This window comes from Bartonella sp. B10834G3, assembly GCF_016102505.1.
Classification (GTDB): Bacteria; Pseudomonadota; Alphaproteobacteria; order Rhizobiales; family Rhizobiaceae; genus Bartonella; species Bartonella choladocola.
In genome coordinates this window covers 1-57,671 of the sequence record NZ_JACFOM010000004.1, presented here as the reverse complement: position 1 = coordinate 57,671, position 57,671 = coordinate 1, and the positions used below count along the sequence as shown (strand labels likewise).

At 43.3% G+C, this 57,671-nt stretch carries 35 protein-coding genes and 1 tRNA gene (1 of these 36 running past the window's edge); 29 read left to right on the top strand and 7 right to left on the bottom strand.

Going from position 1 to position 57,671, the window contains the following annotated elements:
• From H3S94_RS10620 to H3S94_RS10590, 7 genes are all read left to right on the top strand, one after another.
• Nucleotides 1-984, top strand: the 3' portion of a protein-coding gene (locus H3S94_RS10620; protein WP_077993543.1) for a MotA/TolQ/ExbB proton channel family protein. The gene continues 384 nt to the left of window position 1, outside the view; only the last 984 of its 1,368 coding nucleotides appear in the window; its start codon lies off the left edge, out of view; the stop codon is at nt 982-984.
• A 5-nt stretch (nt 985-989) separates the two neighbouring features.
• A complete protein-coding gene (locus tag H3S94_RS10615) occupies nt 990-2,459 on the top strand; it encodes a TolC family protein (protein WP_198231587.1) in 1,470 nt (489 codons plus the stop codon).
• Complete coding sequence (locus H3S94_RS10610) at nt 2,459-3,127, top strand: hypothetical protein (RefSeq protein WP_077993538.1); 669 nt, start codon at nt 2,459-2,461, stop codon at nt 3,125-3,127. Before H3S94_RS10615 ends, H3S94_RS10610 begins: the two co-directional genes overlap by 1 nt.
• The gene (locus H3S94_RS10605; protein ID WP_198241031.1) at nt 3,096-4,391 is read left to right on the top strand and encodes an HlyD family type I secretion periplasmic adaptor subunit; all 1,296 of its coding nucleotides are present in this window, start codon (nt 3,096-3,098) and stop codon (nt 4,389-4,391) included. The genes H3S94_RS10610 and H3S94_RS10605 overlap by 32 nt, the downstream gene beginning before the upstream one ends.
• A gap of 117 nt (nt 4,392-4,508) precedes the next feature.
• A complete protein-coding gene (locus H3S94_RS10600; protein WP_198241029.1) occupies nt 4,509-11,606 on the top strand; it encodes a hypothetical protein in 7,098 nt (2,365 codons plus the stop codon).
• A 153-nt stretch (nt 11,607-11,759) separates the two neighbouring features.
• Nucleotides 11,760-14,030 carry an ATP-binding cassette domain-containing protein gene (locus H3S94_RS10595; protein ID WP_198241027.1) on the top strand — a complete coding sequence of 757 codons (2,271 nt, stop codon included), beginning with the start codon at nt 11,760-11,762 and terminating at the stop codon, nt 14,028-14,030.
• Between the two features lie 700 nt (nt 14,031-14,730).
• On the top strand, nt 14,731-15,402 hold the full coding sequence (locus H3S94_RS10590; RefSeq protein ID WP_198241025.1) for a hypothetical protein: 672 nt from the start codon (nt 14,731-14,733) through the stop codon (nt 15,400-15,402).
• 376 nt (nt 15,403-15,778) lie between these two features.
• On the opposite strand, the gene H3S94_RS10585 is transcribed toward H3S94_RS10590, so the two are convergent.
• Nucleotides 15,779-16,669, bottom strand: a complete 891-nt coding sequence (locus tag H3S94_RS10585; RefSeq protein ID WP_198241023.1) for a helix-turn-helix transcriptional regulator — start codon at nt 16,667-16,669, stop codon at nt 15,779-15,781.
• Between the two features lie 197 nt (nt 16,670-16,866).
• On the opposite strand from H3S94_RS10585, the gene H3S94_RS10580 reads away from it, so the two are divergent.
• The 5 genes from H3S94_RS10580 to H3S94_RS10560 all read left to right on the top strand — a co-directional run bounded on the left by H3S94_RS10580 (nt 16,867) and on the right by H3S94_RS10560 (nt 27,204).
• The gene (locus H3S94_RS10580) at nt 16,867-19,032 is read left to right on the top strand and encodes a TonB-dependent siderophore receptor (RefSeq protein WP_369805742.1); all 2,166 of its coding nucleotides are present in this window, start codon (nt 16,867-16,869) and stop codon (nt 19,030-19,032) included.
• A gap of 112 nt (nt 19,033-19,144) precedes the next feature.
• Nucleotides 19,145-20,743 (top strand): alpha/beta hydrolase-fold protein, encoded by a 1,599-nt coding sequence (locus H3S94_RS10575; RefSeq protein ID WP_198241021.1) that lies wholly within the window; start codon nt 19,145-19,147, stop codon nt 20,741-20,743.
• Between the two features lie 283 nt (nt 20,744-21,026).
• A complete protein-coding gene (locus tag H3S94_RS10570; protein ID WP_198241020.1) occupies nt 21,027-23,810 on the top strand; it encodes a type ISP restriction/modification enzyme in 2,784 nt (927 codons plus the stop codon).
• A gap of 405 nt (nt 23,811-24,215) precedes the next feature.
• The gene (locus H3S94_RS10565) at nt 24,216-25,964 is read left to right on the top strand and encodes a DUF262 domain-containing protein (RefSeq protein WP_198241017.1); all 1,749 of its coding nucleotides are present in this window, start codon (nt 24,216-24,218) and stop codon (nt 25,962-25,964) included.
• Nucleotides 25,965-26,802: 838 nt separating this feature from the next.
• Nucleotides 26,803-27,204, top strand: a complete 402-nt coding sequence (locus tag H3S94_RS10560; protein ID WP_198241015.1) for a hypothetical protein — start codon at nt 26,803-26,805, stop codon at nt 27,202-27,204.
• Between the two features lie 716 nt (nt 27,205-27,920).
• Here the strand turns inward: H3S94_RS10560 and H3S94_RS10555 are convergent.
• Nucleotides 27,921-28,649 carry a GntR family transcriptional regulator gene (locus H3S94_RS10555; protein ID WP_369805743.1) on the bottom strand — a complete coding sequence of 243 codons (729 nt, stop codon included), beginning with the start codon at nt 28,647-28,649 and terminating at the stop codon, nt 27,921-27,923.
• Between the two features lie 164 nt (nt 28,650-28,813).
• Between H3S94_RS10555 and H3S94_RS10550 the strand changes: the two genes are divergently transcribed.
• The 9 genes from H3S94_RS10550 (at nt 28,814) to H3S94_RS10510 (ending at nt 37,319) form a co-directional block, all read left to right on the top strand.
• Entirely contained in the window at nt 28,814-29,626 is an 813-nt protein-coding gene (locus tag H3S94_RS10550) for an ABC transporter substrate-binding protein (RefSeq protein WP_198241101.1), read from the top strand.
• Nucleotides 29,627-29,696: 70 nt separating this feature from the next.
• Nucleotides 29,697-30,473 carry an amino acid ABC transporter ATP-binding protein gene (locus H3S94_RS10545; protein ID WP_077993520.1) on the top strand — a complete coding sequence of 259 codons (777 nt, stop codon included), beginning with the start codon at nt 29,697-29,699 and terminating at the stop codon, nt 30,471-30,473.
• 8 nt (nt 30,474-30,481) lie between these two features.
• Nucleotides 30,482-31,150 (top strand): amino acid ABC transporter permease, encoded by a 669-nt coding sequence (locus H3S94_RS10540; protein WP_198241014.1) that lies wholly within the window; start codon nt 30,482-30,484, stop codon nt 31,148-31,150.
• 12 nt (nt 31,151-31,162) lie between these two features.
• A complete protein-coding gene (locus H3S94_RS10535) occupies nt 31,163-31,864 on the top strand; it encodes an amino acid ABC transporter permease (RefSeq protein ID WP_077994651.1) in 702 nt (233 codons plus the stop codon).
• A gap of 25 nt (nt 31,865-31,889) precedes the next feature.
• Nucleotides 31,890-32,765 (top strand): dihydrodipicolinate synthase family protein, encoded by an 876-nt coding sequence (locus H3S94_RS10530; RefSeq protein WP_077993518.1) that lies wholly within the window; start codon nt 31,890-31,892, stop codon nt 32,763-32,765.
• Nucleotides 32,766-32,774: 9 nt separating this feature from the next.
• Nucleotides 32,775-34,028: an FAD-binding oxidoreductase gene (locus H3S94_RS10525; RefSeq protein WP_077994650.1), complete on the top strand. Its 1,254-nt coding sequence runs from the start codon at nt 32,775-32,777 to the stop codon at nt 34,026-34,028.
• 12 nt (nt 34,029-34,040) lie between these two features.
• Nucleotides 34,041-34,751, top strand: a complete 711-nt coding sequence (locus H3S94_RS10520) for an SDR family oxidoreductase (protein WP_198241013.1) — start codon at nt 34,041-34,043, stop codon at nt 34,749-34,751.
• 36 nt (nt 34,752-34,787) lie between these two features.
• Nucleotides 34,788-36,263: an aldehyde dehydrogenase family protein gene (locus tag H3S94_RS10515; RefSeq protein ID WP_198241012.1), complete on the top strand. Its 1,476-nt coding sequence runs from the start codon at nt 34,788-34,790 to the stop codon at nt 36,261-36,263.
• A gap of 18 nt (nt 36,264-36,281) precedes the next feature.
• The gene (locus H3S94_RS10510; protein ID WP_198241011.1) at nt 36,282-37,319 is read left to right on the top strand and encodes a proline racemase family protein; all 1,038 of its coding nucleotides are present in this window, start codon (nt 36,282-36,284) and stop codon (nt 37,317-37,319) included.
• Between the two features lie 674 nt (nt 37,320-37,993).
• On the opposite strand, the gene H3S94_RS10505 is transcribed toward H3S94_RS10510, so the two are convergent.
• Nucleotides 37,994-38,995 (bottom strand): helix-turn-helix transcriptional regulator, encoded by a 1,002-nt coding sequence (locus H3S94_RS10505; RefSeq protein ID WP_198241010.1) that lies wholly within the window; start codon nt 38,993-38,995, stop codon nt 37,994-37,996.
• Between the two features lie 196 nt (nt 38,996-39,191).
• Between H3S94_RS10505 and H3S94_RS10500 the strand changes: the two genes are divergently transcribed.
• The 5 genes from H3S94_RS10500 (at nt 39,192) to H3S94_RS10480 (ending at nt 47,529) form a co-directional block, all read left to right on the top strand.
• The gene (locus H3S94_RS10500) at nt 39,192-41,171 is read left to right on the top strand and encodes a TonB-dependent receptor (RefSeq protein ID WP_198241009.1); all 1,980 of its coding nucleotides are present in this window, start codon (nt 39,192-39,194) and stop codon (nt 41,169-41,171) included.
• Nucleotides 41,172-41,256: 85 nt separating this feature from the next.
• Entirely contained in the window at nt 41,257-42,474 is a 1,218-nt protein-coding gene (locus H3S94_RS10495) for an MFS transporter (protein ID WP_198241008.1), read from the top strand.
• Nucleotides 42,471-43,640: an FAD-dependent oxidoreductase gene (locus tag H3S94_RS10490; protein WP_198241006.1), complete on the top strand. Its 1,170-nt coding sequence runs from the start codon at nt 42,471-42,473 to the stop codon at nt 43,638-43,640. The genes H3S94_RS10495 and H3S94_RS10490 overlap by 4 nt, the downstream gene beginning before the upstream one ends.
• Before the next feature lie 863 nt (nt 43,641-44,503).
• Complete coding sequence (locus H3S94_RS10485; RefSeq protein WP_210328028.1) at nt 44,504-46,075, top strand: class I SAM-dependent DNA methyltransferase; 1,572 nt, start codon at nt 44,504-44,506, stop codon at nt 46,073-46,075.
• On the top strand, nt 46,072-47,529 hold the full coding sequence (locus H3S94_RS10480; RefSeq protein ID WP_198241004.1) for a restriction endonuclease subunit S: 1,458 nt from the start codon (nt 46,072-46,074) through the stop codon (nt 47,527-47,529). Before H3S94_RS10485 ends, H3S94_RS10480 begins: the two co-directional genes overlap by 4 nt.
• 35 nt (nt 47,530-47,564) lie before the next feature.
• Here the strand turns inward: H3S94_RS10480 and hsdR are convergent, their stop codons facing one another.
• Nucleotides 47,565-49,862: an EcoAI/FtnUII family type I restriction enzme subunit R gene (hsdR, locus tag H3S94_RS10475; RefSeq protein ID WP_198241002.1), complete on the bottom strand. Its 2,298-nt coding sequence runs from the start codon at nt 49,860-49,862 to the stop codon at nt 47,565-47,567.
• A 765-nt stretch (nt 49,863-50,627) separates the two neighbouring features.
• A tRNA-Leu gene (locus H3S94_RS10470) sits at nt 50,628-50,712 on the bottom strand.
• 348 nt (nt 50,713-51,060) lie between these two features.
• Here H3S94_RS10470 and H3S94_RS10465 point away from each other — a divergent pair.
• Nucleotides 51,061-51,300, top strand: a complete 240-nt coding sequence (locus tag H3S94_RS10465; RefSeq protein ID WP_198241000.1) for a hypothetical protein — start codon at nt 51,061-51,063, stop codon at nt 51,298-51,300.
• Nucleotides 51,301-52,411: 1,111 nt separating this feature from the next.
• Here the strand turns inward: H3S94_RS10465 and H3S94_RS10460 are convergent.
• Together H3S94_RS10460 and dapB are read right to left on the bottom strand one after the other, a co-directional pair.
• Nucleotides 52,412-53,029 (bottom strand): 2,3-bisphosphoglycerate-dependent phosphoglycerate mutase, encoded by a 618-nt coding sequence (locus tag H3S94_RS10460; RefSeq protein WP_075869068.1) that lies wholly within the window; start codon nt 53,027-53,029, stop codon nt 52,412-52,414.
• A 34-nt stretch (nt 53,030-53,063) separates the two neighbouring features.
• Entirely contained in the window at nt 53,064-53,870 is an 807-nt protein-coding gene (gene dapB / locus H3S94_RS10455; RefSeq protein ID WP_198240998.1) for a 4-hydroxy-tetrahydrodipicolinate reductase, read from the bottom strand.
• 717 nt (nt 53,871-54,587) lie between these two features.
• Between dapB and H3S94_RS10450 the strand changes: the two genes are divergently transcribed.
• Together H3S94_RS10450 and H3S94_RS10445 are read left to right on the top strand one after the other, a co-directional pair.
• On the top strand, nt 54,588-55,220 hold the full coding sequence (locus H3S94_RS10450) for a hypothetical protein (RefSeq protein ID WP_198240996.1): 633 nt from the start codon (nt 54,588-54,590) through the stop codon (nt 55,218-55,220).
• Between the two features lie 816 nt (nt 55,221-56,036).
• Nucleotides 56,037-56,456 carry a hypothetical protein gene (locus tag H3S94_RS10445; RefSeq protein ID WP_198240994.1) on the top strand — a complete coding sequence of 140 codons (420 nt, stop codon included), beginning with the start codon at nt 56,037-56,039 and terminating at the stop codon, nt 56,454-56,456.
• Nucleotides 56,457-57,671: the final 1,215 nt, after the last annotated feature.

Here is a 57,671-nt window from a genome sequence, read left to right as displayed (position 1 = left end):
GGTGCTGTTATTTCGATGGGGTTGCTCGGTACCTTCTTCGGTCTGACCTTTACGATGGAAGGTATTCGCGGGTCGATCGACGTTCTTTCCTCGGCAGATGAAATACAGGCAAAATCTCTTGTCAATTCATTGGCTGCGCCACTCGGCGGTATGGCAACGGCGTTCTCCTCTTCGATGTTCGGTCTGGGGTCGTCGATTTGTGTGGGGCTGATTGCCCATTTTATGGGGCGTACAACCGAAGGATGGGTTTACGATATTGAAAAATGGTCATTTGTTGCAAGTGGAGAAGAAGCATCGAAAATGGCCGGTGAAACCGGTACAATAGATGCAACAACGCGTGCGATAAATCGTTTGGCCGCAGTGCTTTCCCGTCATGTCGAGTTTTCACACGAGGATACCGGAAAATTTATCGATATTTCCAATAGTTTCGTTCAAGGACAGGCTATTCAGCAGCAAACAATGGAAAAAATGTTGACTGTTGTAACGGAACAATCGGAAAGCAATAAGCGCTCTGTCGAGACAATTCTGAATACGGTGACCTCTAATGCCGAGGCAACAAAACAGATTATAGAAATTATCGGGAACAACTATCAGGCGCTTAGCGAACTGAGCGATATTGCCAAAACCAACAGTGCCTATATTGCGCGCGGCATTGAATCTCAGGAAAACAATAATCAAACTGTGGCGCAGGCCATTGCCGGTTTGAACCAGATCCGTATTGAATTTTTGACAAGCCTTGAAGCAATTTCCAATAAACTTCAGGAAATTCAACGTGATACCGGTTCGATCGAACAGTCGGCGGCGAATTTGCTCACGCACAGTGTCCAGCAGGAAAAGGCACTTGAGAATGCAAATCAGGTTATGCATACACAGCAGAAAGCGATCATGGAGGGAATGCGTGATCTGACAGAAGCGCGTGTTTCTATTGTCTCTGCCATCAAAGCTGCACAAAAGGTCAGTGATGTTCCACCCACGAAAGGCTAATTCTAATGAATTGCTCAAACAGTTTTAAGCGTGTGGTGTCTATTCTTCTGGTAAGTTGCAGTGTTGTTTCGACCGGCTGTGCACAGAACAGGGGTAAGGTTGCCCCTACAGGTGTCGATACAATGACAACTCAGGCGGTTAAGGATAGCAACCGTTCGGAGGGCGGTCAAAAAGCCGGAGATACCAATGTTAATAGTCCGGTAACAGAAAAATCCAAAGAATTTTTCAAGCGCGAAAAACAGACATTAACGCTTGAAGAAGCGTTGAAGAAAGCTCACGATTATTCGTGGACAATCAAAGTGGCAAAGAGCCAGCTTGATATTGCCGAAAGCCGTCTCGATCAGGCAAAAGCGAAATATTATCCGACGGTCGGTGCCGAATTGACAGCTCCGAATTTGCGCTATGATGGTGGCATCACCAGTCGCGATCGTGATTTTGACGATACAGCCTTTGCAGGCGTTGACGTACGCTATAGCATTTACGATTTCGGTCGTCGTGATGCGGATAAAGAAGCGGCAAGCTATAATTTGCGCGCGAGCGGACATGCAAAACATGCCGAAGACCTGACTGTTATGTTCGATACAGCCAATGCTTATATGGCTGTTCAGGCCTATACCGAACAGCTTCAATCGGCTATCGGCTATGTCAACAAGATTACCTCGTTGAACCAGACAATTGGCGAAAGTGTTGCGGGTGGTATTTCGCCGCAGTCGGATGCGGTTCGTGGGCGTCTGGCATTGAGCAATGCAGTCAACCGGCGCAAGGATATAGAGCTGAAATTGTCCCGCGCCCGCCAGAAATTGAATGCACTGGTGGGGATGGAAGTGGAAGCTTTGCCGGCCAAGCGCACGGCGCTCCCGCCGGTAAGGGATCTGGATAATATTGCAGTCAATGCCGCCGATCAAAATCCGGCAGTGCTTGCAAGAGGTGCAGCACTCGAAGGAAGCCGGAAAAGTGTTGTCGGTGCCAAAGCGAGTTTGAAGCCAAAGCTTGATTTGACTATAGATTACAAGCGTAGTCTGGAGAGCGTCGATAATCTTTACAATGTATCGAACACGGATGGCGGCGTTCAGCTCAAATTGACATTCGATATTTTCGATCTTTCCAAGAAAGCGAAAATTCGCGAAGCTTATGCGCAGGTCAATGTCAATGAAGCTCAACTTGGCAAAGAGCGTTCGACGGTGAATGACGAAGTTCGTGCCTTGCTTGGCGATATTGAAATAACATCGCAACAATGGTCGATCAGTGAGGAGGCCACCCGCGAAGCGGATAAAACCCGTGGTCTTTATCTTGAAGAATTTCGTCTGGGTGACCGCAAATTGTCCGATCTGATTACCGCAGAAACGGAATATTTTACATCAAGAACGGATGCAATCGACGCTCGCTACGGCTTTATGCGCGCTGTGTTCAGCATCTATTATCTGGCTGGCAAGCCACATGATGGGCTATTGGCTCTTCAATTGGTGGAGCATTAATGATGTCTCAGAAACGTGGTGGTGAAAATATCTGGATTGCCTATGCGGATATGCTGACCGTTCTTTTGATGGTGTTTCTATTGTTGGCCATGCTGTTCCAGGTCATTGTTGCAACATCGAAAATTGCCGGTCCTGAAACGGAAGCAGGAACCCAGACTGCGAGCGGGGAACAATCAAGCGGCGATGCGCAGAAAGCTGGCGATAGTGAATCGAAATTCAGCACATCGAAAGAAAATCTTCCGACAGCCAGTGGTGGCAAGAAAGATGACGGTAGCGCACAGGTTGCAGTCAAATTGCCACTTGTCATGGTAAACACGGATGTCTTGAAAGAGCGTGACGGGGATTTGCGGATCAAGGTCGAATTGAACAGAACCTATTTGACAGGGACCCAGCAAAACGAAGTGCGTGAATGGGCATTACGAAACAAGAGTGTGCTGACAACCGAAAAATTGCGGATTTATTCGGTTGGACGGAGTGTGAATGTTTCAACAGGTGATACATTATTGTTGCAAGTTAACCGTGCTGTTGCAACAATGGCTGTGTTGCAAAAAGAGGGTGCGATTATCAAAAATATCAGGTTTGATAATCTGATTGTGCCGGATAACACAGAAGATTATATTATATTACGTGTTGAACATGACAATGCTGATAACAACAAAACGCAGTAAGTGGGGCAAACTCGTCAACGCAGTGAAGGCCATTTCGCCATCAAAATGGCTTCTGGTACTGTGTCTGCTTGCAGCGTTTTTGTGGGCTGCGTTCTGGCCGTTCGATGTACTGGTTCGAGGACATGGAATTATCCGTGTCGAGGGGCATAATATCGAGATACAACATCCCGAAGGCGGGGTGTTGAAACAGCTTCTCGTTACCAATGGCGAGGTGGTCAAGGCCGGAGAGGTGCTTGCCAATGTTGAAAATCTCACGGTTGCTGAAGATAATGAAAGCAATTTCATTGCGCTTCGCGCCTATGAATTGCGCGAACAAAGATTGCGGGCGGAACTCGCCGGAAAGGAATTCAATCCGCCGGAGCCTAACAATCCCAAGCTCGCCGAAATCTACCATAACGAAACCGATTTATACAATGCACGTAAGCGCGCTTTGGATGAATCTATTGCCATTGCAAAAACCCAGTATGAACAAAAAGAGGCACAACTTGCTTCCAATGCTATTGCGATAGAAAATCTCGGTGCCGAGATGCAATTATCGAACGAGCATATCAAACTTCTGGAACCTTTGGTGGCAAGAGGTGCGGCACCGGAAGCGACACTTGTTCAACGGCGGCTCGAATATCAAAAAGTTTTAAGCACGCTTGCCGATGCACGTTCAAAAGTTCCCGGAATGACAGCCGCACGCGATGAAGCCAAGCTGAAAATGTCGATGTATAGAACCGAATTCAACGAGGATGCCAATAAGCAACTTGCCGAAGTTCAGGTCAAGTTGGAGACAGCGAAAGCGCAGTGGGAAGCCAGCAGACAAAGAGCGAAAAATTCCGAAATCGTGTCGCCGGTCGATGGTGTGATCCAGCAAGTGGTGATGCCGCATGTGGGTGCCGTTTTGCGGCCGGGAGAAAAACTGTTTGAAATCGCACCGAGCGAAGTTCCGCTTGTTGCGGATGTCAAGGTCAACCCGCAGGATCGCGACCGGTTGTGGGTGGGGCAGGATGTGAGAGTGCGCGTCCTTGCCATTTCAAATTACAGTAGCCCGACCTTGCAGGGAAAAGTTTCCGTGATTAGCGCCGATGCCGTCGGTGAAGAGGATAAGGGGGGACGCTATTACGAGGTTACTGTCACGATGGATGCGAAACAGAATGAAAAACTGAAAATATTTCCGGGCATGACCGTTGAAACCTTTGCACTGGCCGGACAACGAACGTTTCTTCAATATTTGTTCAAGCCCTTTATTGACGGAATGTCGGTTGTCTTTAGCGAATGAGGGGGGGCACTGCGTCGCAATTGAGCTTGTTACAGAAGACGAATATTACTATATTTATAACGTTGTAAGTGTATCCCGAATTTCGAGGGTACTGAAAATCATAAGGGTTAAATCGCAATGAAACTACCTTTTCCACAGAAGGATGGCGTATCTGTTCTGGTTGATACTTATTCGGATAACGATATCCCGCTAGCCATTTCCCAGGTGGAAATTATCATTCGCGGGAGTGACGTTGTCATTCGTACGCAGGATGGTGCCGAACTGACATTGGTTCAGGCTGCGCAAATGTCGTCCATGCACGAAAATTTGTTCAATCTGACTTTTACCGACGGGACGGTTGTTTCATCGAATGAATTGTTCCAGCGCGCCGATCTGATTGAACCTGGCCCCGAACTGAGTGAAATTCGCGAAAAAAATGTCAAGGTTGACCCTAACGATCCTATAGTTGCGGTTGTCCAATCCGCTCCGGTCAATGAAACAACAGATTTCGATTCCGACGACACAACAGGTATCCTGAATGGCGGGGGAAAAGGCAACAGCGATGAACGTCTGTCTGTGGCTGATTTTCTGGGTAATCCGCCATCTGTGCTTGATGATACGGTAAGTTTTGTCCCGTCAACGACATCGGGAGGTAGCGTTCAGTTGCCAACCAACAGCCCGTCCGAGTCAATGCCCGCTCCGGTATTTCCAACCGCGCCGTCGGAACCGACAACGCCTGGCGATTCTGGTAATGGCAGTGGCGACGATCATGGTGGTGGCCACAATGGCGATAACGACGATAACCACGGGACTGGTGATAATGATGGTCCGACCGGCTTGTCATTTGTCGAGAAGGCTAATCTCTATCAGGTAAGCAGCACCAGAACGACTGTTAAAAATGATAACGGAACGGAATCGACCGTTTGGCATTTGGGGGGCGGGTCAACGGCTGCGCGTACGAACCCTGATCTCGGTGTTCAATATGGCGAACCTGCTATTCTTGATTTGCGTCACGAAGCCGATCAGGAAAAGGGATTTGTTATCCATGCCGATAATGGTGCTTTCAAATATGGTCAGGTCAACACAGAAAATAGTCCTAACAATCTGGATCGTCGTTTGGGGCGCATTGTTACTTTCGACCAGTTGGTGGGCGGGGAATCTGTTGCCGGTAAACGCATCAAGGATATAGCCGACATTCCTGATGGTATGACCATCATCTGGAAGGGAAGTCCTGAATATGCGGATTTCGTTGCCAAATATGGTATCGAGCTTAAAGATAACGAGATTTTCGTTAATTATAAAGGCAATGTCGATTATAACGGCAACAATATCAACATTACCTGGGTCGATGGTGAGGGTAAGGAAACCAAAGCCAAATCCGAATTTACCAACCAGTATTCCGGAGATAATCCGGATACTGTCATAAATGATAGCCATGCGATTGTTTTGCCGAAAACGCCGAACGCACGTGAAATTTATGGCGGCAGCGGAAACGATACGATTTATGCTTCGCAGTTCAACAACCATATCAAATATGATGGCGAAGGTGGCACAAACCGCCTGATCTTCGGTGATGATTATCCTGTAACAACACAGCAAGGTTCAAATAGATTACCGGGGCTGACATACGATGTTGCCAATAACAAGATTACCGATACCGGCAATGGCGATGTTGCCGAAATGCATAATTTTACCGAAATTGTCGGCACCAGGGGCGATGATCACTTTTTGATCGGCGACACAGCGGCTTCCTATTATTTTGACGGGCGTGATGGCAATAACATTTTCGACATGCAGATGACAAATCCGCAAAGCGGTGCCATTAACGGCTCGAGCGGTAATAACCGGTTATATGCAGGCGCAGGAGAAGACATCTACAATCTCGTTAATTCTTCGGGCAATAATACCATTGTCGATAGTGGTAAAGGAGACTCGAACGATAGCTATAATTTTGAATCTTCGACAGGCGAGAACAAGATTGCCGATTCCGGCGGTAGTGATTTCTACCACTTTGACAAGGCTATCAATCGCGTAGAAATTATTGATTCTGCAGCCGGTAACGACCAGTACCAATTCCACGAGATCAAAGACAATCATGTTACAATCAATGATCTCAATGATATCAATGATGGTACCAGTTTAAGTGGTAGCGATGTCTATGATTTTGCTACTTTGACTTCCGAGAAACCCGATGCGACTGACCATATCGAGAATTCCGAAGTTGATATTGTTGATGAAAATGGCAGCGATAAATATCAATTTGACCGCACAAAAGGTGGCTATGTCAGTATTCAAGACAAGGGGCCGATCAGCGATAAAGACGCAGCCCAGGACGAGTACCATTTTTCGGCTGCTGAAACAAAAGTCGATATTACCGATCAGGACGGTGCTGATAAATATACTTTCGATCATGCAAAGGCGGACGCGGACAACACAATCACGGTAACGGATAAAGGTACCGCCGATGACGCTTATTATTTCAATGATGTGACATCAGACAGTCTGGCTGAAGGCAAGGATCAGAATGTTTCGATCACGGATCAGGGCGGCAAGGACGAATATCACTTTGACAGGGTTCAAAGCAAAGTCCGCCTTGATGATCTTGGATCGGGCGACAACTATTTTACATTCCACGATGCTAAAAAATCCGATATTACGATTAACAGCCTCAATGACGGCATCTATCTTGGTGGCAACGACATTTATGACTTTGCAACGCTAAAGAACAATAACGAATCCGCCACTGACCATATTGAAGATACGACGGTTGCTATAGCCGATGAAAACGGCAATGATGCCTACAATTTCGATCGCACCAAAGGTGGTTCTGTAACCATCAAGGATACCGGTGCGGGAAGTGCTGACGACAGAACATTGGCGGCTGATGAATATCATTTTTCTGCTGCAAATACCAAAGTCGACATTGCCGACAAGGATGGTGCTGATAAATATGACTTCAGCAATACTATAACCAGCGGAAAAAATTCAAATACAATCACAATTAATGATACGAGTGACAGCAATTATAGCGACGACTATAATTTCGACGGAACCAAAGTCGCAACAGATAATGATTTTGTCACAGAAGATGGCAAGGCAAATATCGTCATTAACGACACAGACGGCACAGATCATTATCATTTCAATAATATCAACAGCAAGGTAATTATTAACGATCACGGAGCAGGTACTGACGATTACACGTTCCATGAGGCAACGAATTCGAGTATCGTTATTCACGATTATTACGATGACCATAGTAAAAAGCTAAATCTTGATAATGTTTATGATTTTGCCACTCATGCCAACAATGCCAGTGAAAAGCCGACAGACCATATCACCAATTCGGGCGTTTATATTATCGACGAGAGCGGAGCTGACCAATATTATTTTGAACGCACAGACGGCGGTTGGGTCACAATTGTAGATTCTGCAATTAGCAATGGATTCTCGACAGACAGGGATCAGTATTATTTCAATGACTCCCATACAAGGGTCGAAATTACCGATGGTGGTGGCGCGGATACATATAATTTTGACCGCGTAACGCTTGATTCGTATAATGTTATTCATATCAATGATCAAGGTGGGAGCAATTCGGGAAACGACACCTATAATTTTAATAATGTGAAAGCCGTAGACGCTATTTCGGGCGAGCCTCACATCAAGATTTCTGATGATAACGGTGGTGATAGATACAATTTCGATAATTTGGGTGATGCCAATGGGCCTGTTACGAGTGTTCAAATCAACGATAGCGGAAATACTGAAGATACTTACAATTTCCACAATGCAGTAAACGCACTGGTTAATATTACCGACAATGTCGGCACGTATAACGATGATGTTTACAACTTTGCAGGTAATTATGCCTCGGACACGGACCATATAACCAACACGACTGTCAATATTCAAGACGGGGTTGGCCAGGACACATATTACTTCAACCGCGCAGATCAATCAAATATCAATATTACCGATTATGCTGATTGGCAGGATAATTATTATTTCAACGATATCAATAATTCTACAGTCACAATTAATGATGGCGGTGGCAGGATGGGGCGGACCGGAGCAGATGTCTTCAACTTCAATCGTGCCCAAGGCGGTAGTGTAACGATAACAGATCAAAGCTATGCTACTCGTTATAACTTCATGAATGTAAATACCAAAGTCGATATTACCGATCAGCACGGTAGTGATACTTATAATTTTAAAAATTCAATAACGAGTGCTTCAAATACAATCACGATTCACGACACCAATGGTACTCTTTCAAACGATCAGGACAAAACTCCTGTTGACAGGTATGATTTTAGTGGAACGACATCGAACGGCTTTGCCAGCGATGACAATTATAATATTACTATAATTGACAAGGAAAAAGGACAGAATTTTTATAATTTTACTTCCGCTCAAACGAAAGTCTATATTCAAGAGAGTGGAAATCGTAACGATCAGTATAACTTTACGCAGGTTCACGATTCTATTGTGACAATAGATGATAGCAGTGCTTATAATGATCCTGGCGATCTTTATAACTTTGGCGACGGAACGTTTGACAACCGTATAAGAAACACCGTGGTCAATATCACGGATGGCGGCGAAGCTGACACCTATTCGTTCCAATATTCCGATTCCGGTCAGGCAGATGGTGAGCGGGGCGCTGTGACCATTAACGATAAAGGGGATGCTCTGGATGATCCGGCCCACCCCGGAAATGGGAGCACTCATGCTTTTTCTGTAAATGACACTTACCTCTTTTCCAATAGTCATTCGCAAACTGTTGATATTACTGATGCAAGAGGTTCCGAGACTTATGACTTCAAGGATACAACAATCGATAAAGTAACCATTACCGATAATGGCGACAATTTAACGAAAAATGGACTATGGGACATCGATAGTTACGATTTTACAAATTCGGCAAACAAAGAAACAATCATCACGGATACAACAGGCGTAAGCAATTACAAATTTTCCAATTCCGGATTTGTTAATAAGGACGGAGAGAATGTAACGGCATCGTCGACTGTCAAGATTATTGATGGCGACAGTTCTGATGTCTATGCATTTGACCACAGCAAAGGCGAGGTCAATATTATTGACGGTGGAGATAACGGTTCCACAGACGAACAGCGTATCCTGTACGATCAAAACGGCCATATTAGATATACACAGACGGACGCGGACGATTATGGCCAGATATATGTTCCTACAATGGGTGATTTTCACGCCCAAACACCCGATGATTTCAATTTCAGATATTCGTCGGCCAAGGTGAATATACAGGATGGTGTTTTTGCGAATGACAATTCGGGATTACCTGTCGATGATGGTAATTCTGATGGTAACTATTATTTCCAATATTCGTCCGGTGAAACAACAATTACCAATAAAGGCGGGTTGGATAAATATTACCTCGGCGGTTCTACCGGTAAAGTGACTGTCCATGGCGGAACCGGAACAGACATTCTTTATGTCGGCAAGGGATATCTCGTTTATGATGGTGGCACACGAACCGATGGCGGCAGGGAAAATGACTGGATTTCGTTCCAGGATGTTCTGGAAACCACCGACGCCAACGGTAATCCACTTGATAATAAAGTAGATCCGAATGACCGCACTGAAGGTATTTACGTCAATCTTGGTGCAAATGAACTAGGTTATGCTGACAATAATAAACACAATATACTGAGCCATGACGAACATGGTGCTGTACTTGCCGATGGTGCCGATAAAGGTCATGTAAGCAATGTTGAAAATGTTATTGGCACCAAGTTCAGTGATCTGATTTACGGCAATGACAAGGACAATTATTTTCTGGCAACCCAAGGTAATGATGAATATTACGGCGGTGAAGGTTCGGATACATATTATGTCGGTGCGCCGGATATGGGTGGACGCATCGAGGGAATGTTCATGAACCCCGATGGGACGCCTGACGATAATTCGGCAGATTATGCGCAAATGGCGGCGTGGGCGGATCGGTCAAATCTTACGGCCGGCAGAGATAATGTCATCATTGATCTTGACCACGGATATGCAAAGACTTTGTGGAAAGACGCACATAATGTCCAGTCCGAGGATAAATTGCATGATTTTGAAAATGCTTATGGCGCTTTATTATACAAAAACACAATTACCGGCAGATGGGGTACCGAGGGAAGACTTGTAGGTGGCTATAAAGAGGATGTATTTTATTCTGTTCAAAATTCGAGCAAGGACGGTATCAGTTATATTGATGGTAACGATACACGTGTTACACAGGCTCCGAAGAACGGGGCACAACTGACGGTTGATAATTTACGTTATGATTATGTAACCGATCATGGTGATTACATCCATGGTGTCTATGTAAAAATGGATGAAGGTTCATCCTATTCCGGCACAACGATAAAAGGCTATGACCGTAACGACCCCACGGTTGGAACGCAAGGAAAGGATATCTTCAAGAGTATCGGAATCATTTCCGGTACAAAAGAAGACGATGTATTCGAGGGAAGTGCAGCCGGTGGCCATTCCTTTGATGGTGTAGCCGGCAATGACAGGTTTATCAGTCATGGTGGTGTTAAAAGCATTTATACCAATGGTGCAATCCTCGACTATAGCCAGCTTACCGCAAGAGAGTATCTGGATGTCCTTATGAGAGATGACCAGAGTGGATATATCACTCGTGGTGGCGGAACCGAGAAGGATGAATTGGTTAACGTTAAATCCATTATCGGTACGGCTGGTGATGACCTCGTCCATTTCACAACCAATAGAGGAGTTCCTCAATCGTATTTTATCGGTTTTGACGGCGGTGACGGCATCGACTATATGGTAAAAAGGCAGGGTGCTCAGGGTGCCACAGGACCTCAGAGTTATGACATTGGCGGCGGCTTTAAAAATGTTGAAGGTTTCAGCTTTATTGATACCTATAAAGATACATTGAACGTCGACCTTGACGCTTTCTTCAAGGATTTCACAACCGGCACTGCCGATAGTGACGGTCATTATCATGCGAAGTTCTTCTTGAATGGTGATCCCAATAGCAGTGACTCGACTGCCGATATTTTTAACGCCATTGATAAAGCCGGCGGTTGGGATTGGCATAAAACCGCAGACGACAATCATGGTAACGAAACCTGGAGCGCACAAAAAGATGGTGTCGATACGGGCGATACAATTGAAGTTACAAGAGGAAGACAGGGCGATTCTCACCTGCAGGAATCCCACCCTTCAATTTCGTAAGCGGAATTGTAAGTTCCGTAACTGTAAATTCATTGTTGACTGCTTTTAAAATCTGGTATCCGTTTTGGAAAGTACTGCCGTTCAGGAAAAAACTGCCCGTTTTGGAAAGTGCTGCCGTTCAGGAAAGAACTGCCCCGTTTTGGAAAGAATTGAATGACTCCTTTGATCGACGCTCTGGAAACCGCGTGTAACAAAATACGCGGTTCTCTTCCCTTCCACTGGCAGCGCATACGCACATTGCCAATGTCGGGTGATGAAACCTTAATCAAGTTGGTCGAGCGTCAGCTAGGCGTACATATCGTACGGGTGAATAAACAATCGGCTTTGCAGATTGGTGGCGTTTATATTGTTGTTACCCCTGCCGGTAATTATCGCGCGGTAGAGGTTGCAAATGATGGTACCTTTGTTTTTCTGGATGAAGACAAACAAAAAAGCCACGAAGAGGAAACTGATAATATCGGTTCTGCCAGCGGTGCGGTGACAGTCAAAAGCAAAATCGAACCTTCTCTTGAACTTAAAAAACAGCCTTATGAAAATGGCGTAAAGCTGCAAGCCTCTGAAAAAACTGTGCATCCGGCCGAAGTTGTGAAACTCGATGCGCTTGCCAATACGAATGCCGGAACTGTTATAACTCCGGCTGGTGGTACAAACGCCGGAAAGCAGAAAAGCGCGGAAGAAAAAGCGCAAAAATTTACAGATCAATGTATTCCGCAATATCAGGTTTTCAAAGCAAGTCTTCTTGACAATTTCGATTTGCGCCGCCTCATTTCATCGGATCCCGTGGCGGTGTCCATTCTCTGGAAATTGCTTTTCGGCTCGATTTTTATCAACCTGATGATTGTCGTGACACCGCTTTATCTGAATGCAATTTATAGCCGCATTTTACCGGCCTATGCATCAGCCTCGTTATGGACTTTTTCGGTCGGTGTCGCATTGGCATTGATTGGCGAATTCCTGCTTCGTCGCGAGCGCCAGAAGCTCAACATCGCGCTTGTCCAACGCATCCATACAACGATAGAGCCGAATATTGTAAGGCGGCTTTTGCGCGTCAATGCCAGCCAGTCCAACAAATGGGGGGCTGCCCAGTTCCGCGCTCTCGATGATTGGAAAATAGTACGAAATTTTGCCTATATGGGACTAAATCTGAACGTCATTGATGTCCCGTTTATTTTGCTGTTCCTGCTGGTCATTGCTATTTTGGGGGAATGGGTGGTCGTTGTCCCGATATTCATCATCGCGGTCATATTTTGCGTGATGTATTATTATTGGCGGCTAGCCGAGTTGCAATTCAGCGAACGGCCACTCTATCGCGACCCTCCGAATATCATTGATATGATGGTTGCATCGATTATCGGCCGGCCGGATGTTGTGAGCGATCGCTATTTGGCCGATTCCGAGACCGATATAGAAGCATGGAAAAAACGTTATCAACGCAGCGCGGCATTCCAACGTTTGAATTATGCCATTAACGGCGCACAATTGGTGCTGATCGTTATTATGGCCTATTATCTGGTTCTTGCCGGTTCACTCAATCAGGGTGCAATATTCGCAGTTATTTTGCTTGCCGGCCGCATGTTGATGCCACTTTTTAGCACGTCGAGTATTGTTTATGATGCTTATGGCGCCCACCGCTCTTACACAAGGTTGAAAAAACTTATCACCGAAAGTTCCGACAATCAGGAACAGCCGATCTTTATTGAAAAATACGAAAATCTCAAAACGCCATTATGGGCAATTGAGCACGGAACTTTTGCCTATAACAATGAAAAAGTTATTCTGGACGATATTGATCTTGTCATACCGAAAGGCCAGAAAATTGCGCTTTTCGGACGTAACGGGAGCGGTAAAAGCACTTTGCTGAAATTGCTTGCCGGTTATCTGGCACTTGAAAAAGGCACGATTTCATTTTCCAAGCGACCGCTTCATGCAGGTGACGAATCCATAAAACATCTCATTCATTACGCATGGCAAGAACACGCCATGCTGACAAGTTCGGTTTATGAATTTTTGTGTCTGGAAGGCCGGCTCTCGCGCGAGGAATGCGAAAACATTCTCCATCAGCTTGATCTTGTGAGCGGTGAAATGAAAATTGCCGACAAACTTGAAGTGACATGGCGTGATGCCGGTTTCTATCCCAATCCTGCGCATCGACAAATGTTGGCCTCTGCCCGCCTTGCACTGACAAAACGCAAGATCTTTCTTCTTGACGAGCCGACCTCCCAATTGTCGCAAAAACAGGAGACACGCGTTGCCAATGTGCTGAAAAACATATTGCAGCCCGATACCACGATGGTTGTGTCGACAGATCGTTTCGAGATTCTGAATTTGACGGAACGCGTTATTGTTCTCGATCAGGGGCATATCCAGTTTGACGGGCCAACAAGCGAATTTCTGCGCCGTTCCGTTCGCCCGCGAAATGGCTGAAGGAAAATTAAGGGAATTGGTCTGAAAGGCTGCGGGCAAAATCTCCGGACGCGGCCATTAAAGCTTTTTGAACAAATGCAAATAAGTGTAATGGCAACGCACCGATAAATTGCATTCTAAAGTAAAATAATACCGTTTTTTAAAGGGTAGAAAACAGCAATATTTGTCGCATCATGAAGGGCGGGCTAATTTTAATTCCTTGCATGTTCTACTTTTTTCAAATCCGGTTTTTTAAACTCCGCATTGTCACTTTCAATGTTGCGGCAATTTCCAGGTGGCAAAAAGTGAATGGCCTGACATTTCCGATCAACCGACATTCCTTTTAAATAAAATGCCCCGATTTTGGATGATCGGGAACCGACACCACTCAAGAAAGCGGTTTTCAAAAAAACGGTTCTCAAAAAAACGGTCTCAAGAAAGCGGTACTCAAGAAAAATACGCGCCACGTGAGGCTTCTGTCTTGAAACCGGCAATCCGGAACCCCCATGAACAAACGTGCAAAAGCCGGTAACCAGCCTTACTTGCGGTGAAAAGCTGTGGTGTTTCAAAGCTTCATACAATTTTCAAAAAAGACATAAAATGGATATTGCTTTACTTCGGGCGCTGTAGAATAAATATTTCCATGTTGAAAATTTATTTTCCGTTTTTGGCGGAATAAATCGAAAATCGGGCCTTTGTGAATTATCGGGGAAAATGACTTATGATCGATCAATCTTTATTAGACGATGCGGTTAACTATTTCACAGAAATTGCAAACAGAATACAGAAATATTCCGGAAAAAACATACATGAAATCAATATCGAATTTACATATGAAGAGGTTCGTAAGCATATCAGTAAAGATCTTATCGCATCGAAAATAGAAGAGGAAATACATAAATATGTAGAAAATAAGATAAAAGACGGTTCTGAAGATAGATCGATAAGAAATATTTCGAGTAATTATAACGATCTGGAGGTTATATACGTTATTTCGACAGATAGTATATATAAAAGATATTTACATAAAATTTATTTGGAAGCAAAAGAAAGTAGAAATGGTTTTGTCTATTCCGGCTGTAATGAAAAAAATATGAATAATTCCTATACGAGTTCTTCGACACAGTCAAAGACGGCTTTATATGTAGGAAAAATTGACAAAAACATCGTAACCCGATTGGTTCAACAGCTCTATCAAGGTCACCCGCGAACTTCCAGCCTTCATATGGCCACTTGGCCATGGGATAGTCAACTTGCCGCCGACATTGACAAGGGAAAAATTTATGTCGAGCTTGATTTCTTTTCCGGAAAGCCGGATCGGGAACCGGTCGATTTTATTACAGGAAAACTCTGGGCTAAAAAAAAGCCGATGTTCGGCCTGAAAGCAAAATAATACCCCCTTGAGCCGGATATTAATGGCATAGCGGCATGTTGACCGAACCGCATTCGATTGATTGAACGCGGTTCGCCAAAGACCGGAATAGTCGTATATGATGATCGCTATACGATTATCCGTACTCGTTTTCTATAAAATTGGCAGTCATGGGCTATCAATATCTGCGGTTATTCGCATTCAGGGAGAATTTTTTTTTCAAACCCAATATCCGGATTTTTTATGTGCGGAGACCATGATATTTCTTCGTAATACAGACTTGCTTGAAACGTTGTGTTGACGAGAAGTACCGCAATATATTGGCGAGGAGCTTGCATATATTAACGGGGACGGCGGCAAAAGCCTTTCGGATGAATGTGTTCAATCAAAATTTCTGTCAGGGACGGGGATTTTTTAAACGGTGTTCTTTTGGAGCGATGCCATATTCGCGCCGATAGGCGGTCGCAAAATTCGACGGGTTATAATAGCCAACAAGGTAGCCGGCCTGTGAAACAGCCATGCCCTGCGTTTCCAGAAGAAATCGTGCTTTTTTCATGCGTTCCTTGCAAATGAAACCGGATATTGTCTCATCGTAGACAGTCTTGAAAGCGCGGTTTAACGTCGACATTGTTACGCCAAGCGCATTGGCTATCACAGTTGCTCGCAGCTCCTTCTCCAAATGCGACAAAATGTAATTCCGCGCATTTTGCGCTATGTCGAAATGGCTATAATTTATTGTCGGTTTTCCATCTTTGGACTGATGATCGTTGATATAAGACAAACAACTTTCATAAAGAACCTCCATGCCCATTTTACGCTCGTGTAATTTCAGCAATTCCTGAGAGATGTTGTCAGGCGGATTAAGAATCTGTCGCGCCGAATGCACGATTGTTGCATTCGGATAAAAACTATAATTTTGCAAATGTCCGGATAAGAACGGTTGAAGCGAACGCGCGGAGGGATCAAATTTTTCAAATATCCGTTCAATCCAGGTGCGTGGTGCCGAAACCATAACTTTTGTAAGATTTTCGCCAGTAACATTGAAAAAGCGGATATTGCAAAATTTTGCGATATTCAACAGAAATACTTTCGGCCTTATTCTTGGTTTGTCGCTTACACCCGGTGAAAAAAACTGCCCGTCAATTTCAAATGTCTGATGGCCGGAGAAAAACACCATTACCATGAATTTCGGCCATATTTCGTGAAAATCTTCGTCGTCAGAACAACCCGGTTCATTTTCTATGTGACCGACAAAAATATGTTCGGGAATTGTTCTGTTCGTTGTCATTTTGTTGCTGCCGCAAACGTATTTGCCCGTTTAGCAAAAGACTTTTTTGCCAATTTCTTCAAATTTACGCATATACATGAGAAAGTCAATCAAGTTTTAATCAAGCAATCGGCCATTCGCGGGGTAGCAAAGCCATGGTTCATTCAATTGTCCCGAACAACCGCAATTCTTTTATATGCTCGTCAAAAGCAAATTTTGTGACAGGTGTTTTGGCGATATTGTTGTCTTCGACCATGTCGGGTTCGGCCGATGCCGGAGAAAAACACGATGACGAGGTTTTACAGACTGTTGTCGTCGATAGAGATAAGGAAAAAGGCGATGGTCCGGTCATCGGTTATGCCGCCAAACAGAGCTTTACGGCAACCAAAACCGATACGCCGATTGCCAAAACGCCCCAATCCATTGCCGTTGTAACCAAACAGCAAATGGAAGACCAGCATGTGCAATCGGTTGCAGAAAGTTTGCGCTATACGCCGGGTGTTTTTACGGAATATCGTGGCGCATCCAATCTGCGCGACGAAATGTTTGTGCGTGGCTTTTCCTATGTACCGATTTATCTTGATGGACTTCTCCTTTCAGGAGATGCTTCCTACGCGCAAATCAATCCCTATCTGTTGGAACGCGTTGAACTGATATCGGGTCCCAATTCTGTATTATACGGGCAAACCAATCCCGGAGGAATTGTCAATGCCGTTTCCAAACGACCTCAAGAGACACCATTTCATGAAGTGGAACTATCGACCGGCAATCGCAACCAATACGGTCTGTCCTTCGATATAAGCGAGAATATAGCGGGGCGAAACGACTTTTTCTACCGGATTGTCGGAACCGGCATAAGCACCGATTTGCAGGAACAATTTGCGCGCAAAAAAGGTTATGCTTTTGCTCCGTCTTTATCCTGGTCACCGGATAAAACAACAAAACTCACTCTTTTGACCGGTTATCAAAAAGAACCGAAAGCCGGATATCGCAATTTCCTTGATGCCGATGGTACGGTAAGGCCGATTGTCGGCTTCGGACATGTTCCGCGTGATTTCTTTGTATCCGATCCCCATTTTGAACGCTTTAAACGTGAACAGGAGTGGGTAGGGGGCGAATTTTCCCATGTTTTCGACAATGGTTTAACCTTTCGCCAAAAAATGCGTTATCATGAAGTGGATATGCAGCAAGCAACACTGACATGGGGAGCTGGCACGAAAGATCCTGATACCGGTTATAATACGCTCATTTCCCGTATCGCCTCGGATGGAGAAGACATCTGGAAACAATTTGCCAGTGACAGTCAGTTGGAAGCAAAATTCGACACCGGAGCGGTGAACCACACTGTCCTTGCAGGCGTTGATACGCGTACCCGAAAACGTGATTATTTGTGGAAACGTGACCGCCATGTTCCGTCCATTTCGCTTGAAAATCCCGTTTATGGCGGTTTCGACTTCGATAGTCTGGAACTGCCATTATCCAGTCGCGAAATTCTGGATGCAAAACAGACAGGAACCTATGTTCAGGAACAGGCTTCATTAGGCAGGCTTAACCTCATGGGTGGCATTCGTCATGATTGGGCAGATACCAATCTTGACGATCGTTATAATTCAATGCGTTATCGCTATAAGGATAAAGCGACAACGTGGCGTGCGGGGGCACTTTATGCTTTTGATAACGGCATAGCGCCTTACATAAGTTACGCTACGTCTTTTGAACCTGCATTACAGGCACCGGTTGCCGGCGATAGTGCATTTGATCCGGTTACTGCCCGTCAGATAGAGGCAGGTGTCAAATATAGCCCATTGGCGGAGCGCCTTATTTTAACAGCCGCCTATTATGATCTTGTACAAAAAAATGTTGTGGAGGGAAAATGGGATCCTTCAATTGCCGATACAACTTATCAACAGATCGGAAAAATTCATAATAAAGGGGTCGAGCTTTCAGCGCGAGGTGAAGTTACACGGTCAATTTCGCTCATCGGTGCTTATTCCTATATCGATTCGACCATTGAAGATACGATTATCACGACAGAGCTTGATAAAACTCCCTCGCGTATTCCCGCACACCAATTTTCTATTTGGGGGGTATATGATTTTCTCGCCGGCAGGGTCGAGGGATTAAAGCTTGGCGGTGGATTGCGCTATCTCGGTACAAGTTGGGGTGATAATGCCAACAGTTTTAAAGTCCCTGATGTGACATTGGTCGACGCAATGCTCGGTTATGACTTCGGCGCAGCAAGAAAAGATTTAGAGGGACTATCCCTGCAAATCAACGTGAAAAATATTGCCGATAAACGGTTTGTTGCTTCTTGCGCAAATGCTTATGCATGCTTTTATGGTGATGGTCGCATCATTCAGGCATCGCTAAAAAAGACATGGTAAGACAATGTTGAAACATGTTTTTTCGAGAACGCCGGCTGTCACTATTCATCTTTTTGTTCTTTCAGCTATGTCTATGCCAATTCTATTTTTTCCGATATTCGTATCGTTCATAATGATAAGTTTGCAAACAGGAAGCGCAAATGAACGCACCATCCATCAAGCATCCGAAAGGTGTTATAATGCAGCCAAAGGAAAAACACGATTTGTTTTGCTCAATCATGGGAAAAGCCGGTTTTTCAATGGCGTAATAAATGCTCCTCAGGGGCTTTACAGCGTTGATCTTGTGGAACAAAACGGTGCTCATTCCAGACACTTTTTTCATCAAAAAACCGGTGAAAACCGGTTCCGTTTCAAGGCAACGAAAACACAACGTCTGAAACTCGAATTCGGCAAGGCCGGTCGTTATTGCCTGAAACTCGAAAACCCCGATATAGATCATCAAAAATCGACACCAGCTCCGGTTGAAGATTTTTTAAGCCCGACCTTGCAACAATTGGCAAAAACCGGATTCCAACCGGACGAAATCCGGATATTCTGGGAAAAAATTGTGAAAGCGGGTACGCCTCTTATTGAAAAAAGTGAAGGTAATGAACGGATTATCACTTTTCTCCAAAGAGGTGCAAAGCAAAATGTCTTTCTCTTGGGAGCACCTTCCGGCGATCATGAAAAACTCGTTCGCTTGGGGACAACAGACATATGGTATAAGAGTTTCAAAGTTCCTTCGGATACGCGCTTCAGCTATCAACTGGCGGTCGATGTTCCGGAAATAAAAGGAACGCCGCAAGAAAAACGCATGGCCATTTCCTATACGGTAAAAGCCGATCCGCTCAATTTAAAACTTTACCCCGTCGATGCGCCTGATCCTTATAATCAGGAGTCGGTTGTCGAACTTGAAAATGCACCGGCACAAAATTGGATACCGGCACAGTCCCGCCTTGTAAGTTCCGATAATAGGAAAGTTACAACCGAGAATTTCTATATTTCCAGTTTAAAGCTTGGTAATCGCCATAAGATTACGCTCTACAAGACCAAAGGCGTAACAAAGAGAGGGGTAGGAAAAAACGGAATTGAACCCGTTGTGCTTTTTGTTTTTGACGGCGAAGAGTATCAGACAAGAGTTCCGCTTCCCGCTATTCTTGATAAAATGGTTGAAGCGCAGGTCATCGCCCCGACCATTGCAGTTTTCATTCATAATATTGACCGTAAAAGCCGTATGCAAGAATTGCCCGGCAATCCTGATTTTGCCGATTTTCTGGCGTTTGAATTGCTGCCTGAAATTGAAAGAAGAATGGCACGAAAATTTCCTCCGTCACGGATCGTTCTGGCGGGATCAAGTTTTGGCGGACTTGCCGCAATGACTGTTGCATTGCGCCATCCGGATAAATTCGGCCATGTTCTTTCTATGTCCGGATCGTTCTGGTGGTCGCCTGAAAATGGTGCCTCTGAAAGAGAAGATTATGTGTCACGGGTCGTTGCAATGATGCCTTCGCCGCCGTTAAGTGTGTTTTTGTCGGTAGGTGTTTTCGAGGGCGGCCATAGTGGCGGGCAACGATCATTGCTCGATGCCAATCGCCACCTTTTCGAGGTGCTCCTCGCCAAGCAGGTTCCGGTTGTTTATCGCGAATATTCCGGTGGTCATGATTATATTGTTTGGCAGGGAGCCATTTCCGACGGTCTTATGGCTCTTTTCCCTGAAATTTTGCCGCAGTAGGATTCCGACCGATATAGCAATTTGAAAAGACTATTTTCGCATTCATGTTTCAGGAAAATTTCGTTGAAGTCTTTTCGCTTCAATTTTTGTGAAGCGTCGCTATCAATGGCGGGTGAAATTTTGATCGCGCGATAAACATCCTCTAAAACCTTCAAAAATTGAATATTTCAGGCAAATATGCTAAAGATTTGGGGCAAAACCGGCATGGTCGGCAAGAATTGGTTTGGCCCGGCATTACTGTTTTCCAAGCGTGGAAAGCCTTGCAGTTTATTCATACGGGGATGTGACAGAATTGGATTTTGCAAAACCGAAAAAGCCGGTCAAAAGAACTGATGGTTTGCGCCTTTCACAACAATGGGCAGATGATATTGCAAAAATCGCCCGAAATTTGATCGACCATATAACGCGCCAGCTTCAAAATCCCGATCATTCAGGCCTTCATACCGCTTTCAACGACTTTTCAGCCTTGCTTGAGAAAAACTTCCATGCTGCGCTTGACGATGAGATGGTTGTTGAAATGCTGGCACAATATCGCATTACCAAGCCGGTTTTCGATATTTTGTTCAGCCATTCCAATGTGGCAGGAAACAACCCCCTATCCATTGCCATAAACAAGGTGCTGGACACACTTGACGAGAACGCCATCACTCCGGAGCCGGAGAAGTTGGAAGCATTTTACCGGATCGTGAGCGAGAGCGCCAAAAGGGTGGATAAGAACGGGCAAGCGCGGCAGAAACTGATTGTCGAACTTTATGACCGGTTTTTCAGCAAAGCATTTCCGAAGATGGCCGACCGTTTGGGAATTGTCTATACGCCGGTCGAAGTGGTGGATTTCATTCTTCATAGCGTCGATGACATTTTGAGAACAGAGTTCAATAGTTCCTTTGGAAGTAAAAGGGTGCATATCCTTGATCCGTTCACCGGAACCGGTATTTTTATCGCCCGCCTCATTGAATGCGGGCTGATTGATAAAGAAAATTCAAAACGTGTCTATAATAACGGACTTCATGCCAATGAACTTGTTTTGCTGGCCTGTTATCTTGCCACAATCAATATAGAAACGGCTTATTATTCCAGCTATGGCGGTGAATATCAGGCTTTTTCGGGCGTTCGCCTGCAAGATACGTTCCTGATGGATGCAAAACAAAATAGCATTCCTAAAAAGCCCGACAGTCATAAAAATATCAACACAAATGATGACGAGAAACACTTTGCCGAAAGCAATGGTTTGACTGATATAAAGGTTATCGTCGGCAATCCGCCTTATTCGACGGGGCAGGAGAGTGCAAATGATGATGCGGCAAACCTGAAATATCCGCAGATTGACCGACGAATAGCACAAACCTATCTTGTTTCCACATTGAACAAAGGCGGTAAACGGTCGTCCTATGACAGCTATATTCGAGCCATTCGCTGGGCATCCGATCATATTGGCGATTGTGGTGTAATCGGTTTTGTGACAAATGCCGGTTTTATTCAATCCGCTTCAGCCGATGGTATGCGAAAATGTCTCGCCGAAGAATTTTCCAAAATTTATATTTTCCATTTGCGCGGCAATGCACGCACATCCGGCAAGCTGAGGCGCAAAGAAGGCGGCAATATATTCGGCGTCGGTTCACGCGCACCGGTTGCCATATCTATTTTCGTTAAAAATCCTTCGGCCAAACAAAAGGGGCAGATCTTTTTTTATGACATTGGCGATTATCTTGATAACACCCACAAACTTGAAATCATCAAAACATTCAAAAGCATTGCCGGTTTGAAAGACAAATGGCAAAAAATTATTCCCGATAGTTACCATGATTGGCTTCATCAGCGGGATCGGCATTTCAAAAATTATCTCGCAATGGGCGAGAAGAGCAGGAACAAAACCCTTACAATTTTCAAACTCTATTCAAGTGGTGTTGTTTCAAGTCGTGATGCCTGGGTCTATAATTATTCAAAGGCAAGGTTGCTAACCAATGCCCGCCAGATGACAGAGTTTTATAACAGCGAAATCGACAGATATTCCCGCTATAAGAAACGCTTTCCTGATACAGTCGTCAATGTGAGAGATTTCGTCAAAAAAGACGTAAAAAAATTCAGTTGGGGCGGCGGCAATTGGCAGTCGGGTTTCAAAAAACAGATTAAAGAAACATTTTCGGAAGAATTGACCGGAATATGCAATATTCGTCCGTTTACCAAATTATGGCACTATCGTGCTTCCCGCTTCAATCACAGCTTTTATTCGATGAAAGAGATTTTTCCTGACAATGCTTCGGAAAATATAGCCATTTGTATATCGGGCAATGGTAAGCGCGGTGGTTTTTCAGTTCTTCTGTCGAACCGGATTAGCGATTTCCAGTTCGAGGATAATGGCCAATGTTTCCCGCTTTATCTTTTTGAAAAAACTTGTAACGAGGCGGCCGGAAAAACCCAGGAACAATGTTCATTCAAGCGTCTCGACGCTATTACAGACGAGGCTCTGGAATATTTTCAAACTGCCTATTCAGATAATCACATCACGAAAGAAGACCTGTTCTATTATATTTACGGGATTTTGCATTCGCCGGACTATCGAACCCGTTTTGCCGACAATCTCGTTAAAGAACTGCCACGCATTCCTGCTGTTAAAATGCTTGAAGACTTCAAGGCTTTTATAAGCGCCGGTCGCGCATTGGGGCATTTGCATGTAAACTATGAAAGCGTTGAAAAATATCCGGTCAAAATTCTAACAAAAAAGAAAACACTTGAAGCGGACGATTTTTATGTGACGAAAATGCGCTATGGCGGGAGGGGCAAAAACAAAGACCGCTCGGTCATTCATTACAATGACAAAATTACCATTACGGGAATACCGCTTGCCGCTTATGACTATATCGTCAACAATAAAACGGCAATTGACTGGGTGATGGAGAGGCAAAGTATACGCATTGATAAAACTAGTGGAATTGTCAACGATGCCAATGATTTTGCACGCGAGACAATGCATAATCCTGCTTATCCGCTGGAACTCTTGCAAAGGGTAATCAGTGTTTCTGTTAAAACTGTCAAAATTATCCGTAACTTGCCGGAATTGGTTATTTGAATTTTGAAAAATGGGTTTGCCGATCTCAATCGAATTTCGGTCAAGAATATTATTAGTTTCAAACCTATAATATTTCCCGCTTTTTTATTTTTATAAAAACCGGAAATTTGACGTTAAAAATAAAATTTTGTTTTCAGTCACGAATTTCTTAAAACGATATTTATTGCCAAGAAAATTGATAAATTGTCAGACAATCGGGGTAGAATAGCAATTGCGCTTTCGCGCCGAAAAATATTGTTTTTGTGTTGTAAGCGTGAATAAAGCGGATTTTGATAAACGCGGCCAAAATTAATTATTGAAAAACAATAAAATCAGGATAATAAACGTTCTTATTACTCTATCGGATTATGTTTTTCTCTGAAAAGAGAAAAAGCTGATAAATGGCGCCATATGCGGAGGGAAAACATGCACGACAACATAAAGGCTCAAGAGAAATCTCTCGATAGTATCTTTAGTGGCAATTACGTATTTTCCGTACCGTCTTATCAGCGGCCATATTCATGGACAGAAGACAATGCAGCGGAACTATTTGACGATTTATTTGATGCTTATCAAAATAAAACAAGCGAGGGGGATTCTTATTTTCTCGGCAGTCTGGTGTTGAAAAAGGATCCCTATAAACCGAATTCCGATATTATAGATGGCCAACAACGTTTAACAACAATAACAATTTTACTCGCTATATTGCGTGATCAATTAAGCTCGTCGATTGAATTTAACGTTTTTTCCAAAGATTTACATAGTAGAATATTCAAGTCTGACCAGATTAGCGCGGCAAAAGATTTGTACCTTTTGACATTAAGGAACAAAGATGAGGGATTTTTTTGTAAGTATATTAAAGAAGAAGGCGCAACGTCAAAGGTTAATGATTTAAAAAAAGAAGTAGATTCCAGAGCAAGAATTATAGAAAATAGAAATATTTTATGGAAAAAGCTTTTTAAGCTATCCGACAATGACAAATATGAATTTGCCAAATTTATCATGAATAACTGTTTTCTTGTCGTTGTGGAAACACCGAATGAGGAAAGTGCATTTCGTATATTTTCTGTGTTGAATGCGAGAGGGTTAAGTTTAACAGTTGCAGATTTATTAAAGGCCGAACTTATTAGCTCGATTCCCGTTATTAAACAGGAGAGATTTACACAGGATTGGGAAGGGTTTGAAAAAACATTAGGTCGGTCGGATTTTACCAATCTATTTTCCTATATTCGTATGATATATGCAAAAACCAAATTGCGTAAAACGCTTCTTAAAGAGTTCCATGAATATGTGATTGACGTTAAAAACGTAAATTCCAAGGCAGCTTTTAAAGATGCGGAAGACTTCATTGATAACGCATTGGATGAATACGTAGACGCTTATGATCAGATCAAGAACTGTTCATATGTTGGAAAAAATGAAAGAGATACAGAAGAAATTAATCGTTATTTCAAATATCTTAATAGACTGGATAACTCCGATTGGTTACCACCTGCTATCGAAGTAATGAAATATTACCAATATAATGATAAATTTTTACTCCAATTTTTTAGAAAATTTGAACGTTTTGCTTATGGGCAATTTATTTTACGCACGATGGTTAACATCAGGATCGCAAAATATGGCGAATTGTTAAAGGCTATTCAAAAGGCCGAAAAGGAAAGCCAAACTGATTTTATAGTTGATGCCTTGAAGTTGAGCGATAACGAGAAGGCGCAAATTAAAAAAATTCTTGATGGTGATATTTACGATAAGCCTGCTATCAGATTGCCTTTATTGTTACGGCTAGATGAATTTTTGTCCACTGGATCAGCGACCTATGACTACAAGACGATTAGTATTGAACATGTATTGCCTCAAACAAGTGATAATATAGAAAGTTGGACGCAAGCTTTTCCGGATGAAAAAATCAGAGCCGAATGGGTCAATAAGCTTGCAAATTTGGTGCTTTTAAATGGACGAACGAATTCTTCCGCACAAAATTATGATTTCGAGACAAAAAAAGAAAAATATTTTAAAACAAAAAATGGAAACATTAGCGGGGTTACTAATTTTGCACTGACAAGTCAGGTTATTCGGGAAAATGAATGGACACCTGAAGTACTTGAAAAGAGACAAGAGGAGCTACTTTCCACCTTTGACGCAATTTGGGATTTAAATTCTAAGGATAGCTAAGAGATTGACGCTATTCCGGTCATAGAATCGTTGATGCGGCAAAATATGCGTGCAATTCAAGGCAATAATGATTGAATAATACCGCTCTAAATTTGTTTGTGATAAATTGTTGTAAAATCAGTTGGCACAAATAGTTTGCAACAGCACGGAGTGTTAACAGGTTCAGGCCGGAAATTTCTAGAAATTGTTTGGTCGAAGTTTTGGTGAATAGCTTTATTTTATGCCGGAAAAGCACGTTTTTGGTATGGAAATCTCTCGACTGGAGTTCACACTTCAAAATTTCTGTATTCTTCAAAAATGGATTAACTGGTTTACACGAGTTCAACATCTGAAAAGTTAAAACAGTTTAAAGCCTGCGAGCCGCAGGCTTTAAAACAATCCCGAATGAAAAAGCGAATAAAATGATCTTGGCCGGAAAGTGTTTTACTCAAGTGCTTTGCCGCGTAATGACAATATTTGTCGCTGATAAAGCTTTCTCGACATTCAGTCTCTCGCGAACGCGATGACTATACGGGGGGCTGTCGATCACTGCTGAAAGTTTTCAATCTCAAACGTTACCAAGCTCGTCTGTCGGCGATGGTGTGGCTTTTCGTCTATAGACAATATAGTGCCTTTCAGCAAACCGCATTGACGACAAAATCTCCGCTATTCAACCTGACAAAGTTGAATGAAGCCAAAAAAATATGTTGAATAAAATCTTTCATAAATCTGTGCGCTATGTCTCCGCCCAAAATTATGCAAGGATGAGGAATTCGATTAGTAAATTCCTTCGGCATTCTTCGGGATTTTACTGTTAAAATTTAAATATTGAGCGAATAGCAATTATGGGGAAATATTTATGAATAGAGAAGAGTTGAAAAAAGCAGCTTTAGAAATTTTTGACAAAATTGCTGACGAGCATCCAAAAGGACATCAAGAAGTATATATGAATTATTATTTCGTCAAAAATTCAAAACTTTGTTTTGCCTTTGAAAAAGCTTTAAAAACGCCACTAAATATATGGTGTAAATTAGGAGTGGACAAAGATGTCGGGGGAATTAAGGGAGTGGAAAGCCTGGCGAAGAACCTTTGGCAAAAGGTTAATAAAAAGGGTGAGAAAGTTTACGGTCGCCATTCCGGTTTAAAAAGAATTGACGAGCTTCGTAATGCCGATTTGATCAAATACACACCGACAACACTTGGAGAAGTGCAAAAGGTTGTTGAAGGACTTATAAAAGCGGCAGCCAAGGGTGTGAAATAGAATTAGCGGAATGATAAGCACGACGAAATATGCGTGCCTATAATTGTGCGAACCCTTAATAGTGTCGAGGAAGTGAGCTTGGTCTGCCTGTTTTGGTAGCTCAAGCAGTTCTTGATAATAGAAATTTTTTATGTCGGGTTAAAAATGCACGGCAATTGACGGGGTATTAAAAACCATGAAAACCCGTTTGAATTACGTGCACGATCTTTCTTTTTGAAAATTTCATCGTCCCGATAAGGTGCGAGGTGAATTTTCGAGTATCTCAAAAATTGCGATATAAGACACCTTGCGCGTTCAGAAAATGAAAAAGAATTGATGCGGTCGGACAATCTGCCAGAGCAGGTAAGAAAGCTTTTGTTGAAGGCCACACGGTTAACAAAATAGAGTTGCAATAAAATAAAATAGATTTGCGAGCAAACAAAATAGATTTGCAATAAAACAAAAAGTTTTTTGAAAAAATTACTGCATTTATTATGAATACGATCAGGCTCGTTCGAGAATTGATCGGAATTGCCATTCTGCTATGAAGTAAGTTTCAAAGCAGAGCGGTTTTAAAATCGCGAACCGTAACAGCTTCACAAGACAAAATCCTGTTATCTGAAATCAGGGATTGGCAATAAATGACAACCGGTTTTGACAGATGCTCTTAAATGTCCAGCTTGCAGGCCTAGATCATAGTAGCCGTTAGCTTGGATACCTGTTGACCGGTTAAGACCCTAATTGCCCACTGATAATTTAACATCGGCAGCATAATTTTCACGCATAAAGTCGATAAAACTTTCCTGATATTGGCGCGTATGTTCATGCGCAAGTCTGTCACATTCCTCGACATCCTGCGCAATGATTGCATCAAGCATGAGCTGATGTTCGTCTGTCAAGAGATAACCCTCATTGGTGCGCTCCAGATACTCGAAATGTAAGTGCATCATTCTTTGCCCCTCATTTAAAAGACGGGAATAGAAGTCTGTAAGATAAGGATTGCGTCCGGCATAAGCGATGGCCAAATGAAATTGCTTATTCGTTTCCGACATAGCAAGATGAACGTTGCGCGCGACAGCCTGTTCAAATTCTTTCAGCCGTTTTTCAATTATTTTTATATCTTCATTCGTTCTGAAACGCGCGGCAAGACGCGTATTCATGCGTTGAGCAATATCCAATGCCTCGACATATTTGGGAAAAGTTGCCAATTCGATTGGCGCGACAATCGTTGTTCTATTGGCAAGTGTCACAACCAGATTGTCATTTGCCAAACGGATCAATGCTTCCCTTATTGGCGAACGCGAAAGCTCGAACCTCTCGGCAAGCGAGGTTTCATCCAACATCTGTCCCGGCTTTAGTTTGAGACACAGAATTTCATAATATAACGTGTCATAGACGAGGCGCGAGCCGGATTTTTTCTTCTGGTCTTTCGGCATATACATCTTAACAACTTTCGATCTCTTCATTTCTATAACTATTTTTCCCTGTTTTGTCGATTACGGAAATTTGCCGCTTGACAATGTCGACACATTGACGACATACTGCTTAAAAACGACAAAATGTCGACATTGTCAAGAAAGGGAGGATCATGACAATATCATTTCGCAAAATTGCTTTAATGTGTCGAAAAATGGCTTTTGTGGGTGTTTTGGCAAGCACCCAGATTGCCGGAATGGTGATGCAGGGAGAAGCGCAATCAACTGGCAGTTATTGGCAAGAGGTACAAAAGCGCGGCGTCTTGAAATGCGGCGCGGCTATTGCTTCTCCCTATGTCATGCGAGATCCGCAGTCAGGCCATTATTCCGGCTTTTTTGTCGAGTTATGCCGCCAATTTGCCGATGTCTTGCAGGTAAAAGCCGAATTCGTCGATACAACATGGGATAATCTTGTTGCCGGATTGCAAGCCAGCAAGTGGGATATGGCGATGGCACTGAACAGAACCCCGTTAAGGGCTATGGCTGCCCAGTTTACCATTCCGGCGGTGCAATATCAGGTTTCTTTTGTTTATAATAAAGCCAACACAAAAATACCTGAACATCCGGTAAAACTCGAAGATATTGATAAACCGGGTATAACAGTGGCGGTCATGTCCGGAACAGCCTGGGATAAGGCACTAACGGCGACCTTGAAAAATGCAACCCTTATGCGGCTTACCGGCGGCGACGAAGCAAGATTGTCGGTGATGTCGCGGCGTGCCGACATTCTGGCCGATGCATCGGATTCAAACAAACTGTTCAAGCAAGCCAATGCTTCATGGGCGGTCGAATTCATTCCCGAACCGGCGCTTGCCAAGCAAGGAATTTCCTTTGCTTTATCAAGAGAGTTAAGCCCCGCGGATGTTGCTGTTGTCGATATTTTTCTTGAAGGAAAAGTGGCGGATGGAGAAGTCGACAGACTGGTTGAAGAAGCAACAGCACAATCATTGGAAAATGTAGGGAAATAATTCATAAAAACTGGCGGTCAAACAGCCGCCGGCTTTTTCAATATTGCTTCAAAATGCGGAGGAGCATCAGATGGAAGCGATCGACAAAACTCCCCTTATCAGCATGAAAGATGTCCGGAAGAGTTACGGTGCGCTCGATGTGCTGAAGGGCATCAACGTCGATATGACAGCCGGAGAGCGTCTAGTTGTTATCGGGCCGAGTGGCGGGGGAAAAAGTACATTATTGCGCGTTGTTATGGGATTGGAGGAAATCAAAGGGGGAACCGTTGCGCTGGAAGGTTCCCCTTATATTTCTGTCAATCCGAAAAACAATAAAACTGTCATTGATACAAAAATCCGCCGTTCGATCGGCATGGTTTTTCAGCATTATACTTTATTTCCGCACCTGAATATTCTCGACAATCTGATTTTGGCACCGGTTAAAATTAACAAGGAAGCCAAAGCTTCGGCTATTGATCGGGCAATGGAATTGTTGGAACGCTTCGGCCTTGCATCGAAAGCCAAAGTTTTTCCCGCGCAGCTTTCCGGTGGTCAGAAACAACGTGTGGCTATTGCCCGTGCGCTGATGCTTGATCCCAAACTATTGCTGTTTGATGAAGTCACATCGGCTCTTGATCCGGAACTGGTGAGCGAAATCGAAAATGTCATGATGGATCTGGCCGAGCAATCCCTGCCAATGATGATTGTCACGCATGATATGGGCTTTGCCAGAAATATTGCTTCAAGGGTTATTTTCTGTGCCGGTGGCGTTGTTGTTGAAGACGGGCCGCGCGAGCAGGTTTTGGGAACGCCCGAAAACGAGCGGACAAGGGAATTTATCAAGCGCGTTTTCCGGATTGGCGAATAGGGGGAAAAATGAATTATCATTTCGACTTCAATTCCGTCTTTCGCAATATGCAGCCGCTATGGGACGGCTTGGGTGTTACCTTGCAATTGACATTGGCTGCCAATGTCATCGGCCTGACATTCGGGTTCATTGTTGCGCTGTTTTTATTCAACAAATACGCAATATTAAGAATGCCTTTTATTGCCTTTGTCGAATTTTATCGCTGTACACCGGCAATGGTGCAGATCGTCTGGTTTTTTTACTGCGTGCCGATGATGTTCAACTGGTTTTTGCCGCCGGTTACGATGGGAATAATCGCATTGTCGTTAAACCTCGTTGCCTTCAATGCCGAAGCTTATCGTTCGGCAATCCAGAATGTACCGCGCGAACATATAGATGCCGGCATTGCACTGGGATTTACGCCATTCCAGCGGATACGCTATATCATATTGCCGACCGCTTTCCGGTCGTCTTTGCCGGTTTTGTTGACAAATGGAATTGTCATTTTTCAACAGAGCGCATTGGTGGCCCTCGTTGCCGTCAACGACCTGATGTATGCAGGCAAATCATTGGCTACCAACAATTTTCGCCCGATAGAGACATTTACGATCGTTGCCTTGATCTATTTTGCCATTTCCTATCCCGTTTCGCAATTTGTCGGATGGATGGAAAAACGCCGCGAAATCATGAGCAGTTAGCGGGGGATGAAGATGTCTTTTGAAACAAGCAGCTTTGTGAACTTCATTTCCTCATTGGATTTTTCTGTCGTATGGCGTTTCAAATATGCGCTTTTATGGGGATTGGTAACAACATTAAAGTTAACCGTGATCTGTATTACATTGGGCGCGCTGTTAGGCTTTGTAACAAGCCTGTTTCGCACGTCGAAACATTGGTTTTTGCGCTTTTTTTCGGGAATTTATGTGGAATTTTTCCGTGGAACTCCGGTGCTGATACAGCTTTTCTGGATTTTCTTTTGTTTGCCTGTTCTATTGGGAGTGGAGCTTAGCAATTCATTTTCGGCCATATTGGCGCTTACGATTTATATGGGGGCGATCAGCAGTGAAACCTTCCGGGCATCGCTAAAAAATGTTGGCAAAGAACAATATGATGCCTGTATCGCACTCGGCCTGACGCCTGCCGTGCGCACACTTTATATCGTGTTTCCGCAAGCGGTGTTACGTGCCATTCCGACACTTCTTTCCAATTGTATCGCGCTATTCAAGGAAAGTGCGCTGGTTTCGGCTGTCGGCATGGCCGATCTTATGTTTGTCGGGCAGAACATTTCCAATGCAACCGCCCGTCCGGTGGAAGTTCTCACAACTGTCGCCATTATTTACTTTGCTATCGGCTTTCCACTGGCAAGGTGCGTAACATTTTTTGAAAAACGCATTCTCAAGCGTTTCTCGATGTAACAATCATTCAACAATGGAGAAAATTATGAAATTAAAAGGTGTAATGCCCGCACTTGTCACTCCTTTTGACGAAGATTTCAAAGTCGATTTCAAGGCTTTTGAAAAGCTTTTGACCAAGCTTCGCAATGATGGTGTTTCCGGTTGGGTACCATGCGGCTCGACAGGTGAATATAATGCCATGACAGCCGAAGAACGTGTTTCGGTTTTAAAATTCGTCAAGGAATTTGCCAATAAGGACGAGCTGTTGATTGCCGGTACCAATGGCGGTTCGACATGGGAAGTGATCGAACATACCAAACGCGCCCGCGATCTCGGTTATGACACTGTTCTTCTGTCTTCACCCTATTATGCCACGCCTGCCGTTGACGAACTGATTTCCCATTATCAGGCGGTGCTCGATGCAGTGGATGTGAATATTATTCTTTATAATTATCCGCCAAAAGTCGGTGTCGAGGTGGGGCTCGACGTGATGGACGCTTTTGTCAATGAGCCACGTATTATCGGCATTAAGGAATCCAGTGGAAACCTGTTGCGCGCGATTGATATTCGTATGCGTTACGGGGATCGTTACCAGCTTGCAAATGGTTCGGACGACCAGACACTGGACTTCTATCTTTGGGGTGCAACATGCTGGATCTGTGGCCCTGCCAATTGTATGGCGAAAGCCTGCGTTGATCTGGTTAACAAAATCGAAAGCGGTGATTGGATGGCAGCCCGCAGCAAGATGCAAACCATTTATGCCGCCATGTCATCGCTTGAAAGCGGCAAGTTTGTTGAAAAGGTAAAATATGGATGCGAATTGGCCGGAACGCCTGTTGGTCTTGGACGCCGTCCATTGCTTGCACTTTCGGCTGACGAGAAAAAAGCTTTTGCAAAGGCTATGGAACCGGTTTTGGGGTGAAAAATGGGTATGCGGGAGGATAAAAAAACAAGGGTCGCAGTTCTGGGCGCGGGTATTATCGGTACAACCATAGCCTATGAATTGCAAAAACGCGGAAAATCTGTCGTTCTTATTGACAGAAACGAGCCGGGGCGTGGTGCTTCATTCGGCAATATGGCAAGTATTGCGGTGACCGAGTTTCTTCCCTCTTCCCGCCCGTCTATTTTATCACAAATTCCCAAATGGGTTTTTGATCCGGAAGGGCCGGTGTCTATCCGGCCTGCCTATTTGCCACGCATGGCTTTCTGGTTGGTACGCTTTTTGAAGGCTGCCCGCCCCAAAACAATGGAAGCCCTTTCGGCTGCGGGAGCGGCACTGTGCCATCGCGCATTGACAGATCTTCAATCCATGCTGGATGGAATTGACAATCGGGATGCACTGAGTTCTGAAGGGTGTATAAGCCTCTATGGCAGTAAGGCCGAACTTGATAATGATAATGACCATATCTCGACATTGGAGCGTTACGGTTTTGATTATCGAATTTTATCGGCCAAAGATGTAAAAGATCTTGAACCTGCAATTACCGATCACATCCATTGTGGCTTATTGTTTCCCGATAATAAGTCGGTATCCGACCCTTATTTACTGGTTCAAAAATTCCTTGCCGCTTTTCTCGCTAATGGTGGCGAAGTTTTAAAAGGCGAAGTCACGGGTTTCCGGAAGACAGACGATCAAATCCGTTTCATACAATTGGCCGACGGGCGCACGGTCGCTGTTGATGAAGCAGTCTTATCAGCCGGTGCTTATACCGGTAGACTTTCCAAACTGTTGGGCGAGCCGATCCCGCTTGAAACCGAACGCGGCTATCATACCCAGATCATGAAGCCGAATATTTCTTTACGCCATTCCATTATCTGGCCGGCACGAGCGTTTATGGTGACACCGACTGCCGGTGGTATTCGCGTAGGCGGAACGGTTGAAATGGCGGGGCTTGACGCTGCCCCCGATTATCGACGCTCGAAAATAACTGTTCGCCATGCAAAAGAAGCTCTGCCAGAATTAACGGTAGAAGATGCGACCGAGTGGATGGGACATCGCCCGGCTTTACCCGACACCGTGCCGATTATAAGCCCGTCGGCCAAGGTTAAAAACCTGTTTTATGCCACCGGACACGGGCATCTCGGAGTAACCTATAGTGCGACAACTGCTCAATTGATCGCCGATATGATGACCAATATCCCGATTGGCATGGATATGACGCCATATCGGGTTGACCGATTTTGAAAGGATGAAGCAATGACACAGGATAAAAACCCCGTTGCAATTTTGACCGGTGCCGGCCGCGGTATGGGAGCGGCAATTGCTCTCGAACTTCATCGGCGTGGCTATAGACTTGCATTGATGTCTCCTTCAGGCTCGGCCGTTACACTGGCTGAAAAACTGGGTGCGGTCGGTATGAAGGGGAGGGTTGAAAGTGGTGATGACCTGAAAGAGTTTGTGCATAGAACCCTTGACCGATATGGCCGTATTGACGCTGTTCTCAATCATACCGGACATCCGCCAAAAGACGATCTCATAAAGATTACCGATGAAATGTGGGAAAAAGGCAACGAGATGATGTTGTTGCCGGTGGTGCGCATGGCGCGCCTTGTAACGCCTGTTATGCTCGAACAGAAAAAAGGCGCATTTCTGAATATCACGACTTTCGCAGCCTATGAACCGACACTGGCTTTTCCGGTCTCATGCGCTTATCGGGCGGGCGTCGGTGTCTACACAAAACTTTATGCCGATCGTTATGCAGCAGACAATATCCGGATGAACTGTTTATTGCCCGGTTATATTGACAGCCTCGATCATACACAACAAACTGCGCAAACCATTCCAATGAAAAGGATTGGTCGAGTGGATGAAATCGCCAAGGCAGCCGCTTTCCTGCTTTCGGATGATGCATCCTACATAACCGGTCAGAATATACGTGTTGATGGTGGCCTCACCCGCCACGTCTAGGCCGTTTCGATATAGCGACAGTCAAGGGAGGAATTGATGCGCAACAAACTTTATATTGACGGAAAATGGGTGGAGGCGTTGTCGGGCGAAATGATCGATGTCATCAATCCCGCAACGGAAGAAGTTTTTGCAAAAGTTCCGGCGGCCAATGCAGAGGATATAGACAAGGCAGTCGGGGCTGCGCGCAAAGCTTTTGACAACGGGCCCTGGCCGAAAATGGAAGGCCGTGAACGTGCAGCCTATCTGCGCGCAATGGGCAAGCGAATTGAAGAACGGTTGAAAGAACTGGCAAGAATAGAGGTTCTTGATAATGGCAAGCCGTTACCCGAAGCCGAATGGGATATTGGTGATGTCGCAGCCTGTTTCTATTTTTATGCAGATATGGCCGAGCGGGAAGATATAAAGCAGGAAGAGATCATCGAACTGCAAGATAAACGTTTCACGTCAAAAGCGGTTACCGTGCCGCTTGGCGTTGTCGGCGGTATTGTCCCGTGGAACTATCCGATGTTGATGGCTGCGTGGAAGATTGCGCCTGCACTCGCGGCAGGTTGTACGATTGTGCTTAAACCGGCCGAACAGACACCATTGACGGCATTGGAATATGGAGCCATTGCCGATGATGTCAAATTGCCCGCCGGTGTTCTCAATATTGTAACCGGATTCGGTTCGACAGCCGGTCAGGCCTTATTGGAACATCGGGGGGTTGATAAATTGGCCTTTACCGGCTCGGTTCCCACCGGCTCCAAGGTGATGCAAGCGGCAGCGCGTGATATCAAGCGTGTCAGCCTTGAATTGGGTGGAAAATCGCCATTTCTGGTCTTTGAAGATAGCGATATTGACGAGGCGGTCGAATGGGTGATGTTCGGTATTTTCTGGAATCAGGGGCAGGTTTGTTCAGCCACTTCGCGGCTGTTGGTGCATGAGGCCATTTACGACAAATTTTTAGAAAAACTGGCTGCCGAAACCGCAAAGATCACCATTGGCAACGGTTTGGATGAAGGCATATTGTTGGGGCCGCTCGTATCCGAAAAACAATATCTTCAGGTTCTTGCCGCTATCGGGCAAGGGAAAAAGGATGGAGCGAAAATATTGACCGGCGGAAAACGGGCAAAAGGCTTTGACAAGGGTTATTTTGTCGAACCGACCATTCTGGTTGATGTTCCATTGACCAGTCATGTCTGGAATGAAGAAATTTTCGGTCCTGTTGTTGCGGTGCGCCCGTTTGAAACAGAAAGCGAGGCCGTTCATCTTGCCAATCATTCGCGTTTCGGCCTGGCTGCTGCCATCATGACCAAAGACCTGAAACGTGCCGAACGAGTTGCCGGCCAATTGAAGGCCGGCATTATCTGGATAAATTGCTCGCAACCGACTTTTGTCGAAGCCCCGTGGGGTGGCTTCAAGCAATCGGGAATAGGGCGCGAACTTGGCCGCTGGGGATATGAAAATTACCGCGAAATCAAGCAGATTACATCCTATGTCAGTAACCGGCCATGGGGTTGGTATAGCAAATAATTTTTTCGGGAGGAAAAAATGCATCGGGAGAAGGAAATCGAAATTCTGCAAGTCCATTGTCAAGGCGAAATAGGGCGGGTGATTACAGGAGGGGTTGGTGATATTCCCGGCAGAAGCATTGCCGAAAAAATGGATTACATCAATGAGGTCGATGATAGCTTACGCCGCTTTGTTACATTTGAACCGCGCGCCCATGTCGCCATGACAACCAATCTTCTATTACCTCCGACCCGTGAGGATGCCGATGCGGCCTTTATCGTTTTGCAACCGGATCGGGCATATCCGATGTCGGGGAGCAATTGCATCTGTGTTGTTACCGCGCTTCTGGAAAGCGGAAAAATCAGAATGCAGGAACCGCAAACAACGGTTCGACTTGATACAGCCGCAGGTATTGTTGAAGTGACCGCAGAATGTCGTAACGGTCGTTGTTTAAGTGTAACCATAAACAATGTACCGGCTTTCGTGGAAAAACTCGATGCAGAAATAGAAACCGCTGAATGGGGTAAAGTCAAAGCCGATATTGCTTTTGGCGGCGTTTATTATGCGCAGATGGATGTCGACCAGATCGGCTTGAAAATTTTGCCTGAACACGCCCGCGCATTGGCCGAAGCCGGAATAGAGCTGGTTGATCTCTTCAATCGGCAAAACAAATTTTCCCATCCACTTAATCCCTCACTGAACAGTTTGGCCTATGTTATGTTTCGTGATTATGAAGATGACGGGAGCCTGCGTACTTGCACGACCTTGAAACCGGGGCGGGTTGACCGTTCACCTTGTGGAACAGGTTCTTCTGCAGCACTGGCAATTGCCAAATCAAGAGGCGAAATGAAAGTCGGTGATAGCCGTATTTCCCGTTCGATTATCGGTGGGGAATTTACCGCAAAAATTATCGGTGAAACAAAAATTGGCGGGCGTGAGGCTGTATTGCCGCAAATAACAGGACAAGCGTGGATTTATGGACGCGAGTTCCTGCGTGTGGATGCGGATGATCCCTTTCCGACCGGTTTTGCCTTGTCCGATAGTTGGGGGTCAAAGGTTAGCGAATTATCAAAATAACGGGCGGGAAAAGACATCGGCATCGAATATCGGCATTGAACAATTGTCATGCAAAAAAATTCCAATGAATAGCGATGATCGGCAAGGCAGGGTAAGTGTGCAGATATACCGGTTCTCTCGCCAAGACGAAAAAACCAAAAAATATCAACTATAGAACGCCACTATAGCGGTGATTAAATTGATTGGCACAGAAGCGATTTTTCAGAATTGTCTTTTAAAGACCGTTGATGACAGCCGGCACAATAGAAAACCGGTTTATTGTTTGACGCTCTCAATGGGGAAATAGATATTTGGAAAATAGATATTTCATTCTGGAAAACAACGATTGAACAGGTTCCTGTCCGTTAAAATCCGGTTTTTCTTGTCCATAACAATAATTATCTTATGTCCAAACATCATATTTGTTTTGATGAAAAGATAATGCAGGCGGTGATGATAGTGCAATTACTGGCCATTTTGTTTGTCTCTTCCGCTTGGCAAAAAACCGAGGTCGTAATTGCAGCTTTTCCGCAACCGGAAACGCTTTTATTGTCTTGGTGACCGGTCAACAATTATTAGCTCTAAAAATTAGCCGCCTTTCATATTGCAGTCGGTACAATTTGCCTAGACGATCTGTTTTGACAATCTTGTTTTGACTATTTGTTTTGACGATCGTCTATAGTGAAATGCTGTTTCTAATGGAGATCGGAAGAAGACTTCCGGACGACATAGCGGCTTGGCAAAATATGTTTTTTATTTTTAAAAACCTTGCTGAAATGGCTCAAATTTTCATAGCCCACCGCAAATGAAGTCTCGGTTACGGAATAACCATTCAACAAAAGCTGGCAAGCAGTTTCAATCCGTATATCGACAAGGTGACTATGCACCGACCGGCCGATACTGATGCGAAAGGCTTCTTTCAATCGACGGGTATTCAGGCCGACCTGACGGGCAAGGCGCGCAATGCTCCAGTTTTCAGCGCAATTTTCTTCCATGAGCTTCAAGGCATAGTCGAGCTTATGTTTTTCATTTGAACTCAAAGCTTTGAATTTATTGCCTTTATCGCCATTTTCAGCAATTTTAAGGGCAATGCTCAATGCTTCAATCGCTTTACTGTAAATAAATATATCACGCAATTGCCCCTTGGCGAGTTTGCAGTTCAAAATGCTTGAGATGACCGGATGCAATTCGACCGACGGCGTTAACGGAATGAGGAATACTTTCTGGTCGGGGCGGCTATGGTTATCCATGAGAGAGGCGGCAAAACGGCTTAATGAAATGCCGCCAAGCTTTTTCAGAATCTGTTTGCTGTAACGGATATCGAGAACCAATAGCCGTGAATTTTTACGAAAAATATCTATTCCATGTGAAAAACCGTCGCTGGCAAAGAGGATTGCTTTTCCCGCAGATAATTCAACCGGATAGGCTCCGTCGACGCATATAGTGCCATTGCCATGAACGAAAAAAGAGAGTGAAAAAGTCGAAGGGCCGGAAGCTTCCATGATAATATCGTGTTCCGGTGTCGCGTCGAGTGAATGGATGAGAATATCGTTTTCAATACTTTGAAAAAGAGATTGATGTTTCCATATCGGGTTATTGTTGAACTGGCTACCGTTCCAGTCATTTTCGCCGTTAATCACGATGTTTATGGACGAATTGGAATTGCAATCCATCACTTTATTCATGGAATTGTCCATCAGAATTAGTCCTGTTCGCGTTATTTCAAGTACCAATTACGTTAGCTTATTTTGACATTAGTTGATTATTATTATCAAGTTTTATTACGAAAAAAAATTAGCCAGAACGAGAAAAACGATGTTTTCAATCATAAAAACTGATGGTTATGGATCTCTCGGATTTTGCATTGTAGCATTATCAATAGGTTCGTTTTCAATGCAATCGCATGCGCAAGAAACGGTCGAACTCGACAAGATCGTTATAACTTCTGCCAAACGCGCGCAAAATATATCAAATTATGATGGTTCCGTTTCAGTGATTGAAAGCCAGTCGCTAAACGACAATGGCATTGCAAGTGTTGATGATTTACAGAAAGTTTTTCCCGATCTTTATGCCACAACAAGAGGAAACCGTATCTATAGTAATTATACGATCCGCGGCTTATATTCTGCCGATTTTTTCAATCCCACAGTACAAGTTTATGTGGATGGTGCTCCCCAATCACCTTCGGCTTTGTCACGCAATTTGTATGACGTCGAACGGATAGAGTTTTTGCGTGGCCCACAGGGAACCCTTTATGGCGGTAATGCTTTCGGCGGGGTTATCAACATTATCACGAAAAAACCGGTCAAAAACAGATTTTACATCTCCGCTACAGGCTCGCCCCAGATACCGTCAGGCGAATTCGGGGGCACGCTGGCACTTCTTCCCGATCAATTGTTTTTGGATTTTGCCGGCAATTATGATTATTTTTCCGGCGACATAGATGACATCACAACGGGTGATAAACGCATCAATGGAAGTGAAACCGGTTTTGGCCGTTTCGGGATAAGGTTCACGCCGACAGACAAAAACTTTGATTTCAGCATGAATTACGCCAAAGAGCGGCTCAAATCCCGCGAAGAACTTTACGTAAAAAAGGATGGCGTGAAAGACCGGAAATATGAAAGCGGCTTTTATGGCGAGAGACCGCTATTGCGCCGCGATGTTGTTGATGCATCGGCTATCTTCAACGCATATCTTGACGACTTTACATTCACCTCTATCACCGCTTATCAGGATAGTGACGTTGCGCGCGATTTTTCAGCCGGCTTTGATACGCGTTATCTTTGGCCGCAAGATGAAGAGATGTTCAGTCAGGAACTGCGCGTGAATTATAAGGGCGACAATATCGACGCACTTGCCGGTCTCTGGTATAGTCGTGAGAACTTCAATGGTAAAAAAAATGCCGTTGCTCCCTATTATGGTTTTTCACATAATCACGTGCGCAGTTATAGTCGGGCTGCCTTTGGCGAGGTAACCTATCATGTCACCAACAAGCTTGATCTGACAGGCGGCCTTCGCATAAGCCATGACAAATCGAGTATCGACGCCATGCGTCTTGATAGTTACCAAACCGGCATGGGGTTCGATTTCGATAATAATGCCGATTTTAACAGCTACCAGCCCAAATTCAGTATCGGCTATCAGCTCAATGATGCTGTGCGGCTTTTCTCCGTTATTTCCAAAGGCTACAAACCGGGTAATTTCAACCACAGCATAAGCTCGATGCTGGATGCCAATCCCTATGATCCCGAACAGGCATGGAATTATGAAATCGGCATGCGCTCCAGCCTGTTTGATAATTCTCTCGACCTTGCAGTTTCTCTTTACCGTCTCCACTCGGACGACAAGCAGATATATGTGGGACTTCTCGGCCAGCAATATATACGCAATGTTGGCAAGGCTGACAGCACCGGTATCGAAGTTGAAAGTGAATGGCGTGCAACGAACCGTTTGACATTGGCGGGTAACGCATCTCTCGGCCGGTTTGAATTTACCGACTTTACCGATCCCGATAGCGGCCTCGTCTATGATGGAAACCGGATTCCCTATGCTCCCGATTTCAAAGGAAACATGAACCTCGGCTATATTATCAACGAGGAGCTATGGAACGGTGTTTTAACAGCCAATATTTCAGCCCATTATACCTCGAAGGTCTATTTTGATGAAGCAAACCACGTTGAACAAAATGCTTTTACGACATTTGATGCCAGTCTCGATTTTGCCAAGGTCAACGGATTAACAGCCAGATTGTTTGTCCAGAATATCGCAGACAAAAGCTATAAAAGCTATGCATATGATAATGGCCGGTTTGAAATGGCAACTCTCGGCAATGGTCGCAGCTATGGGGTGAGCTTGCACAAGGAATTTTAATCCAATTCCAAAATAAAGCTCGCCCGATTTTATTTTGCCCCGGCAAATCTTTCCTCATAGAGATTATAAAAGCAGTCATTCGATAATGGTTAATGTCATCAAGAAAAAACCGGTTCGTCAAATCGCCTTGGCGGCTGGTGGTGTTTACGCCACGCAAGGTATTATCGGAGGTTTAACTTATATAGGCATGCCTGCTTATATACGCATGCATGGAGCCTCCCTCGACCAGATAGGGTTGGTATCACTTGTTATGCTTGTTTGGGTTTTGAAGTTCTTTTGGTCATCATGGATTGAACGACTTCGCATCGGCCCGAACGGACGCCGTTTCTCCTCTCCTATCATCATTATTGCCGAATGTGGTGTTCTTTTATGCCTTGCAATTCTGGGCTTTTATGAAAATGTCTCAACAATACTGCTTTGTCTGGTTTTTATGGCCATCTTTTCGGCCACAGCCGATATTGCTTGCGACGCTTTTCTTATCGAACAATTGAAAACCTCCAATTATGGCCTCGGCAATATAGCGCAAGTCGGGGGTAGTTATTCGGGATTGATCTTTGGCGGCGGCATTTTCTTGTGGGTGTGTGATGGCTCAGGATGGCGTGCAGGCTGCATTTTTTTGGGCATTCTGATTGCGGTCTGTTCCATACCGATGATGCTCGTTGATGAACCTTTGGTAGAAAATTCACAGCCATTGCAAAAACCCCGTTTGCTAAAGGCGGTGGTTCGCAAAAATATGTTGTTAGGTCTGGCAATGGTTATCGCCTATGAAATGGCGGGGCGTATTGTGCAATCACTCGTCGGGCCATTATTGGTCGATCTTGACATTCCATTGGCAAGCTTGGGTATGATAAATGGTGTGGGTGGCGTCGTTTCGGGGCTGATCGGTGTTTTGGCAGGCGGTGCACTGGCTCAAAAACTTGGCAGTAAAAATGCAATGCGCCTTGTTGCCCTGCTGCAAATTGTGGTCATAACAGTCTTTGCCTCTTTTTTAATAAGCCAATTTTATACGCTGCCGTTATTTATCGGCCTCACTATTGGTGAAAGCGCCATCATGGCAGCGGGGTTTGTCACCTGTTATTCGCGGCTGATGGAATTGGTATCGAAAGATCAGCCGGGCGTTGATTTCACACTTTTTCAAAGTGCGAGCGCCTTGACAGCCGCATTGGCAGGCGCTGCCGGCAATTTCATCGCACAATATTACGGCTATAGCGGGGCATTCGCATTGGCAGCGCTTATAGCTATTGCAACACCGATGATCTTGAAGTCATCAGAAACACATGTAGAGAGGAATTTACAATCATGACAAAGCCGCATGCAGTTATCATCGGTGGTGGCGTTGCCGGGCTTGCAGCAGCCTGGTGGCTTGATAAAGCAGGTTGGCAGAGCACCATTATAGAACGGGCAAAAAGCTTGCGTAACAGGGGCTATATGGTGAGCCTCACAGGTTTGGGTTATGAAACCGTGAAAAAAATGGATCTTTATGATCGGCTGAAGGCAATATCTTATACGATTGATGAAAATATCTATAAAAATAACAAAGGCAAAGAACTTATCCGTTTGCATTATCGGGATTTTGTCAATGATTTGCCCTATCTTGCGGTGAGCCGGAGTGATCTTGTAACCGTGCTTGCCAATGCCTTGCCTGTCGGGGCGAAATTATGTCCGGATACACATGTTCTCAGCCTCGAAAAGAGTGCGGATGGATATAAAATCGAATTGAATAATCATGATATTTTGCATTGTGATATGGTGTTGGGATGCGATGGTTTGCGCTCGTCCCTGCGGCAACAATATTTTGATAAAGATGGCAAAAGCTTGCAACCGCTTGGATATTGTTTCGCGGTCTATGACATCAATCATGTGAAGGATTTTGATTATGATTTCCTATCCTATGTGGAACCTCGACATTTTGCCGAATATTACAGTCTCCATGACGGGAAACTTGCAGCCTTGCATATTTGGCGCGATGAAAGATCAAATCCGCATATAACTGCCGATGGTTATCAATTATTGAAGCAAATCGTTAGAGGGAGCAACCGGCAAGTCCGTGATTTACTGTCGATCGCACAAAAAGAAAAAGCCCCGATATTGGTCGATAGCCTGACAATGGTGGATTTACCCCAATGGTACAATGGCAAAATGCTTTTGCTAGGAGACGCGGCACATTGCCTGACGTTAATTTCAGGGCAGGGAGCCGGTATGGCACTCGCTTCAAGCGAAATGCTGGGCATGGCCTTAGCCAAATATCAGAATATCGAACAGGCGTTTACTGTTCATGACCGGCAATTGCGACCAATTATCAAGCGCTTACAGGAAAGAACGCGTAAAATGGCTCCGATGTTCGTACCCGCAACCGCTTTTACATTCCATTTACGAAATATTGTGCTCAAATTCATGCCCAAATCGTGGCTATACCACTATTTCACCAATGCCGTAAAATCGGAAATTGCACTCACGCATTTGCAATAATCTTGCTTGAATAGCCTTGTTACGGTTTTATCTTTCGGACGGCAAAGAGAGTAAAATTGCTGGCGTGTCAAACGGATAAGCTCGCGTGAAAAGCCGCGTGGGGCTTTTGAAACATAAAGAATTTAACAACTATTTTGTTACAAGGCTTAAAGCGTGTCTGGCACGTCTCTTTTTGCATGGCAACAATTTGAAAACGCTCATAAATATATCAGGGAAGCTGTATTTATCAAAATTGGCGGCCAATCCGGTCTTGGTAAACCGGTACACCGACCGACAGCGATAAATGTGACAAATGCTACCGTGCATAAGTTAAAGCATTTACCGACTGAACTGATAATGCCAATGATTTTTCACGCGACGCGAAGCACAATCGCGTTTATTCGCTCGAACTCTTTCAAAGGGTGATAAGTGTTTTTGTGGAAAACATTGAAATTATCGCCCGCTTACAGAAAAATTTTTTTAAAATAAAATATTATTTTATATTGAGTTTTTAATTTAATTAAAATTAAAAATATATTAATTAAAATTTTAATAAAAAAATAATAAATTATATATTAAAAAATTTTTATATATTCAATTATTTATAAAAATATTTTATCATTAATTTGAATATTCTCGTGGTGTTGTCAGATCTAAAAAATGGAAACAGCACGATGTAAATTCATTAATATTGAGGCAATGTTAATCAAAGTGAGGACGGATGTCTGTATGAAATCGTCAGGGAAGGCTTGTGAGCCCGATCCCTTTTTCACAAAAAAGCCATTTAATCTTTTTTAATAAAAGACAGGTTACAGCACGAACTCTTTGCATAGGTGTTTTTGAATCCTGAAAATGATTATTTTTGAGGTTTTTAGTAGGTCGATATGAAACAAGTTAAAGCGCGTCAGCAAGTCGAAAAAATCAAAAGACCAACAATTAAATTAAGTAATTTTGTAAAAACCATTCAAAATATCATGCGCGGAGATAGCGGTATCAACGGCGATGCACAACGTATCGAGCAGATGACATGGCTGATTTTTTTAAAAATTTATGGGGCAAAGGAAGAAAGTTGGTCGGTCGTTGGCAGTAGTAGATCTCATAGCTACAAATCAATTATACCGGATGAATTCCATTGGGAAAATTGGGCAAAAGATAACAAGGATGGGAAAGCATTAACGGGCGAACCTTTGCTGGAATTTGTTAATCAAAAATTGTTTCCTGCTCTTAAGAACCTTAATATCGACGTCAATACACCAATTCGCCAATCTATTGTAAAGACGGTTTTTGAAGATGCCAACCAATATATGAAAGATGGCGTTTTACTGCGCAAAGTTATCAATGTCATTGATGAGATTGATTTTGACGAATATCATGACAAGCACGCATTTGGCGAAATTTATGAAACCATTTTAAAAAGTTTGCAAAGTGCAGGTAACGCGGGTGAATTTTATACCCCGCGTGCTGTGACCGATTTTATTATTGAGGTTTTAAACCCGAAATTGGGTGAAAAGGTCGCCGATTTTGCTTGTGGTACAGGGGGGTTCCTGACGGCGGCATTGAAAACGTTGAATAGTCAGGTAGAAACAACGAGAGATCGTCGTGTTATTCAGGAAAGTATATATGGCATCGAAAAAAAACCACTGCCTTATATGCTGTGTGTCACGAACTTATTATTACACGATCTTGATAATCCCATGATTGTGCATGGTAACGGTTTGGAGAAAAATGTTCGCGAATATCAAAAAAATGACCGATTTGATGTTGTGGTTATGAATCCACCTTATGGAGGGACGGAAAATGAAATAATCCGAAGCAACTTTCCGAAAGCATTGCAAAGCGGTGAAACGGCTGACTTATTTATGAGCGTCGCAATGTATCGCCTGAAGCATCTGGTAGAAGGCGGTGGAAGGTGTGCTATTATCATTCCCGACGGTTTTCTGTTTGGTGGTGACAGTGCAAAAACAGCCATAAAAGAAAAATTGATTAACGAATTCAATTTACATACAATTATCCGCCTGCCAAATAGTATTTTTGCACCTTATACGTCAATTACAACCAATATCCTATTTTTTGATAATAGCAAAAGGACAGACGAAGTTTGGTTTTATCGTGTGGATATGCCGGAAGGCCAAAAACATTTTTCTAAAACGCGGCCTGTGAAACTGGAGCATTTCAACTCATGCCTTGAATGGTGGAATAATCGGACAGTCATAGCCGATAAAGATACTGATAGTTTCAAATCGCAAAAATTTAATAGAGATTTTTTAGAGCATAATGGGTTCAATCTTGACTTATGCGGTTACCCGAAAATAGAAGAGGAAATATTGAGCCCGGAAGAAACGATGTTAAAATATCATGAGCTACGCACAGAGTTAAACGAGCGCATTGATGCGACATTATCTGATATTGCCAAGTTTCTTGATATTGATTTGAATAAAAAGATTGCCGGTAAATGAGACTGATTGGTGACAAGTTAAAAGCTTCTCTACTCCAAGATGCTTTTCAAGGCAAATTGACAAAACAATTGCCTGAAGATGGTGATGCACGTGACTTGCTGAAGGAGATCCAAGCGGAAAAAGAGCGCTTGGTCAAAGAAAAGAAAATTAAAGAAGAAAAAAACTTGCCCGTTATCAAAGACGAAGAAATACCATTTGATTTACCAAAAAACTGGGTTTGGACAAGGTTAGGGAAAATTGGTTATTGGAGTTCAGGTACAACTCCGAATAGAACTAACTTCAATTATTATAATGATGGTACTTATAATTGGTTGAAAACTGGCGATTTAACTGATGGCAATATTACTAGCACATCGGAAAAGATCACGGAAAAGGCCTTAAGGGAAACATCAGTAAAATTGCTACCTCGCGGTTCGGTTCTAATTGCTATGTATGGCGCAACAATCGGTAAGTTAGGAATATTGGAAGTAGAATCGACCACCAATCAGGCTTGTTGTGGGTGCATCCCGTATAATGGTATCTTAAATTATTATTTGTTTTATTTTTTGTTATTTAGTAGAAAGAAATTTATCGAAATGGGGGCAGGTTGTGCACAACCGAATATATCTAAGGAGAAAATAATAAATACTGTTGTCCCAGTTCCCCCACTTGCTGAACAACGTCGTATTGTGGATAAACTGAAAACGGCAATAGAAAAAACTGATGAACTAAAATTTTTTGAGACTAAGCTTAGTGAGCTCGAGAAAAGTTTTCCGAATAAGTTAAAAGCTTCTCTACTCCAAGATGCTTTTCAAGGTAAATTGACGAAACAATTGCCTGAAGATGGTGATGCACGTGACTTGTTGAAGGAGATAAAAGCGGAAAAAAAGCGCTTGGTCGAAGAAAAGAAAATTAAAGAAGAAAAACCTTTTTCTGTTATCAAAGACGAAGAAGTACCATTCGATATACCAAAAAACTGGGTTTGGACGAGATTGGGAGAAGTTACGAATTATGGAGAATGTAGGCAAGTAAATAAACATAATATTGGATCGCATGAATTAATTATTGAATTAGAAGATATTGAAAAAAATAGTTATAAAATTTTACATAGAAATTTTGATCGTATACCAGGAAGTAATAAGAATCGTTTTAAGAAGAATGACGTGCTTTACGGAAAGTTGAGGCCATATTTAAGAAAATGTGTAATCGTTGATTGTGACGGATATTGTTCTACGGAAATAATACCGATTAATGGTTATGGGAGAATTGATCAGAAATTCATCATGTATTATATGACGTCACCGTTTGTAGATATTCGCGTGAATAGCTTGACACACGGAATGGATATGCCCCGTCTTGGGACAAGAGCGGCACTTAAATTATTATTCCCTCTTCCTCCGCTTGTAGAACAACGTCGTATTGTTAAGATCATTGAAGCAGCAATGCAAAAAATAGACTGTTTAGATGACCGTTAAATTATATTGTCGTGAAAATGTTATTTATCCAAAAATCAATATGTGCATAGTTCATTTTTTAAATTGTTTATTGCTTCGTTATAATTTTTAATTCCGCCGAATATGTTAACAATCTTTTTTGGGCTACCGATTTTATCAAAGGGGGCGCTATTTAAAACTTCATTATCGTCTAATGATAATATCCCCTCATTAATATATTTATCAAGAAGTATTAATATTATTTTCTGGCGCTTATCTGTAAATTGATTTAAATAACCACTGTTTTTGAGACGAGTTACTCGCTGAGATTTTTTTATCGGTTTTTTACCATAACCGACGGCCAAGATAAGATCGAATAGGTCATATTCGTTATTATTTTTACATTTTTGCAATTCAGTTAACGGTGCACCTTTTTCTTCTATAATTTTAATGACCTTGCATTTATGTTCTTCAGCATTCCAAACATCTAAAAAAGTTGTCGATGTTGGATATACATTGAGGATACAACGTTTAATGCGGGAAGCCAGATTTTCTACTTCCAATTTTCCTTCTGCATTTAATGTCTTTTCAGTTTCATCAAGAATTTCTACATCAACTTTATTGACGTGTAATTTCGGCATGCGTATATCACCTGGTGTCGTCACGACATCGGGACCTTGTGTTCCATCACCAGTGCCGGTTGTATCAGGATTTTCAATGATGACGATTGGTTCTCCGTCAAAGTCTTTATCATCAAATGCTTTGCTGTTGCCTCTGAAATCCATTATAGTGAAAAACCATTTATTATGTTTCGTATCAAGACGCGTTCCACGGCCAATAATTTGTTTGAATTCCGTCATGGAGTTTATTGGACTGTCCAATACAATGAGCTTGCATGTTTTACAGTCAACGCCCGTGGTTAGCAATTTTGACGTTGTTACAATTGTCGGACAAGCAGCATTCGGATCAATAAAATCGTCTAATCTATCTTTTCCAGTGTCTTTTTCACCGGTCATTCGCATAATATAGTCCGGATTAGTTTTTACGATGTCGCTGTTTTCGTTGTTCAACGCTTCGCGCATACGCTCTGCATGTTCAACATCAATACAAAAAACAATGGTCTTATTGTCCCTGCCATTCTTTTTAAGCCATTCCGTAATGCGCTTTGCCACTAATTTCGTGCGTTCGTCGATTATCAGAGTTCTGTCAAAATCTTTTTGATCATATTCTTTGTCCGGGATCGGGTTACCGTTGATATCAACCTGTCCCAGTTCAGGACGCCATCCTTCGACATCTTTATCAATGGTTACTCTTATGACTACATAAGGTGCTAAAAAGCCGTCTTCTATTCCTTGCTTTAAAGAATAGGTATAAACAGGTTCACCAAAATAAGTCTGATTACTAACGTCTTTTGTTTCTTTCGGAGTAGCTGTCAAACCGATCTGGGTTGCTGAATCGAAATAATCCAGTATTCTTCGCCACTGGGAATCTTCTTTAGCACTTCCTCTATGACATTCATCAACAATGATCAGGTCAAAAAATTCCCGCTTGAACTGATTGAACGTGTCGTTTCCGTCTTCACTCACTAATTGTTGGTAAAGGCTCATATAAATTTCGTACGAACTATCTAATGTTTTACCGCGTACTTTGGTGATAACTTTTTCAAAAGGCTTAAAATCATTTGAAATAGTCTGATCAATTAATATGTTGCGATCGGCAAGATACAAAACTTTCATATTCGGTTTAGCTTGTTTTAACCGCCATATAATCTGAAACGCGGTATATGTCTTGCCTGTGCCTGTTGCCATAACCAACAAGATCCGTTTTTGCCCCAGAGCTATGGCCTCAACGGTGCGGTCAATTGCGATTCTTTGATAATAACGCGGTTCGATTTTATTTGAGGCATCTATAAAATAGGGTTGTCCAATAATCTCCTGTTGAGATTCGTCCAATTTTTTATGAGAAATATAGCGAGCCCACAATTGAACCTGAGTTGGAAATTGATCCATTTCTAACGTAGTTTCAATTCCTGTAAGCATATCATGTTCCAAAAATTTGATGCCGTTGGTTGAATATGCAAACGGAACATCCAGAATGCTAGCATAATCCTTAGCCTGTTGCATTCCATCTCCAACCGGGTGATCGCCTCTTTTGGCTTCTATTACAGCTAATGGTGTTTCCTTGTTGGGCGCAAGTAATAAATAATCGGCTCTCTTCGCCGGACCTCTTCTAACTTTATTACCAGTTACCAAAACTTGACCGGCAGTAAAATAATATTCCGTTAGGATAAAGTGCTTGTCCCAGCCAGCTTTTTCTATAAGCGCTGGTGTGACGTAGCGTGTTTTTACATCTTCTTCAGATAATTTCTTATGCATTGCCGATCTTCAAAACTTGAAAATGATTTATCAAATATGTTTCAATATTTAAGCAGCATTGAAGCTCCTTTTCAAGAAAACCTAACGTTTTTATTGTGATTTTGTATCAAAAACAACTCTTGGGTGTTTCATTCTATCAACATTGCTCTAGACCAGCAAACTGGCCGCATATGTCAGAATTGATTGAAAAAAAACGCTAGCTAGAGGATACATTTACTTGGCAAGAATGCCCAATCCGCTCGCTTATCGAGTCGCAATGCACTAGTAACCCTGCAACTTGGTCAAGAATAGATTTCCAAAACAAGCTGTATGATAACACTGAATTGATTGAATCCAACATAGTGGTAAAATCGGGCTAATTGATTAAAAAGATGTTGGATCTCCATCCCTTTTGTTGCTAAGAGCGCAGCACTTTTGATGAATTAATTTTGAATTAAACTCTTTCTTAGCGCGAATCCCGAAACGAATTCTGTCGTTTGTTTTTAACGAGATTATTTAGAACAGATAATTAAGATTAATGAAATGGAGTGAAATCAACCAATATGAAAATGGAATACATTTTAACAGAAAAGTGAAAGTAGGAGTTCTGAAGAAAAGTTAAATAAACTGTTAAAAGGAAATATTTACAGAAAAACAATGGAAAATTTACTTCTTATATCTCATAACGTTTTTTTTAAAAGCGCTGCCCTCTTCTCTTAAAATTCTCGCCCTTTTTCAGAAAATTATTCAATAAAAACAATAAGTTAATCGGTGAAAAAATGGGAATGGTGCCCAGAAGAGGACTCGAACCTCCACGCCTTGCGGCACAGATACCTGAAACCTGCGCGTCTACCAATTCCGCCATCTGGGCATTGCGTTCCATCTAAGCTGGCAATCTTAAACTGTCAACCGGATTTTTATGTAGCCCACAAGCCATCATAAAATTTATCTTGAAGACCATTTCGTCGTTCCCGAATATAAAATTCCAGCACTGGCAGGATAAAAGAATTTCCATGGTCGAGAGGCGCCGTAAAAGCAGACCAGTTCGTTATGAAAAGATCAATAAAGGGGAATGGCAGAGATGTCACGTGACCGGCAGATCGGAATGCGCAACGGAAAGGCTGAGCTGTGTCTAAATGATTGCCGACGGATCGACAACAGTGTTTCAAGCCGTTCAAGCCGGTTGTTGTGATGGGGGGGGGCGGGAAAAACAGCACAATTGGAACATAACAGCACGCGCGAAATTGAAACGAGTACAATAAAACGGTGTGCACGAAAAGAAGCGAGTAAAACAAAAGGAAAGGCGCGGGGAAAGAAGGAAGGCAAACAAAAGGAAATGGGCGGGAAAGACGGTCGTAAAACAAGAGAGGAAACAAGGAAAAGAACTAAGAAAAAAAACAAATTGAACGAAAAAGATTTAAGCAAATCAAAATGGAGCGCATGTAAAAGCAGGAAGTAAAACAAAAGAGAGTGGACGCAACAGGAAGAAGTAAAACAAAAGAAAACGCACGGAAAAGAACTAAGCAAAACAAAACGAAATACACGAAAAATATTTAAGCAAAGCAAAACGGGCGCATGTAAAAGCAGGAAGTAAAACAAAACAGAGTGGACGCAACAGAAAGAAGTAAAACAAAATAAAACGAACGGAACAGAACTAATAAAAACAAAACGAAATATACGAAAAAGATTTAAGAAAATCAAAACGGAGCGCATGTAAAAAGCAGGAAGTAAAACAAAAAATAGTGGACGCAACAGAAAGACGTAAAACAAATTGAAAACCACGCAACAGAAAGAAGTAAAACAAAAATAAACCTACAGAGAAGAAGTTATTAAACAAAAGGGAAGTGCTGGCAACAGAAGGAAGTAAAACAAACGAGATGCAAACAAATGAATAAAGTGGAAGGAATAAAGCCGTCTTGATTGTTCGTCAATTGGGGGAAGTTCACCGGAACTGAAATAACGTAGATTTTTCTGTTTGCAATGTGGGGCAATATAATGTCGTCAGGCAAATGTCTGGCAGTGTGATCTCAGGCAATGTAACGTCGGGCAATGTGATGTCAGGATTGCGATGCAGACAGTGTAACGTTGATTAGTGTAATATCAGGAATGTAACGTTACGCAGAGTAATGTCGAGCAGTGTAACGTCAGGTATCGAGATGCCGAGAAGTATGATTTCGGGCAGAGTGATGTCATGCAGTGGAACGTCTCGGAGAACAATGTCGGGCTATGTAAAGCCACGCAGAGTAATGTCGAGCGGCGCAATGTCGCGCAATGTCATGTCGCGCAATGTCATGTCGGGCAGTGAAATGTCGAGTATTATAAAGTCTTGAGCAGGTTAATGTCACTTAGTGTCATGTCTCGCGGTGCGGTTCTGACCATTTCAATGCCGCCCCGCCTTTAATCCCGTCTTTAATATTGCACGTTGCATTTTTGCGCACCTCCGCTTCAGGATTTGTGGCTTCAGCTGTTACCTATCAATTTTCATAGTGGTGACTGATAGAAAGCAGCGATTATAAAAAATGCCGGAGCAGATTTGTTCCGGCATGGCATAGGTTTGAATCGAGGTTTATCTATTCAAGCACTTTTTTGGAAGCAATTGTTGAATCGGCATTAAGCTCGTAAATCATCGGAACACCTGTTGCCAGCTCCCGCTTGACAATTTCTTCGCCGCTCAAGCCTTCCAACGCCATGATGAGCGCACGCAATGAATTGCCATGGGCGGCAACGAGCACTGTTTCTCCACGCAGTACATGAGGCTGGATGTTATGAAGGTAATAAGGCCAAACGCGTGCACCTGTATCGCGCAAGCTTTCGCCGCCCGGAGGTGGAACATCGTAAGAGCGACGCCAGATGTGAACCTGCTCTTCGCCCCACTTCTTGCGCGCATCATCTTTGTTGAGGCCGGAAAGGTCGCCATAGTCACGTTCGTTCAAAGCCTGATTTTTGATTGTTTCAAGCTTTGGCTGCCCCATTTCGTCAAGAATGTGTTGGCAGGTATGTTGTGCGCGTTGCAGAGCGGATGTGAAGGCAATGTCGAACTTCAATCCTGCTGCTTTCAGTTTTTTCCCGGCGGAGATTGCTTCTTCCAATCCTTTTTCAGAAAGATCGGGATCTTTCCATCCGGTAAACAGATTTTTCAGGTTCCACTCGCTTTGTCCGTGTCGAACCAAAACCAATATTCGCGACATTCTTTCCTCCTTGATAGGGGTTTACTCAAGTCAATTAATCATTAAGACCTAAAACATCGGCCATGGAATAAAGTCCATGCTTTTGCTTTTGTGCCCAGAGCGCAGCTTTCACCGCGCCATCGGCAAAAATCGAACGGTCCTGTGCAAGATGCGAAAGAACAATGCGTTCGTTTTCACCGGCAAACACCACCGAATGGTCACCGACCACAGTGCCACCGCGTAACGACGAAAAGCCGATTGTACCGGCTTTTCTTTCGCCTGTATGCCCATCACGCCCGCGCACACTCACTTCTGCCAAATTCTGATTGCGAGCCTCTGCGGCGGCTTCGCCTAAAAGCAGCGCTGTGCCGGAAGGGGCATCAACCTTTTTGCGGTGGTGCATTTCGGCAATCTCGATATCGTAATCTTCCATATTCAAGGCCTTGGCTGCTTTTTTGACGAGCCCCGCGAGCAGGTTTACGCCAAGGCTCATATTGCCGGATTTAACAATTGTTGCATGGGCGGCAGCCGCTTTGATTTTCTTCTCATTTTCTTCGGAAAAACCGGTAGTGCCGATCACATGGACAATGCGCGCCTGCGCGGCATAACCTGCATAAAGAACGCTTGCCTCCGGACTGGTAAAATCAAGAACACCTTCGACCTTGGCAAAAACCGGTAACGGATCATCGGTAATGGTGACACCCAGAGGTTCCTGACCAATAAGAAGGCCTGCGTCTTTCCCTACAAATGGCGAATCCGATTTGACAATGGCGCCTTGAAGCTCGACACCTTCAATCCGCCCGATTGCCGAAAGCAGTTCTCTACCCATTCTACCATCAGCACCAACCACCGCCAAACGCATTGTCTTCTCCTGCAAATCATTTTTATTGCGAAATCATTATTTTACGTTTTATCTGATTGGCAAGAAAATGAGAAGAGCTTTAACCGGTGAATAAAGCGGCATCCCGTTTTTTAAAAAAATATTCGGTTGCCGAATTTTGAAGGCCGGTTTTCGCTACCTATGTCGTTTCCGTTCGCCATCTATAATTCGTTCATCTCTATTGCCGTCAATTCCGGTTTTCTTTCCGACTTTTTCATTTCGGAAAGGAATAATCGGCAATCGGAAAAATCGTTACGGAATGTTTTTTGTAAAAACCGGATGCCGAGGGTGACTGCCTTTATCCAGGAAGAGGCGGTTGTTTTTAACCAAGAGTGACAGATCTCTTTTTCCAATCAGGAAAAATATTTTGCGTTTTATAAATAAAAGAACGCCGAATCGGGTTTTGAAAGTGCAAGAGGTTTAACCGGAACGCTAAAATGATGAACTCGAAAGAATATTCATGTCACACATAATCCATTCGGATTATTTTGATTTGCAGATTTAGAGAGAAAATATCATCAATAATCAATTTATAATAGAGAGATATTTTTGAAGAATTTGAATTTAAAAGTAAAATATAATATAATCAAAACAGCATTAATGAATAATGCCGATCGGGTCCATAAAGGCAGACATGATGGCTGTCATTTTCCCATTCATTTATGCATCAGGTGGGGTGGTGCATAAGAGGTGAGTCAAATGATAAACACAACCTATTCCGCTTATGGCATCAATCAACTTTCCACTCAGAATACGGCAACAACGTCCACCCCCAAGGGGAGTGATACAGCGACATCTGTTGCGGCCGAAAAGTTGAAACCTGCCCGTATCAACGTGACAGATGATGCTGAAAGTTTCAAAGGACTTTCACGCAATCAACTTGCTGAAATCATGGCCAATAAAGATGGACTTTATACGGAAGACCAGCAGGATACAGCAGAGTTCTTCATTTATGAAATGGGCATGGATGAATATACGAGGGTCTATCAGGCGACTGGTAGTCATAGAGCAGGTTTCGAGGCGTTGATAAAGTTTGAAGATCAAGCAGGTCCTTTAGAAAAGCAGACGTTTCAATGGGCAAAAAGGCGCGCGAATGCTGTTGTCATTTACGAGAACTATGCTCGAAGCGATGGTGTTATTGCCAAGGATTATGACATCGCAAACAGTCTCTATAAAAAATTGAAAGCTTTCTATATTCGCATGTCTAACGAAAGTTCTATTGCTTTCCTCGCTGGTCGCGAAATGCCCGATCTTTACGGTGATCCGGAATATAAAAAGATAAAATCGGATTTTTATGCAGAAAACAGAACGGGCTTCAAATTTACTGTTTGAGCCGGTTGTAATTCTTCACCAGCAGAAATTATAATCAAGTTGAAGATTGAAATCGCCGGAATTGTTTTGGCTGGCAAAAAATATGTTGCCTGTGCATCAGGAAGCATAGCCGTATGTGAGCGACTTTAAAGGATTATTTCCGGCGAGAAAAAGCGGGATTTCGTTTTAGTTGAAAAAAGTTTATTAATAGTTTTAAGTAAAATATTTGTTTTTTATTTCAATATTTTGAAAGAAAGAAAATAATCAATATTTCTATTTGTCGTTTCATTCGTACTTCAGTCAGAGATTATGCGCTTTCTTCCGTTGTGATTTGGGGTGTGATTGAGGTGAGTTTTAAAAATATCATTATAGAACTGTCAGGAAAAATATTTTTAAAAATCACAAAAAAGATAAATATAGAAAAATATATCCAGCTCAAATTCTCATAATTATGCACAAAAAACCGTTAATTGATTATAAAAAAGATAAAATGAATTATAATATATTTCGGCTATAGGCTCGATTGGAATTTTTTATTATTTTATAAATGAACATTCATGAAGAATGTTGAACTTTCGGTGGGGGAGCCATGATAGCTTGAAACCATATGTCACCTGTGGAGAGGTGATATGGTCAATATCAACACAAACATGAATGTCGGCTATTCCAACTCTGAAACTGCATTAAAAATTCTACGTGAGGGGTTAAGCAATAGCGGAAATACAGCCGCTGATAAATCCAGCGCCAAAACAGTGAGCCGAGAATAAAAAGCAAAAAAAGCAGAACGAGGTCAAAGATTATTCGCGTCCTCTACCTCTTGGTGCAGATCAAGCGCCAATGAGTGGTGGGGAAATTTCCGATTTTTCCGAAGTCGTTGGTTTACTTCAGGATGCAATGGGCAAAGATTTCAATATCAATGATTATAAGCCTTATAAAGATGCCAGAATGATTATCACTATTCAGAGTTTTTTTGAATCGGACGATGCAGACCGTTTGACAGATGAGCAATATCAGAAAATTGCCGTGGCTTATGCGAAAGAAATATTGGCCTATTGGCCAAGTGCCGATCGGAACGAGTTTTTACAAGCGGCGGAAAACGATGGCGTCGAAGTGATTGGCCGTTCCGACTATGATACGCATCCTCTTTTTGGTGGAGCAGATGAAAATTTACTCAATAACGTCAAGCAATTGGAAGCTTCAGGCAAAATGGTCAGAGGTTTTCAATTAGGAAACAGAATGGTTGGCGTGATTTTTTAAAATCGGGAAGGGTATCTCTATCTCGTCAAAACAGAGAGCGAAAAAATAGGTGGTGGAATGGCCGGGCTGTTTTATCTTTTTATCACCGGTTGAAACCGGTTATAAAACAGCAACTTGTTTCACCCTTTACAATTTTTTGCAAACCCTTTGCCACTTGTTAAAGTGACATTGCAGGCTTTGTTAGAATGCTGAAGATTTTTCACTTTTCCCTTGTTTTTCAAGGCCAAAACAATTGGTGGACGCTTTCATGAAAGGGGCGGGCGGGTCACTTTGGCGAACGCATTTGACCGGTCGTTCCGGCAAAAGGATTTGACAGGTTGCGTTGACGAAATGATCCGGCGGGTCACTTTGGCCAAAGGATCTGATAGGCCGTTGTGACAAGGGGGAATGAATGGCTATTTTAGCAAATTGAGAGACCGCTTTGGAAAAAAGGTTTCGCAAAGCTGTTTGAAAGTCAATTGATCGACTTTTTAACAGGATTTGCTTATTAAACAGTCAATAGAACGGTGATGGTCGTTTGCGTTGTTTTGCGCCGGTTTAAGAGGTGGCGCGTTTGCCGGTCGAGTAGAGGCGGGGTGGTGTTCAGAAATCGGAAGATGTGCCCGAAAATGCTTTGTCTTGACGGAAAAATCTGCTTCACCTTTGAAACAGGATGATCTTGCATGGATCTTTTACCGGAACAATTCTGCTTTCGCATTCGATTGATACGATCTTGTCTTGGATATTCGCCGGAACAATTCTGCGCGTCAAGTGCCCCGATAAGATCATCTATTGAAGCCTCGCCGACAAACTTCGGCGTTGTTCATTCGCAAACTTTTGCGTGTCCTGCTTTTCGCGCTCGCTATCTTTCGTGTGGATTTTAATTCATCAAAAAAGCCTTACGGAGTGTCTTCTGTAAGGCTTCAATTCATTGTTTGTCAAAATCTATAAGACAAGAATTTCCTGTCAGTCAAAATCAATTCGGCAAAGCGCAACTTTTTGAGATTGGCTAAGCGTAACTGTTGCAAACTGCAAAGTTTTGCCAGCGCTTGAAACTTTGCCTTGCCAAAGCTTGAAACTTTGCCTTGCCAAAGTTCGAGATATACGCTTTGCCAAGCCTTGTTTTATCAGAACTCGTATTTGAGTTTGATACCGCCGCCGCCACCCTGACGAGCGCCGACATAACCCTGACCATCAACATTGATTGTCAAAGCTTTGTTGTCTCTCAACGGGTTC

Coding starts and splice junctions, on each gene's coding strand:
- dapB (WP_198240998.1), bottom strand. CDS start 53,870: ATGCGTTTGGCGGTGGTTGGTGCTGATGGTAGAATGGGTAGAGAACTG.
- H3S94_RS10605 (WP_198241031.1), top strand. CDS start 3,096: ATGACAATGCTGATAACAACAAAACGCAGTAAGTGGGGCAAACTCGTC.
- H3S94_RS10595 (WP_198241027.1), top strand. CDS start 11,760: ATGACTCCTTTGATCGACGCTCTGGAAACCGCGTGTAACAAAATACGC.
- H3S94_RS10460 (WP_075869068.1), bottom strand. CDS start 53,029: ATGTCGCGAATATTGGTTTTGGTTCGACACGGACAAAGCGAGTGGAAC.
- H3S94_RS10445 (WP_198240994.1), top strand. CDS start 56,037: ATGAGTGGTGGGGAAATTTCCGATTTTTCCGAAGTCGTTGGTTTACTT.
- H3S94_RS10500 (WP_198241009.1), top strand. CDS start 39,192: ATGCAATCGCATGCGCAAGAAACGGTCGAACTCGACAAGATCGTTATA.
- H3S94_RS10520 (WP_198241013.1), top strand. CDS start 34,041: ATGACACAGGATAAAAACCCCGTTGCAATTTTGACCGGTGCCGGCCGC.
- H3S94_RS10545 (WP_077993520.1), top strand. CDS start 29,697: ATGGAAGCGATCGACAAAACTCCCCTTATCAGCATGAAAGATGTCCGG.
- H3S94_RS10515 (WP_198241012.1), top strand. CDS start 34,788: ATGCGCAACAAACTTTATATTGACGGAAAATGGGTGGAGGCGTTGTCG.
- H3S94_RS10550 (WP_198241101.1), top strand. CDS start 28,814: ATGGCTTTTGTGGGTGTTTTGGCAAGCACCCAGATTGCCGGAATGGTG.
- hsdR (WP_198241002.1), bottom strand. CDS start 49,862: ATGCATAAGAAATTATCTGAAGAAGATGTAAAAACACGCTACGTCACA.
- H3S94_RS10555 (WP_369805743.1), bottom strand. CDS start 28,649: ATGAAGAGATCGAAAGTTGTTAAGATGTATATGCCGAAAGACCAGAAG.
- H3S94_RS10535 (WP_077994651.1), top strand. CDS start 31,163: ATGTCTTTTGAAACAAGCAGCTTTGTGAACTTCATTTCCTCATTGGAT.
- H3S94_RS10575 (WP_198241021.1), top strand. CDS start 19,145: ATGATAAGTTTGCAAACAGGAAGCGCAAATGAACGCACCATCCATCAA.
- H3S94_RS10530 (WP_077993518.1), top strand. CDS start 31,890: ATGAAATTAAAAGGTGTAATGCCCGCACTTGTCACTCCTTTTGACGAA.
- H3S94_RS10505 (WP_198241010.1), bottom strand. CDS start 38,995: ATGGACAATTCCATGAATAAAGTGATGGATTGCAATTCCAATTCGTCC.
- H3S94_RS10450 (WP_198240996.1), top strand. CDS start 54,588: ATGATAAACACAACCTATTCCGCTTATGGCATCAATCAACTTTCCACT.
- H3S94_RS10490 (WP_198241006.1), top strand. CDS start 42,471: ATGACAAAGCCGCATGCAGTTATCATCGGTGGTGGCGTTGCCGGGCTT.
- H3S94_RS10495 (WP_198241008.1), top strand. CDS start 41,257: ATGGTTAATGTCATCAAGAAAAAACCGGTTCGTCAAATCGCCTTGGCG.
- H3S94_RS10610 (WP_077993538.1), top strand. CDS start 2,459: ATGATGTCTCAGAAACGTGGTGGTGAAAATATCTGGATTGCCTATGCG.
- H3S94_RS10540 (WP_198241014.1), top strand. CDS start 30,482: ATGAATTATCATTTCGACTTCAATTCCGTCTTTCGCAATATGCAGCCG.
- H3S94_RS10560 (WP_198241015.1), top strand. CDS start 26,803: ATGAATAGAGAAGAGTTGAAAAAAGCAGCTTTAGAAATTTTTGACAAA.
- H3S94_RS10565 (WP_198241017.1), top strand. CDS start 24,216: ATGCACGACAACATAAAGGCTCAAGAGAAATCTCTCGATAGTATCTTT.
- H3S94_RS10485 (WP_210328028.1), top strand. CDS start 44,504: ATGAAACAAGTTAAAGCGCGTCAGCAAGTCGAAAAAATCAAAAGACCA.
- H3S94_RS10585 (WP_198241023.1), bottom strand. CDS start 16,669: ATGACAACGAACAGAACAATTCCCGAACATATTTTTGTCGGTCACATA.
- H3S94_RS10590 (WP_198241025.1), top strand. CDS start 14,731: ATGATCGATCAATCTTTATTAGACGATGCGGTTAACTATTTCACAGAA.
- H3S94_RS10480 (WP_198241004.1), top strand. CDS start 46,072: ATGAGACTGATTGGTGACAAGTTAAAAGCTTCTCTACTCCAAGATGCT.
- H3S94_RS10525 (WP_077994650.1), top strand. CDS start 32,775: ATGCGGGAGGATAAAAAAACAAGGGTCGCAGTTCTGGGCGCGGGTATT.
- H3S94_RS10600 (WP_198241029.1), top strand. CDS start 4,509: ATGAAACTACCTTTTCCACAGAAGGATGGCGTATCTGTTCTGGTTGAT.
- H3S94_RS10615 (WP_198231587.1), top strand. CDS start 990: ATGAATTGCTCAAACAGTTTTAAGCGTGTGGTGTCTATTCTTCTGGTA.
- H3S94_RS10510 (WP_198241011.1), top strand. CDS start 36,282: ATGCATCGGGAGAAGGAAATCGAAATTCTGCAAGTCCATTGTCAAGGC.